The 55,476-nt window shown below is 72.5% G+C and carries 56 protein-coding genes (2 of these 56 only partly in view); 32 read left to right on the forward strand and 24 right to left on the reverse strand.

Features of this window, described 5'->3' with window-relative positions; translation table 11 throughout:
• Both ACFYYB_RS29700 and ACFYYB_RS29705 read left to right on the forward strand, forming a co-directional pair.
• On the forward strand, positions 1–709 hold the 3' portion of the coding sequence (locus ACFYYB_RS29700) for a carbon-nitrogen family hydrolase (RefSeq protein WP_389438899.1). 71 nt of this gene lie to the left of the window's left edge; the window shows 709 of its 780 coding nt (coding positions 72–780); its start codon lies off the left edge, out of view; the stop codon is at positions 707–709.
• Between the two features lie 106 nt (positions 710–815).
• Positions 816–1,526, forward strand: a complete 711-nt coding sequence (locus ACFYYB_RS29705; RefSeq protein WP_389438901.1) for a hypothetical protein — start codon at positions 816–818, stop codon at positions 1,524–1,526.
• Between the two features lie 15 nt (positions 1,527–1,541).
• Here ACFYYB_RS29705 and ACFYYB_RS29710 read toward each other — a convergent pair whose 3' ends face one another.
• Positions 1,542–2,048, reverse strand: coding sequence for an LURP-one-related/scramblase family protein (locus ACFYYB_RS29710; protein ID WP_389438903.1), 507 nt, complete (start codon positions 2,046–2,048; stop codon positions 1,542–1,544).
• 32 nt (positions 2,049–2,080) lie between these two features.
• On the opposite strand from ACFYYB_RS29710, the gene ACFYYB_RS29715 reads away from it, so the two are divergent.
• The 4 genes from ACFYYB_RS29715 (at position 2,081) to ACFYYB_RS29730 (ending at position 6,233) form a co-directional block, all read left to right on the forward strand.
• On the forward strand, positions 2,081–2,884 hold the full coding sequence (locus tag ACFYYB_RS29715; RefSeq protein ID WP_389438905.1) for a hypothetical protein: 804 nt from the start codon (positions 2,081–2,083) through the stop codon (positions 2,882–2,884).
• A 109-nt stretch (positions 2,885–2,993) separates the two neighbouring features.
• On the forward strand, positions 2,994–3,419 hold the full coding sequence (locus tag ACFYYB_RS29720; RefSeq protein WP_389438908.1) for a sigma-70 family RNA polymerase sigma factor: 426 nt from the start codon (positions 2,994–2,996) through the stop codon (positions 3,417–3,419).
• Entirely contained in the window at positions 3,416–4,303 is an 888-nt protein-coding gene (locus tag ACFYYB_RS29725) for a hypothetical protein (RefSeq protein ID WP_389438911.1), read from the forward strand. Before ACFYYB_RS29720 ends, ACFYYB_RS29725 begins: the two co-directional genes overlap by 4 nt.
• 94 nt (positions 4,304–4,397) lie before the next feature.
• Positions 4,398–6,233, forward strand: a complete 1,836-nt coding sequence (locus ACFYYB_RS29730; RefSeq protein WP_389438913.1) for an NHL domain-containing thioredoxin family protein — start codon at positions 4,398–4,400, stop codon at positions 6,231–6,233.
• A 70-nt stretch (positions 6,234–6,303) separates the two neighbouring features.
• Here the strand turns inward: ACFYYB_RS29730 and ACFYYB_RS29735 are convergent, their stop codons facing one another.
• The 3 genes from ACFYYB_RS29735 to ACFYYB_RS29745 all read right to left on the reverse strand — a co-directional run bounded on the left by ACFYYB_RS29735 (position 6,304) and on the right by ACFYYB_RS29745 (position 10,455).
• Entirely contained in the window at positions 6,304–7,602 is a 1,299-nt protein-coding gene (locus ACFYYB_RS29735) for a M18 family aminopeptidase (RefSeq protein ID WP_389438915.1), read from the reverse strand.
• A 99-nt stretch (positions 7,603–7,701) separates the two neighbouring features.
• Positions 7,702–8,445, reverse strand: a complete 744-nt coding sequence (locus ACFYYB_RS29740) for a hypothetical protein (protein ID WP_327305571.1) — start codon at positions 8,443–8,445, stop codon at positions 7,702–7,704.
• Positions 8,446–8,628: 183 nt separating this feature from the next.
• The gene (locus ACFYYB_RS29745) at positions 8,629–10,455 is read right to left on the reverse strand and encodes an acyl-CoA dehydrogenase (protein WP_327309346.1); all 1,827 of its coding nucleotides are present in this window, start codon (positions 10,453–10,455) and stop codon (positions 8,629–8,631) included.
• A gap of 312 nt (positions 10,456–10,767) precedes the next feature.
• Between ACFYYB_RS29745 and ACFYYB_RS29750 the strand changes: the two genes are divergently transcribed.
• The gene (locus ACFYYB_RS29750; RefSeq protein WP_389438918.1) at positions 10,768–11,505 is read left to right on the forward strand and encodes a peptidase inhibitor family I36 protein; all 738 of its coding nucleotides are present in this window, start codon (positions 10,768–10,770) and stop codon (positions 11,503–11,505) included.
• Between the two features lie 84 nt (positions 11,506–11,589).
• Positions 11,590–11,733, forward strand: coding sequence for a hypothetical protein (locus ACFYYB_RS29755; protein WP_389438920.1), 144 nt, complete (start codon positions 11,590–11,592; stop codon positions 11,731–11,733).
• Here ACFYYB_RS29755 and ACFYYB_RS29760 read toward each other — a convergent pair.
• Together ACFYYB_RS29760 and ACFYYB_RS29765 are read right to left on the reverse strand one after the other, a co-directional pair.
• Positions 11,696–12,100, reverse strand: a complete 405-nt coding sequence (locus tag ACFYYB_RS29760; RefSeq protein WP_389438922.1) for an ATP-binding protein — start codon at positions 12,098–12,100, stop codon at positions 11,696–11,698. The two genes, ACFYYB_RS29755 and ACFYYB_RS29760, sit on opposite strands and share 38 nt — an antisense overlap.
• A complete protein-coding gene (locus ACFYYB_RS29765) occupies positions 12,097–12,303 on the reverse strand; it encodes a hypothetical protein (RefSeq protein WP_389438924.1) in 207 nt (68 codons plus the stop codon). The genes ACFYYB_RS29760 and ACFYYB_RS29765 overlap by 4 nt, the downstream gene beginning before the upstream one ends.
• 114 nt (positions 12,304–12,417) lie before the next feature.
• On the opposite strand from ACFYYB_RS29765, the gene ACFYYB_RS29770 reads away from it, so the two are divergent.
• The 4 genes from ACFYYB_RS29770 to ACFYYB_RS29785 are packed head-to-tail and all read left to right on the forward strand — an operon-like array spanning position 12,418 to position 14,957.
• Positions 12,418–13,269, forward strand: coding sequence for a helix-turn-helix domain-containing protein (locus ACFYYB_RS29770; protein ID WP_389438926.1), 852 nt, complete (start codon positions 12,418–12,420; stop codon positions 13,267–13,269).
• Positions 13,250–13,453, forward strand: a complete 204-nt coding sequence (locus tag ACFYYB_RS29775) for a DUF397 domain-containing protein (RefSeq protein ID WP_389438928.1) — start codon at positions 13,250–13,252, stop codon at positions 13,451–13,453. Before ACFYYB_RS29770 ends, ACFYYB_RS29775 begins: the two co-directional genes overlap by 20 nt.
• Positions 13,454–13,501: 48 nt before the next feature.
• Positions 13,502–13,966: an SseB family protein gene (locus tag ACFYYB_RS29780; protein WP_327305567.1), complete on the forward strand. Its 465-nt coding sequence runs from the start codon at positions 13,502–13,504 to the stop codon at positions 13,964–13,966.
• 31 nt (positions 13,967–13,997) lie between these two features.
• On the forward strand, positions 13,998–14,957 hold the full coding sequence (locus ACFYYB_RS29785; protein ID WP_389438930.1) for a helix-turn-helix domain-containing protein: 960 nt from the start codon (positions 13,998–14,000) through the stop codon (positions 14,955–14,957).
• Between the two features lie 18 nt (positions 14,958–14,975).
• Here ACFYYB_RS29785 and ACFYYB_RS29790 read toward each other — a convergent pair whose 3' ends face one another.
• A complete protein-coding gene (locus tag ACFYYB_RS29790; protein WP_389438932.1) occupies positions 14,976–15,410 on the reverse strand; it encodes a hypothetical protein in 435 nt (144 codons plus the stop codon).
• Between the two features lie 173 nt (positions 15,411–15,583).
• Here ACFYYB_RS29790 and ACFYYB_RS29795 point away from each other — a divergent pair, with 173 nt between their 5' ends.
• The 8 genes from ACFYYB_RS29795 to ACFYYB_RS29830 all read left to right on the forward strand — a co-directional run bounded on the left by ACFYYB_RS29795 (position 15,584) and on the right by ACFYYB_RS29830 (position 23,407).
• Entirely contained in the window at positions 15,584–15,946 is a 363-nt protein-coding gene (locus ACFYYB_RS29795) for a hypothetical protein (protein WP_389438934.1), read from the forward strand.
• A 95-nt stretch (positions 15,947–16,041) separates the two neighbouring features.
• Positions 16,042–16,206 (forward strand): hypothetical protein, encoded by a 165-nt coding sequence (locus tag ACFYYB_RS29800; protein WP_389438936.1) that lies wholly within the window; start codon positions 16,042–16,044, stop codon positions 16,204–16,206.
• 120 nt (positions 16,207–16,326) lie between these two features.
• Positions 16,327–17,328 carry a pirin family protein gene (locus tag ACFYYB_RS29805; protein WP_389438938.1) on the forward strand — a complete coding sequence of 334 codons (1,002 nt, stop codon included), beginning with the start codon at positions 16,327–16,329 and terminating at the stop codon, positions 17,326–17,328.
• 534 nt (positions 17,329–17,862) lie between these two features.
• On the forward strand, positions 17,863–19,296 hold the full coding sequence (locus tag ACFYYB_RS29810) for a peptidoglycan-binding protein (protein ID WP_389438940.1): 1,434 nt from the start codon (positions 17,863–17,865) through the stop codon (positions 19,294–19,296).
• Entirely contained in the window at positions 19,293–20,057 is a 765-nt protein-coding gene (locus ACFYYB_RS29815) for an ABC transporter ATP-binding protein (RefSeq protein WP_389438942.1), read from the forward strand. The genes ACFYYB_RS29810 and ACFYYB_RS29815 overlap by 4 nt, the downstream gene beginning before the upstream one ends.
• 23 nt (positions 20,058–20,080) lie before the next feature.
• A complete protein-coding gene (locus ACFYYB_RS29820; protein WP_389438944.1) occupies positions 20,081–21,313 on the forward strand; it encodes an ABC transporter permease in 1,233 nt (410 codons plus the stop codon).
• Between the two features lie 52 nt (positions 21,314–21,365).
• On the forward strand, positions 21,366–22,109 hold the full coding sequence (locus ACFYYB_RS29825) for a hypothetical protein (RefSeq protein ID WP_389438947.1): 744 nt from the start codon (positions 21,366–21,368) through the stop codon (positions 22,107–22,109).
• A 116-nt stretch (positions 22,110–22,225) separates the two neighbouring features.
• Positions 22,226–23,407 (forward strand): serine hydrolase domain-containing protein, encoded by a 1,182-nt coding sequence (locus tag ACFYYB_RS29830; RefSeq protein WP_389438949.1) that lies wholly within the window; start codon positions 22,226–22,228, stop codon positions 23,405–23,407.
• 20 nt (positions 23,408–23,427) lie between these two features.
• Here the strand turns inward: ACFYYB_RS29830 and ACFYYB_RS29835 are convergent, their stop codons facing one another.
• The gene (locus ACFYYB_RS29835) at positions 23,428–24,330 is read right to left on the reverse strand and encodes an NAD(P)-dependent oxidoreductase (RefSeq protein ID WP_389438951.1); all 903 of its coding nucleotides are present in this window, start codon (positions 24,328–24,330) and stop codon (positions 23,428–23,430) included.
• Between the two features lie 125 nt (positions 24,331–24,455).
• Here ACFYYB_RS29835 and ACFYYB_RS29840 point away from each other — a divergent pair, with 125 nt between their 5' ends.
• From ACFYYB_RS29840 to ACFYYB_RS29865, 6 genes are all read left to right on the forward strand, one after another.
• Entirely contained in the window at positions 24,456–25,088 is a 633-nt protein-coding gene (locus ACFYYB_RS29840) for a TetR/AcrR family transcriptional regulator (protein ID WP_389438953.1), read from the forward strand.
• Positions 25,089–25,273: 185 nt separating this feature from the next.
• The gene (locus tag ACFYYB_RS29845; protein WP_389438955.1) at positions 25,274–26,023 is read left to right on the forward strand and encodes a GntR family transcriptional regulator; all 750 of its coding nucleotides are present in this window, start codon (positions 25,274–25,276) and stop codon (positions 26,021–26,023) included.
• Between the two features lie 186 nt (positions 26,024–26,209).
• Complete coding sequence (locus tag ACFYYB_RS29850) at positions 26,210–27,463, forward strand: PTS transporter subunit EIIC (RefSeq protein ID WP_389438957.1); 1,254 nt, start codon at positions 26,210–26,212, stop codon at positions 27,461–27,463.
• On the forward strand, positions 27,460–28,518 hold the full coding sequence (gene trpS / locus ACFYYB_RS29855) for a tryptophan--tRNA ligase (protein ID WP_389438959.1): 1,059 nt from the start codon (positions 27,460–27,462) through the stop codon (positions 28,516–28,518). Before ACFYYB_RS29850 ends, trpS begins: the two co-directional genes overlap by 4 nt.
• A gap of 59 nt (positions 28,519–28,577) precedes the next feature.
• Positions 28,578–30,395, forward strand: a complete 1,818-nt coding sequence (locus ACFYYB_RS29860; protein ID WP_389438961.1) for an FUSC family protein — start codon at positions 28,578–28,580, stop codon at positions 30,393–30,395.
• 86 nt (positions 30,396–30,481) lie between these two features.
• Positions 30,482–31,144 (forward strand): pyridoxamine 5'-phosphate oxidase family protein, encoded by a 663-nt coding sequence (locus ACFYYB_RS29865; protein WP_389438963.1) that lies wholly within the window; start codon positions 30,482–30,484, stop codon positions 31,142–31,144.
• A 17-nt stretch (positions 31,145–31,161) separates the two neighbouring features.
• On the opposite strand, the gene ACFYYB_RS29870 is transcribed toward ACFYYB_RS29865, so the two are convergent.
• The 3 genes from ACFYYB_RS29870 to ACFYYB_RS29880 all read right to left on the reverse strand — a co-directional run bounded on the left by ACFYYB_RS29870 (position 31,162) and on the right by ACFYYB_RS29880 (position 36,266).
• On the reverse strand, positions 31,162–32,205 hold the full coding sequence (locus ACFYYB_RS29870; RefSeq protein ID WP_389438965.1) for an AI-2E family transporter: 1,044 nt from the start codon (positions 32,203–32,205) through the stop codon (positions 31,162–31,164).
• Positions 32,206–32,277: 72 nt separating this feature from the next.
• On the reverse strand, positions 32,278–33,927 hold the full coding sequence (locus ACFYYB_RS29875; RefSeq protein ID WP_389438967.1) for a hypothetical protein: 1,650 nt from the start codon (positions 33,925–33,927) through the stop codon (positions 32,278–32,280).
• Positions 33,928–34,055: 128 nt separating this feature from the next.
• Positions 34,056–36,266, reverse strand: coding sequence for a SpoIIE family protein phosphatase (locus ACFYYB_RS29880; RefSeq protein ID WP_389438969.1), 2,211 nt, complete (start codon positions 36,264–36,266; stop codon positions 34,056–34,058).
• Between the two features lie 160 nt (positions 36,267–36,426).
• Between ACFYYB_RS29880 and aspS the strand changes: the two genes are divergently transcribed.
• Positions 36,427–38,232: an aspartate--tRNA ligase gene (gene aspS, locus ACFYYB_RS29885; RefSeq protein WP_389438971.1), complete on the forward strand. Its 1,806-nt coding sequence runs from the start codon at positions 36,427–36,429 to the stop codon at positions 38,230–38,232.
• 234 nt (positions 38,233–38,466) lie between these two features.
• Here aspS and ACFYYB_RS29890 read toward each other — a convergent pair whose 3' ends face one another.
• Positions 38,467–40,173, reverse strand: a complete 1,707-nt coding sequence (locus ACFYYB_RS29890; protein WP_389438973.1) for a VWA domain-containing protein — start codon at positions 40,171–40,173, stop codon at positions 38,467–38,469.
• A 292-nt stretch (positions 40,174–40,465) separates the two neighbouring features.
• Between ACFYYB_RS29890 and ACFYYB_RS29895 the strand changes: the two genes are divergently transcribed.
• A complete protein-coding gene (locus ACFYYB_RS29895) occupies positions 40,466–42,568 on the forward strand; it encodes a PhoX family protein (RefSeq protein ID WP_389438975.1) in 2,103 nt (700 codons plus the stop codon).
• Between the two features lie 78 nt (positions 42,569–42,646).
• Here the strand turns inward: ACFYYB_RS29895 and ACFYYB_RS29900 are convergent, their stop codons facing one another.
• From ACFYYB_RS29900 to ACFYYB_RS29915, 4 genes are all read right to left on the reverse strand, one after another.
• A complete protein-coding gene (locus ACFYYB_RS29900) occupies positions 42,647–43,903 on the reverse strand; it encodes a sensor histidine kinase (protein WP_389438977.1) in 1,257 nt (418 codons plus the stop codon).
• Positions 43,904–43,919: 16 nt separating this feature from the next.
• Positions 43,920–44,645 (reverse strand): hypothetical protein, encoded by a 726-nt coding sequence (locus ACFYYB_RS29905; protein WP_389438979.1) that lies wholly within the window; start codon positions 44,643–44,645, stop codon positions 43,920–43,922.
• Between the two features lie 68 nt (positions 44,646–44,713).
• On the reverse strand, positions 44,714–46,774 hold the full coding sequence (locus ACFYYB_RS29910) for an FUSC family protein (RefSeq protein WP_389438981.1): 2,061 nt from the start codon (positions 46,772–46,774) through the stop codon (positions 44,714–44,716).
• A gap of 92 nt (positions 46,775–46,866) precedes the next feature.
• Positions 46,867–47,694, reverse strand: a complete 828-nt coding sequence (locus ACFYYB_RS29915) for a hypothetical protein (RefSeq protein WP_389438983.1) — start codon at positions 47,692–47,694, stop codon at positions 46,867–46,869.
• Positions 47,695–47,815: 121 nt separating this feature from the next.
• On the opposite strand from ACFYYB_RS29915, the gene ACFYYB_RS29920 reads away from it, so the two are divergent.
• The 3 genes from ACFYYB_RS29920 to ACFYYB_RS29930 all read left to right on the forward strand — a co-directional run bounded on the left by ACFYYB_RS29920 (position 47,816) and on the right by ACFYYB_RS29930 (position 49,213).
• Positions 47,816–48,295, forward strand: a complete 480-nt coding sequence (locus ACFYYB_RS29920; RefSeq protein WP_389439034.1) for an RrF2 family transcriptional regulator — start codon at positions 47,816–47,818, stop codon at positions 48,293–48,295.
• Positions 48,296–48,309: 14 nt separating this feature from the next.
• On the forward strand, positions 48,310–48,717 hold the full coding sequence (locus tag ACFYYB_RS29925) for a RidA family protein (protein ID WP_389438985.1): 408 nt from the start codon (positions 48,310–48,312) through the stop codon (positions 48,715–48,717).
• 82 nt (positions 48,718–48,799) lie between these two features.
• Positions 48,800–49,213, forward strand: a complete 414-nt coding sequence (locus tag ACFYYB_RS29930; RefSeq protein WP_389438987.1) for a hypothetical protein — start codon at positions 48,800–48,802, stop codon at positions 49,211–49,213.
• A gap of 257 nt (positions 49,214–49,470) precedes the next feature.
• Here ACFYYB_RS29930 and ACFYYB_RS29935 read toward each other — a convergent pair whose 3' ends face one another.
• From ACFYYB_RS29935 to ACFYYB_RS29965, 7 genes are all read right to left on the reverse strand, one after another.
• Positions 49,471–49,629: a hypothetical protein gene (locus ACFYYB_RS29935; RefSeq protein ID WP_389438989.1), complete on the reverse strand. Its 159-nt coding sequence runs from the start codon at positions 49,627–49,629 to the stop codon at positions 49,471–49,473.
• Positions 49,630–49,725: 96 nt separating this feature from the next.
• A complete protein-coding gene (locus ACFYYB_RS29940) occupies positions 49,726–50,106 on the reverse strand; it encodes a hypothetical protein (RefSeq protein ID WP_389438991.1) in 381 nt (126 codons plus the stop codon).
• Positions 50,107–50,239: 133 nt separating this feature from the next.
• Positions 50,240–50,887 (reverse strand): hypothetical protein, encoded by a 648-nt coding sequence (locus ACFYYB_RS29945; RefSeq protein ID WP_389438993.1) that lies wholly within the window; start codon positions 50,885–50,887, stop codon positions 50,240–50,242.
• 373 nt (positions 50,888–51,260) lie between these two features.
• Positions 51,261–51,434 carry a hypothetical protein gene (locus ACFYYB_RS29950; RefSeq protein ID WP_389438995.1) on the reverse strand — a complete coding sequence of 58 codons (174 nt, stop codon included), beginning with the start codon at positions 51,432–51,434 and terminating at the stop codon, positions 51,261–51,263.
• Positions 51,431–52,297, reverse strand: a complete 867-nt coding sequence (locus tag ACFYYB_RS29955; RefSeq protein ID WP_389438997.1) for a hypothetical protein — start codon at positions 52,295–52,297, stop codon at positions 51,431–51,433. The genes ACFYYB_RS29950 and ACFYYB_RS29955 overlap by 4 nt, the downstream gene beginning before the upstream one ends.
• 36 nt (positions 52,298–52,333) lie before the next feature.
• Positions 52,334–52,462: a hypothetical protein gene (locus tag ACFYYB_RS29960; RefSeq protein WP_389438999.1), complete on the reverse strand. Its 129-nt coding sequence runs from the start codon at positions 52,460–52,462 to the stop codon at positions 52,334–52,336.
• Positions 52,463–52,534: 72 nt separating this feature from the next.
• Positions 52,535–53,764, reverse strand: coding sequence for a 3-oxoacyl-[acyl-carrier-protein] synthase III C-terminal domain-containing protein (locus ACFYYB_RS29965; RefSeq protein WP_389439001.1), 1,230 nt, complete (start codon positions 53,762–53,764; stop codon positions 52,535–52,537).
• A gap of 134 nt (positions 53,765–53,898) precedes the next feature.
• Here ACFYYB_RS29965 and ACFYYB_RS29970 point away from each other — a divergent pair, with 134 nt between their 5' ends.
• Complete coding sequence (locus tag ACFYYB_RS29970) at positions 53,899–55,368, forward strand: hypothetical protein (RefSeq protein ID WP_389439003.1); 1,470 nt, start codon at positions 53,899–53,901, stop codon at positions 55,366–55,368.
• Positions 55,369–55,404: 36 nt separating this feature from the next.
• On the opposite strand, the gene ACFYYB_RS29975 is transcribed toward ACFYYB_RS29970, so the two are convergent.
• Positions 55,405–55,476 carry the end of a GNAT family N-acetyltransferase gene (locus tag ACFYYB_RS29975; protein ID WP_389439005.1) on the reverse strand. The gene runs 483 nt beyond the window's last position, so the window shows 72 of its 555 coding nt (coding positions 484–555); its start codon lies off the right edge, out of view; the stop codon is at positions 55,405–55,407.

Consider the following 55,476-nt stretch of genomic DNA (forward strand, 5'->3'; position numbering starts at 1 on the left):
CGACCTCGTGCGCGAACAGTCCGGTTCGGACCTCGTCGTCCTGCCCGAACTGTGGACCGTGGGCGCCTTCGCCTACGAACAGTTCGAGACAGAGGCCGAGCCGCTGGACGGCCCGACCTACGGGGCCATGGCCGCGGCCGCCCGCGACGCCGGGGTCTGGCTGCACGCGGGCTCCTTCGTGGAGCGCGCGGGTGACGGCTCGCTCTACAACACCGCGCTCGTCCTCTCCCCGACGGGCGAGCTCGCCGCCACCTACCGCAAGATCCACCGCTTCGGCTTCGACCAGGGCGAGGCCGTCCTGATGTCCGCGGGCGAGTCCCTCACCACGGTCGACCTGCCGGAGCAGACCCTCGGCCTCGCCACCTGCTACGACCTGCGCTTCCCGGAGCTGTTCCGCGGTCTGGTCGACGCGGGGGCCACCACTCTGGTCGTCTCGGCGGGCTGGCCGGCCCGCCGCCGGGGCCACTGGACCCTGCTGAACCGGGCGCGCGCCGTCGAGGACCAGTCGTACGTCCTCGCGTGCGGGACGGCCGGCACCAACGGGGGCGTGGAGCAGGCCGGACACAGCCTGGTCGTGGACCCGTGGGGCGAGGTCCTCGCGGAGGCGGGCCCGGGGGAGGAGGTCCTCACGGTGGACCTCGACCCGAAGAAGGTCGCCGAGACCCGCGAGCAGTTCCCGGCCCTGAAGGACCGCCGCCTGGGCCTCTGAGCCCGTCGAGCGGCCCGTCGGAGGGCCCGCAGTACGCGCGTGCTTTACTCGCCCGGACCCACCGGGGGCCTCGGGCGGGTACGGGTACGGGAACGGGGTGCGGGCCATGAGGGACGTGACGGCGGAAGCGGGACCGGCGCAGGCAGGGTCCGAGCGGTCGCGTGCGGTGGAATCGGAGCCGGTGGAACGGATCCACTGGCTCCAGCGCTCGCTGGCCGGCCTCGCCACCCTCCTCATGGTCGCCATGACCGCCTTCTGCGCGACGTCGCCGCTCGGCATGGTCCTGCTCCTCCCTCTCGTCGCCCTCGCCTGCACCCTCTTCGTCCGGGAGCGCGATGCGTTTCGGACCCTGTGCGTCGCCCTCGGCGGCTTCGGGCTCCTCGTCGGGACCCTGCTGGCCCTCTTCGGGTTCTTCCCGGTGATCCCGTCGGCCGTCGTCCTGCTGCTCGCCGCGTGGGCCGATCCGCGCCGCAGTCCCGGTGGTGCCCCCGTGTGCGCCGGTGTGGCCGTGCTGGTGGCCGCGTCGGCGCTGACCGCCGCGGGCTCGCTGGCGTACAACGCCTGGCTGAGGCCCACGTACGCCTACTCCGTGGTCATCCCCGGCCCCCTGTACGGCGAGGACGGCCTGGCCAAGGGGGACCTGTGGCCGTACGGCGTGACCGGCATTCACGAGTCGCCCGTCGGTTCCCTGACCCGGCTGGAGGTCACGTACGACGAGAGCCTCACCGGGCCCGAGCGCGCCGCCCTGCGCGAGGCCCTGACGGCCATCCCGGGCGCCGGCCCGCTCAAGGACTGCGGACGCGGCAGCTGCGACTGAGCGGCGGCGGTGCGTCTAGGCGTCGTCCCCCGGGCCCTCCCGCTCCTTCTCCGCCATCCGGATCACGCACACCGCGACGGCGATCAGCAGCGAGGCGTCGGCGTCCTCGCGGACCACGTCGACGGCGTACGTCTCGCGGATCCGGTACCACTGGCGGGAGATCAGCGCGAGCAGTTCCCCCTCGTACTCGACCTTGAACTCCCGGTCCAGGATCCGCCCGCTGACATCGAGCTCGGTGCCCTCGTTGAGCGTGACCAGGTAGTGGTTGCGCAGCAGTGAGAACCGCTTCTTGCGGATCACCGCGAGCCGCCGTTCGTCGCGCTCCAGCGTCATCGCGTCGCGCAGGGCGAAGAGCTTCTCCCGCAAAGTGATGAGGATCCGCCCGTCGGGGTCCTTCAGCTCCAGGGTGTCCCGGAACCGCAGAGCCTTCCCGTCGACGAGGAAGGCGTGCCGCCCGTCCTCGTCCTCGATCCAGTAGTCGTCCCCGACGGCCAGCATTTTGTCCCGTACCAGGTATTTCACGCCCTCATCGCTGCCCGCGATAGGTTCCGGTCATGCCTCTCCTCTACGTGACCGACCTGGCCTACCCGGCGCGCGGCCGCCGCTACGGCGACGAGGACGTCTTCCTCACCGCACGCCTGCGCGAGCACTTCCCCCTGGCCCTGTGCCACCCCCTGGACGCGGAGGCCCTCCTCCCGGCCTTCGACACCGTGGTCGTCCGCAACAGCGGCCCGGTCCTGCACCACCAGGAGGCCTACGACTCCTTCCGCGCGGCCGCCCTCGCCGCCGGCACCCGGGTCTACAACCCGCTGACGGGCCGCGGCGACATGGCGGGCAAGCAGTACCTGGTCGACCTGACCGCCTCGGGCCACCCGGTCATCCCCACGGTCGACGACCCGGCGGACCTCGCCCTGCTGCCCCCGTCCCCCTCCTACGCGGTGAAGCCGAAGCAGGGCGCGGACTCGATAGGTCTGACCTTCACCCCGCACCCGGACTGCGCCCCGGGGGAGTTCCTGATCCAGCCGCGCATCGACTTCGCGTACGAGGTGTCCTTCTACTTCGTCGACGACGCCTTCCAGTACGCCCTCTACGCCCCCGACCCGGCCCGCCGCTGGGAACTGGTCCCCTACGACCCCACCCCGGCGGACCTGGCCTTCGCCCGCACCTTCATCGCGTGGAACACCCTCACGCACGGCATCCAGCGCGTGGACGCCTGCCGCGCCCCCTCGGGCGACCTCCTCCTGGTGGAGCTGGAGGACCTCAACCCGTACCTCTCCCTGGACCTCCTCCCGCCCGAGGTCCAGAACACCTTCGTCACCGCCCTGGTCGCCTCCCTCCGGAGCTTCGGAGCCTCTTAGCCCCGAGCGGCGGCGACGACGGCCCGCCGGGCCACGTGGCGGAGCAGGGCCCAGATCGCCCCGGCGTTGACGAGGGCGGACCGCCCTGCTGATCACCGGCGAGCGGCACGTGGCCGACGACCTGGTGCAGTCCACGCTGGAGCAGGTGTGCCGGCACTGGCGCAAGGTCCGCTCCGCCGACGCACCGGAGGCCTACGCCCGCCGGATCCTGGTGAACCTCGCGAACGACCGCTGGCGCGGGCTGCGAGGCCGTCCGGAAGTGCCCCTGGACGACGGCATCGGGGGCGGGCACGTCGACCCGTACAAAGGGCTCGTGGCCCGCGACGAGTTGATGCGCGGACTGCAGTCCCTGCCGGTCGGCATGCGCACCGTGCTGGTGCTGCGGTACTTCGAGGACCTCGACGACGCGGAGATCGGCCGCTTGATGAACATCTCGGCCGGCACGGTCCGGTCCCAGGTGGCCCGGGGCCTGTCGAAGCTCCGGTCGACCGTCGGTACACAGGCACTGCGCGCGGGTTCGGAAGGGACGGCATGAAGGACTTCGACCTGGAGGAGGAGCTGGCCGCGGCCATGCTCGACCGTGCGGCCCAGGAACCGCCCCGCGGCTACGACGTGGACGGCCTCATCGGGCGGGTACGGCAGCGCCGGCGCCGTCTGCGGGCGGGTGCGGCGGCCGCGGTGATCGTGGCCCTGGGCGCCGGCTTCGTCGTCCAGGAGGGCCGGGACCACACCTCGACGCCGGCACCGGCGGCGACCGCGCCGAGCCCCGACCTGCCTCCCGCCCCCTCCCCGCCCGTCGAACAGCCCCCGATCGACCCGGGCCGGGCGACCAACACCCTGTTCCTCACCGCCCTGCGCTACCAGAACCCGGCCACCCGCGCCCGGGTGGATCCGGCCGCGGTGGCGGCGCTGTTCGCCAACGAGCCGACGTACCGGCGGATCTGGGGCACCGACTCGCTCGGCGTGACCTGCGGCGAGGCGGTCGACGGCGTGCTGGTGGCGGGGCAGGTCCTGCTGTACCGGGGGACCGAACCGCTCGACCGGAGCCCTTCCCTCACCTTCGACGTGACCACGGGGAAGGTGGTCGACGTGACCTGCACGAGGAACGCCGGAGACGGCAAGGGCGGCGACCCGACGGTGTCCGGTTTCTACGGCGGACTGGTGGCGGCCACCAAGTCCGGTGACCCCTCGGCCCTGGAGACCCTCGGAAAGCAGTTCGTGACCCCGCACCTCCGGTCCGCCGAGGCCCAGGGCCCGACCGCCGGCACCTGCTCCTTCACCACACCCCCCTTCTGGCTCGCCGACAACCCCTCGTCCGGCACCGTCACCCACGGATGGACCGTGAACCTCGGCGGCGGCTCCGCCTTCCCGGTCGAGATCGACGGGAACGAGAAGATCGCCCGATCCTGCGGCGGCTGACCCGGACCGCGCCCGTACGGTGGCGCGCATGCCCTGAGCAGGCGCTTCGTACGGGCGTGGTCCCGGGTTCACAGACGGGTGGCAAGCTTGAAGGATGAACGATGCTGCCCCGGCGCCCACCCCCGCGCCCGCACCCCGTCGCGCCCGAGTCCGTGCCCCCGAGCTGATCGGCAAGGGGGGCTGGCTCAACACCGGCGGGAAGGATCTGACCCTCGCCGACCTGCGAGGACGGATCACGATCCTCGATTTCTGGACCTTCTGCTGCGTGAACTGCCTCCACGTGCTCGACGAGTTGCGCGAGCTGGAGGAGAAGCACCGCGACACCGTCGTGATCGTCGGCGTGCACTCGCCGAAGTTCGTGCACGAGGCCGAGCACTCCGCCGTCGTCGACGCCGTCGAGCGGTACGGGGTGCACCACCCCGTGCTCGACGATCCCGAGCTCGCGACCTGGAAGCAGTACGCCGTCCGCGCCTGGCCCACGCTCGTGGTGATCGACCCCGAGGGGTACGTCGTCGCGCAGCACGCCGGCGAGGGGCACGCGCACGCCATCGCGAAGCTCGTGGAGGAGCTGGAGGCCGAGCACGAGGCCAAGGGGACGCTGCGGCGCGGGGACGGGCCGTACGTGGCGCCCGAGCCGGTGGCGGGGGACCTGCGGTTCCCCGGGAAGGCGCTCGTCCTGCCGTCCGGGAACCTGCTCGTCTCCGACACGACCCGCCACCAGCTGGTGGAGCTGGAGCCCGACGGGGAGAGCGTCGTACGGCGTGTGGGTGGCGGGGAGCGCGGCTTCGGGCCGGATGCCTTCAGCGAGCCCCAGGGGCTGGCGCTGCTGCCCGACGGGTCCGTGGTCGTCGCCGACACCGTCAATCACGCGCTGCGGCGGTTCGACCCCGTGACCGGGGCCGTGGAGACCGTCGCCGGGACCGGGCGGCAGTGGTGGCAGGGGTCCCCGACCTCGGGGCCGGCCCTGGAGGTCGACCTGTCCTCGCCGTGGGACGTGGCCTGGTGGCAGGGCCGGGTGTGGATCGCCATGGCGGGCGTGCACCAGCTGTGGACCTGGGACCCCGAGAGCGACACCGTGGCCGTCGCCGCCGGCACGACCAACGAGGGGCTGCACGACGGTCCGGCCGCCGAGGCCTGGTTCGCGCAGCCGTCCGGGCTCGCGGCCACGGAGGACCGGCTGTGGATCGCCGACTCCGAGACCAGCGCACTGAGGTACGTCGAGGCGGAGGAGGGCGGCTACGCCATCCGCACCGCCGTCGGGTCCGGCCTCTTCGACTTCGGGCACCGCGACGGCGACGCCGCCCAGGCGCTGCTCCAGCACCCGCTCGGCGTCACCGCGCTGCCCGACGGGTCGGTCGCGGTGTGCGACACGTACAACCACGCCCTGCGGCGCTTCGACCCGTCCACCGGGCAGGTCACCACGCTGGCGACCGACCTGCGCGAGCCCAGCGACGCCGTGCTGGTCGGGGACGACATCGTGGTCGTGGAGTCCGCCCGGCACCGGCTGACCCGGCTGCGCCTTCCCGAGGAGGCCGTACGGGTCGACGCGGTCGCCCACCGGACCCGGCGGGCCGCCACCGAAGTGGCCCCCGGCACGCTCCGGCTCGACATCGTCTTCCAGGCCCCGAGCGGCCAGAAGCTCGACACCCGCTACGGGCCCTCGACCCGGCTGCTGGTCTCCTCGACGCCGCCCGAGCTGCTGACGGCGGGCGACGGCGCCGGGACCGACCTGTTCCGGGAGCTCGCGCTGAACCCGGAGCTGACCGAGGGCGTCCTGCACGTCTCCGCGATGGCCGCCTCCTGCGACGACGACCCGGAGAACGAGTACCCGGCCTGCCACGTCCACCAGCAGGACTGGGGCGTGCCGCTGAACATCACCGCCGGCGGCGCGACCCGGCTGCCGCTGGTGCTGGCGGGCATGGACGACTGATCCCGGAACCGACCGTGCCCGCCGGGGAGATCTCCGGCGGGCACGGTCGGGAACCTACGGTGACGCGGGCTCAGTTCTCCAGGAACGCCAGCATCACGTTGGCCAGGAGGTACGGGTCGTCCGCGCCGCACAGCTCGCGGGCGCTGTGCATCGAGAGGATGGCCACGCCGATGTCGACCGTCTGGATGCCGTGGCGGGCCGCGGTGATCGGGCCGATCGTCGTGCCGCACGGCATCGAGTTGTTGGAGACGAAGGTCTGCCACGGGACGCCGGCGCGTTCGCAGGCGCTCACGAACACCGCGCGGCCGCTGCCGTCGGTGGCGTAGCGCTGGTTGACGTTGACCTTCAGGATCGGGCCGCCGTTGGCGCGCGGGTGGTGCGTGGGGTCGTGCCGCTCCGCGTAGTTGGGGTGCACGGCGTGGCCGGTGTCCGAGGAGAGGCAGATGGCGCCGGCGAAGGCCCGCGCGCGGTCCTCGTAGGAGCCGCCGCGGGAGAAGACTGAACGTTCCAGCACGTTGCCCAGCAGGGGCCCGTCCGCGCCGGTGTCCGACTGCGAGCCGTTCTCCTCGTGGTCGAAGGCGGCCAGGACGGGGATGTGCGTGAGCGTGTCGGCCGTGGAGGCGGCGATGAGGGCGGCGACGGCCGCGTGGACCGACAGGAGGTTGTCCATGCGGGGGCCCGCGAGGAGCTCGCGGTCGCGGCCGAGGTAGGCCGGGGGCTCGATCGAATGGACCATCAGGTCCCAGCCGGCGACGGAGCCGCGGTCCAGCTCTTCCTCGTCCTCCAGGAAGGCGATCAGGTCGCCCTCGTGGACGTCGCCGAGGCCCCAGATCGGCTGCATGTGCCGCTGCTTGTCCAGCTTGAGGCCGTCGGAGTTCACCGACCGGTCCAGGTGCACGGCGAGTTGGGGCACGCGCATCAGCGCACGGTCGATGTTGACGAGCCGTTCGGTGCCGTCGAGCAGGGTGAGGCGGCCGGCCAGGCCCAGGTCGCGGTCGAGCCAGGTGTTGAGCAGGGTGCCGCCGTAGATCTCCACGGCGATCTGCCGCCAGCCCTGGGCGCCGGTGTCGGGCAGCGGCTTGACCCGGAGGTTGGGGGAGTCGGTGTGCGCGCCGATGATCCGGAACGGGGTGTGCGCGGCCGCGCCTTCGGGCACGTACCAGGCGATGATCGCGCCTCCGCGGAGTACGAACTTGCCTCCCGTGCTCGCGTCCCACGCGTCGGTCTCGGCCAACTGCCTGAATCCGGCCTTCTCCAGCCGCTCGGCCGCGTTGGCCACGGCGTGATACTGCGACGGACTTGCCGCCAGGAAGGTCATCAGGTCGTCGGTGTGGCCGCGGTCGAAGCGGGCGGCGGCGGGAGAGCTCATGTGGGTCACCTTAACGACGGTCGTGTTCGTCATGGCCGGACTGCGGCGGATGGCCGGAGGAAGGAGCCGCGGGGGTGTTGCCCGGGCCCCGGAGCTGGGTCAGCCCGGCGGACGGTCGAAGCGGCGCTGCAACTGTCTGCGCTCGCCCCGGCGGATGCGCGGGAGCATCTCCGGGGTCTGCGCGGAGCGCTGCGCGCGTCTCTTGCGTCCGGCGCAGAAGATACAGGCCTCACCGGGAGGGGCGTCGGGATCGATGGGTGCTCCGGGGTGCTCGGAGCATCCGGAGGCGTTGCGCGGGCGCGACAGTTCGCGCGCCACGATGAAGGCGCGGTGCAGGTCGTCGGCCATCGCGACGAAGTCCTCGGGGGGCGAGGACAGGCTCAGGTGGAAGCGCCGCTCCTCGACCGTCCTCAGCCGGGTCTGGAGGGCCTGGAGCGTGTACGGGGGCTCGGGCACGGGATAGCCGAGCCGCCGCTGCTCCCCGGCGGGCGGGGTGGCGGCGGCCGCGGCGCGGGCGCCCTGGGCGCGCAGTCCGAGGCGGCGCCGGTCGTTGCAGATCAGGCAGCGCCCCCAGCCGTCGGGCGCCTCGGGGTCCAGCGCCCCGTTGGGGTGCTCCGGGCAGCCGGTGTAGCTCTTGGCGGGGGCGAGCCCGGCGGCGGTCTGGAAGGCGGTGTAGAGGGCGTCGGCCACCGATTCGTACTCGGTGGGGTGGGCGCCGTCGTAGAGCTCCTTCAGGTGGTCTCCGAGGCTGCCCACGGCGGACTGCAGCTCTTTGAGGGCATAGGGGCGCCCGGTCGGGACCGAGTACCCCCTGCTGCCGCGCTGCTGCTCCTGTGGACTCATACCCACGAGCGTCCCACGAACCACGGACATCCCGGGAACCCCGCAGCCCACAGGCGGTACGGGGCCCCTGGCGGGGGCGTCGGGCCGACCTCCGCGCACGCCGACGGCCGGGCCCCCGTGCGGAGGACCCGGCCGTCTGCGCGTACGTACACCGCGTACAGCTGTGGGATGGGGGCTACGGGCCTAGAAGGCGGCCTCGTCGAGCTCCATCAGGGTGTTGTCGACGGCCTCGGCGAGCGCGCGGGCCACCGCGACGCCCGGGAGGACCTCGCCGGCGAAGAACTTCGCCGCCGCGATCTTGCCGGTGTAGAACGGCACGTCCTTGGCGGAGGCGGCCGGCAGCTTCTCGGCGGCCACGGCCGCGCCCTTGAGGAGCAGGTAGCCGACGACCACGTCACCGGAGGCCATCAGCAGGCGGGTGGTGTTCTGGCCGACCTTGTAGATGTTCTTGACGTCCTCGCCGGTGGCGGTGAGGTCGACGACCATCTGGCCGACGATGGCCTCGAGGTCGACGGCCGCCTTGGCGAGCGCGTCGCGGGCCGGGGCCAGCTCCTCGCCGCCGTCGCCCTCGGCCAGGAACTTCTTGATCGTCTCGGTGAGGACGTTCAGCGCGGCGCCCTGGTCGCGGACGATCTTCCGGAAGAAGAAGTCCTGGCCCTGGATCGCCGTGGTGCCCTCGTAGAGGGTGTCGATCTTGGCGTCGCGGATGTACTGCTCGATCGGGTATTCCTGCAGGTAGCCCGAGCCGCCGAAGGTCTGGAGCGACTGCGCGAGCTGCTCGTAGGACTTCTCGGAGCCGTAGCCCTTCACGATCGGCAGCAGCAGGTCGTTGAGGCCCACCAGGGACGCGGTGTCCTCGCCGGCGGCCTGCTTGACCTGGATCTCGTCCTGGACGGAGGCGGTGTACAGCACCAGGGCGCGCATGCCCTCGGCGTACGCCTTCTGCGTCATGAGCGAGCGGCGCACGTCGGGGTGGTGCGTGATGGTGACCTTGGGGGCCGTCTTGTCCATGAAGTTGGCCAGGTCGGGACCCTGCACGCGCTCCTTGGCGTACTCCAGGGCGTTCAGGTAGCCCGTCGACAGGGTGGCGATGGCCTTCGTGCCGACCATCATCCGGGCGAACTCGATGATCATGAACATCTGGCGGATGCCGTCGTGCTTGTCACCGATCAGCCAGCCCTTGGCGGGGTGCTGGTCGCCGAAGGTCATCTCGCACGTGTTGGAGGCCTTGAGGCCCATCTTGTGCTCGACGTTCGTCGCGTAGACGCCGTTGCGCTCGCCCAGCTCGCCGGTCTCCCAGTCGAAGTGGAACTTCGGGACGAGGAAGAGCGACAGGCCCTTCGTGCCCGCGCCGTGGCCCTCGGGGCGCGCGAGGACGTAGTGGAGGATGTTCTCCTCCATGTCGTGCTCGCCCGAGGTGATGAAGCGCTTCACGCCCTCGATGTGCCAGGAGCCGTCGTCCTGCTGGACCGCCTTCGTGCGGCCCGCGCCGACGTCCGAGCCGGCGTCCGGCTCGGTGAGGACCATGGTGGAGCCCCAGCGCTTCTCGACCGCGAGCGCGGCGATCTTCTTCTGGACCTCGTTGCCCTCTTCGAAGAGGACGCCGGCGAACGCCGGGCCGGAGGAGTACATCCACACGGCCGGGTTCGCGCCCAGGATCGTCTCGGCGAAGGCCCAGATCAGGGAGCGGGGCGAGGTGGTGCCGCCGATCTCCTCGGGCAGGCCCAGGCGCCAGTACTCGGAGTCCATGAAGGCCTTGTAGCTCTTCTTGAAGGACGCCGGGACGGGCGCGGTGTTCGTCGTCGGGTCGAAGACCGGCGGGTTGCGGTCGGCGTCCTCGAAGGAGGCGGCCAGCTCGTTCTCGGAGAGCTTGGCGATCTCGCTGAGGATCGTCTTGGCGGTCTCGGTGTCCATCTCACCGAACGGGCCAGTGCCGTACACGTTGTCGCGGCCGAGTACCTCGAAGAGGTTGAACTCGATGTCGCGGAGATTCGACTTGTAGTGCCCCATGGCGACGGCTCCGTTAAGGCTCGGTGAGAGTGGTTCCTCGTACATACCAATCGGTAACGTAATGATGCTACCCACCGGTAATAAGAGCAACCCCTGGCGGCCCGACTGTGACGACTCTCTCGGCGGCTCACGCCGGGCGGAGGGCTGGTCCGGGTGAAAGTCGAGGTGGCGGCTGGGGTGGGTGCCGCCTCGCCTCTCCGGAACGTTCAACTCCGCGCAGGCGCGCGGAAGTTCAGCCAAAAAAACATTGCCGGAGCGAGCTCGTCCTCCTCTACAGTCCCGCTGGAAACACAACGGGAGGATTGCCAAACCTTGAACATCAAGCGCACCATCGCCACCGCCGGGCTGGGCCTGACCCTCGTCTTCGGCCTCACGGTCAACGCGACCGCCGCCACCCCGGCCCCCGCCGCACCCGCCGGCGGTGCGGTCAACACGGGCCCCGCGGACCAGCCCGACCGGGCCCGCGATGCGAAGGCCCGCAAGGGCAAGATCATGGGTCTCCACAAGGGCAAGAAGATCGACCTCGCCGGGAGCTGGGGCACCGCGAAGGTCTGTTCGGAGTACCCCGACCTGAGCGTCCGCTGTTTCGACACCGACGAAGAGGCCCAGGCCGACATCGCCGCCTTCGCCAAGAAGGACGCGCGTGTCCTCCCCGCGGTCCCCAAGGGCCGCAGCGCCAAGCTCGCCCCCAAGGCGGCCGCCAAGAGCGCCGCAGGCGCCACGGCGACCCCCCTCGCCGCAGCGGGTACTCCGACTTGCTCCTTCGGGTGGGTCTGCATCTGGGAGCACAAGGACTGGGACGGCCGCAAGCTCCAGTGGTCCGAGGACGGAACCAAGACCCTCGGCCAGTACGGCTTCCGTGACCAGACCACGTCCACCTGCAACAACGACCAGATAGGTGGCATGGGTCTGGTCGACTACCGCGACAACATGCCCGACCCGGAGATCATCACCGGCCTCGGCGGCTGCCTGAGCAACCTCTCGAACAACGACTACCCCGGCATAGGCACCGGCTCGTGGAACGACCGCGCCGACGCCCTCTGGATGTAGTACTCACCGAACCCTGCACCTGTTGCGCCCCCGCCCACTACGGTCGGGGGCGCAGTCGTATCTCTTCCCCCAAGGAGCCGCACCGTGTCGACCTCCCTGAAAGCAGCCGCCGTGGCGGCCGTGGTCCTGATAGCCGTCGTCGTATGGCTCGTCCTGGACAAGCCGTGGACCAGCGAGCCCGAGAGCGACGTCAAGCTTCCCCGCCCCTCGGCCACGGCTTCGCAGTAGGACCGCCCCCGGAGGCCATCTCGCACCAGACGGTCTTGCCCCCGGCACTCCGCGTGACGCCCCAGCGCTCCGCCAGCCCGTCGAGGAGCGTCAGCCCGCGCCCCGACTCCTCGCCGGCGGATGCCCGGCGGGGCACGGGGATCGCGTGCGGGTCGGGGTCGGTGAGCTCGACCCGTGTACGGGCTGCCCTTCCGGTGACCCGCAGCGTGACGGGCGTGCCTTCGCCCAGGTGGGTGAGGGCGTTGGTGAGCAGCTCGCTCACACAGAGCTCCAGCTCGTGGCTCCCCAGGTGCTCCCGCACCAAGTGGCGGGCCAGCGGGATGGCGCGGGGGCTGGCGAGCAGCCGGAGCGTGAGGTCCCCGTTCACCGGCCCGCCAGCGCTTCGGCCAGGCGCTGGGCCGTGGCGGGGTTGCAGTTGCCGAGGGTGATCAGGGGTGGGCTCGTGTACCGCCCGGCGTAGGAGAGGAGGTGGAGGTCGAGGGAGGGGAGGGTGATCCCGTGCGATGCGAGGGCGGCCCGGAGGTTGTCCAGGGCCTGGGTCGCCTCGTGGTCGTGGGGGTGGTCGCTCATGCGGATTCCTTCGCAGCTGGGAGTGACGAACTGCTCACAGCGTGGCGCGCCCGGGCGTAGCGTTGGAAGGGTTTCGAGTTCCGCTGGACAAGTGGCAAATGGCGGTGGTGGGTTGTGCCCGCTCGTAAGGACCCCGACGCTTCGGCGAATGTCCCCTCCTTCTACGGGGCCGAGCTGCGCTACAAACGCGAGGCTGCCGGGCTCACGCTGGAACAGCTGGCGGAGGGCAGCTTCCGGGGTGTGCCGTTCTTGAGCCAGATCGAGCACGGGGAGCGCCGGATGCCGCCGGATCTGGCCCGCCACGTGGACGTGAAGCTGGGGACGGACGGGTTTTTCGAGCGGCGCTGTGAAGATGCGCGCAAGTCGAAGCAGTCCGGACATGCGGAGTACTTCGCGGACGTCGCGGAGATGGAGCCGGACGCCCAGACGATCGAGGACTGGGCGCCGATGCTGGTACCCGGGCTGTTGCAGACAGCCGCTTACGCACGGGCGCTCACGCGGGCCGCGATGCCACGGGCCCTTGAGGGGGAAATCGAGGAGAAGGTGACCGCGCGTATGGCGCGCGCCCGTCTTTTCTCCGGGGAGAGCCCCCCGGAGTACTGGGGGATCCTGGATGAGTCGCTGCTCCGGCGTCCGGTGCTGCCCCCGGAGGCGATGGCCGAGCTGTTCGAGCACATCGGGAACGTGGTCCGAACCACCCGTTCCATTCTGCAGATCGTTCCGGAAACCGTTGCTGCGCACCCGTTCATGATGGGAATGGCCAGGCTGATGACCTTCGGGGATGCGCCCCCCGTGGTCTATACCGAGAGCCTGCACAGTGGGCAACTCATCGACTTTCCGGCCCTCGTGAAGGACTACCGCAGGTCGTACGATCTGCTCAGGGCTGCCGCGCTGTCACCTGAGGCGTCCCTGGCGAGGATCGACGCAGCTGCAGAGGACTTCAGAAATGGCAAGCACCGCGATTGACTTGACGTCCGCCTGCTGGCGCAAGAGCAGCCACAGCAACGGCACCGGCGGCGAGTGCGTCGAGGTCGCCGACGGGCTCACCGGAACCGTCCCCGTTCGGGACTCCAAAGTGCAGGGCGGGCCCGTCCTCATGATCGGGGCCACCGCTTGGGCGGGCTTCGTTACGGGGCTGAAGTCCCACTGACCGGAACTCGACGCACCGGCGGGCCCCCGCCTCGGTAGGCTTCGGGCCATGTACGGCTATGACCAGAACGTGAGCGCGGGGCAGCAGGGCGGCTACGCCCAGCCCCAGCAGGGCTACGCGCAGCAGCAACAGCCGCCGCTGTACCCCGAGCCCTCGCCGCCCTCCCTCGCGGACGCGGTGCGCGCCTTCACGACCGGGTCGCTGTCCGCCGAGGACTTCCAGCAGATCTTCGCCTCCTCGAAGGTCTACTGCCCGCGCGGCGACACCCCGGGCTTCCTCGCGCTGCACAACACCCAGCAGCCGGTCATCCCGATGTTCACCACGCTCAAGGAGCTCCGCCGCTACGCCGGCAAGGAGTCGAAGTACTTCGTGATCACCGGCGCCGAGGTGATCGACCTGCTGCCCACCGGCTACGGCTTCGTCCTCGACATGGAGGGCGACCACCGGATGGTCTTCGACGCGAAGGCCGTCGAGCAGATGGTCGACTTCGCCATGCGCCGCATGTACGGCTAAAAGCCAAGGCCGTGTCGCTCGGGGGGATGCCATGCTGCGCGTGCACTTCGAGGCCGAGGACCTGCTCAACGTCACCTTCGCGAGCGAGCCGCTGCCCCTGGTGGAGCTGGCCCTCGCGCTCGTCGCATCGCAGCGCACGGACCAGCAGGCGGTTTTCGGCCGTTGGCGCAGCCTCGCCGCCCGGGAGCTGCCCGGGCGGGTGCGGCCGCTGTTCGACCTCCTCCGCCCCGACGGCGACAACCCCCACTTCGTGGAGCCGTACGCGCGCAGCCTGGAGGAGGGCATCGGCGTCATCCGGGACCGGGTCCCCTTCCTCACGCCCGAGGGGCTGGCCCGCGCCGCCACCCGCGCGCCCGGGTCCCCGTCCTGGCTGCGCGCCCTGTGGGGACAGGACCGGGAGGCCTGGGAGCAGCTCGACTCCGCGATCCGGTCCGCGTACGACGTGCTGATCGCCCCGCAGTGGCCGCGCATCCGGCAGTCCTTCCAGGCGGACGTGGCCTGGCGGACCCGGCTGCTGGCCGCGCACGGGATCAAGGCCTGCCTGGCGAGCACGCACCCGGCGGCCGACTGGTCGGGCCTGGTCTTCGAGGTGGGCCGGCCGCCGGACTACGAGGTCCGCCTCGGCGGGCGCGGGCTGGTCCTGATGCCCTCGCCGTTCTGGACGGGCCGCCCGCTGCTGGACGACCACCCGGACGGGACGTACGTACTCCTCTACCCGGCGCTGACCCCCCTCCCCCTGGTGTCCCCGGACCGGGCGGACGGCGCGCTGGACGCGCTGCTGGGGCGGACCAGGGCGGCGGTGCTCCAGCTGCTGATCCAGCAGCGGACCACCTCCGAGCTGGCCCGCGACCTCGACATCAGCCTCCCGTCGGTCTCGGAGCACACCCGCACCCTGCGCGCGGCGGGCCTGATCACCACGGCCCGCGACGGCAAGGCGGTCCTGCACTCGGCGACGGCCCTGGGCGTGGACCTCCTCCACAGCGGCGGCTGAACGCTTCGGCGACGTGTCTCAGGAGCGGTGGCGGAGCCGCCAGAAGGCCGCCGCCCCCGCGGCCAGCGCGACGGCAAGGCCGCCGTACGTCCACAGGAGCTCGAGGTCGGGGCGGTGGGCCAGGGAGGTCCGGATGCCCCCGAAGGCCAGGGCGCCGATGGCCTGGGAACCGCCCTCCACGCCCTCGAACCCCGTCGACCAGCGCAGCAGCATGCACAAGGCCAGGCAGAGGGCGCCCCAGGTGGCGAGGTAGGCCCACGGCGAGCCGGGGAGCGGTTCCAGCGGGAGGCCGGTGGCCGGCCATCGGTAGGTGGCGTACCCGACGGCCACGACCACGGCCGTGACGGCGCCGGACCAGCCCAGTGCGGCGAGCGCGGCCCGCGGGTTCGCGGGCTCGGCGGCCGCCTCCGCGCCGGGCTGCCGCGGGTCGGCCTCGTTCGTCGAGGTGGTCACTGATCCGGCTCCTGTCGTGCGGTGGTTCGTACGTGTCGATCAAGAGGACGCCCGTCCCGGGCCCCTGGTTGTCCGACCTTTCGGCCACCACCGAAACCATCGCGGCGCCGGCCGCGACTCCCGAATATCAGTGCTGCGGGGGCAATCCCGCTCCGACTGACAGGGGGATTGTGATGTCGCGTCCGTCCTTACGCAGGAAGCTCGCCACATGGGCGACCGCGGGGGTGATGGCGCTGGGTACGGGGGTCCTGGCGGCATCGCCGGCCTCGGCCTCGGACCAATGCCCGAACGGGTTCGCCTGCGTCTACTGGGGCACCACCTTGGACAGCGGGATCCGCAACATGTGGAACCGCTACGGCGCCCACAAGATCTACTTCTACTCCGGCAGGCACCTGGTCGACAACAACCAGACCGACGGGTGGAAGATCTGGCTGTGCCGGAACAACAACGGCACCAACTGTGACTTCGCGGTGTATCAGGACCACCGGGCCGTGGTCGACATGACCCCGTTCAACTCGGTCTCGCTCGAGCCGTAGGCCCTGCATCCCGGCCCAGTGCTGCGGGGGGCGCACGGGGGGTCCCCCACGGCCCCGCTCGATCCAGATCCGGACTTCGACCTGAGGAGACAGCAATGACCCGTACGACTTCCACCACCCGCAAGGCGCTCCGCGCGAAGGCGGGTGCGGTGCTCGCCACGGTGGCCCTGGCGGTGGGCGTGGGCGTCCTCGCCGCGGCCCCGGCGCAGGCCGCCACGGCCGGCCTGTGCCGCTACCCCGCTCCGTCCTGCAGCGGCTGAGCGACCGGCGCACACTGAGCAACGGGCCCCGGGGGAATTCCCCCGGGGCTCCTTCTGTTCTGTCGGGTGGCAGAAAGTTCGGGTTTCAACTAAACTCGACGCCAGAAGGAGGTTCCGACCATGCCTGCAGTGACTGTGGAGAACCCGTTGACGCTCCCGCGCGTCGGGGAGCCGGCCCAGGAGACGACCGCCCGCAAGGTGCTGGCCGTCACGACCGCCCCGGGTGGCTTCGAGGGCGAGGGGTTCCCGGTGCGCCGTGCGTTCGCCGGGATCAACTACCAGTACCTCGACCCGTTCATCATGATGGACCAGATGGGCGAGGTGGAGTACGCGCCGGGCGAGCCCAAGGGCACCCCCTGGCACCCCCACCGCGGCTTCGAGACCGTCACCTACCTGATCGACGGAACCTTCGTCCACCAGGACAGCAACGGCGGCGGCGGCGTCATCAACGGCGGCGACACCCAGTGGATGACGGCCGGCAGCGGCCTGCTCCACATCGAGGCTCCGCCGGAGTCGCTCGTGGTGTCCGGCGGGCTCTTCCACGGCCTCCAGCTGTGGGTGAACCTCCCGGCCTCCGACAAGATGATGCCCCCGCGCTACCAGGACATCGGCGGCGGCCAGGTCCAGCTGCTCTCCACCCCGGACGGCGGCGCCCTGCTCCGCGTCATCGCCGGTGAGCTGGACGGCCACCAGGGCCCCGGCATCACCCACACCCCGATCACGATGATCCACGCGACGGTCGCACCCGGCGCGCAGATCACCCTCCCGTGGCGCGAGGACTTCAACGCCCTGGCGTACGTGCTGGCCGGGCGCGGCTCGGTCGGCGAGGACCGGCGGCCCATCCACACCGGGCAGACCGCGGTCTTCGGCGAGGGCGGCTCGCTGACCCTGCGCGCGGACGAGGGCCAGGACTCCAACGCCCCCGCGCTGGAGATCGTCCTGCTCGGCGGACAGCCGATCCGGGAGCCGATGGCGCACTACGGGCCGTTCGTGATGAACAGCAAGCACGAGCTGCAGCAGGCGTTCGACGACTTCCAGGCCGGCCGGCTGGGCCGCATCCCCACCACGGAGCGCACCGGCCTCGGCCACCGCGGCACGGGTGAGGCCGACACCGAGTCGTAGGCCGCGGACCCGAACCCGAACCCCGCACGGCGAAGCCCCGGCCACCGGCCGGGGCTTCGCCGTGTCGCCTGACAGGCGTTCACGTGCCGCCCCGATGCACTGAATTGACCGTCGGAATCGTCGGGATCACCGGAAAACAGCCGAAGTGGAGCACGGCCGGAAGTCGCCTGTCCATGCCCGGTGGGACGGTGGACGTCCCCGTCCCTACGACTTATTCTTTGGGCGCTCGGCCCGGAAAAGCGCCGGTGGGCCCATGCCCCGGTCCGTCCCCGGCGGAGCCGCCGGGCGGGTCCGGAGCGACGCCCGTGGCAGTCCATCCCGCTCACGCTCATCGGAGTCTCCATGCTCGTTCGTCGGGCCGTGCCCGGATTCGCGGCGGTGCCGCAGTCGGACATACCTGATGCGACCGAGACGGTTGAGACGGTTGAGACGGTCGAGACAGCTGAGACGACCGAGACAGCTGAGACGGCTGAGACAGCTGAGACGGTCGATGCGGCGAGCGGTCTGTCCGGCCGGAGAAAGTGGCTGGCCGCCGTGGCCGTGGGGGCCGTGATCGCCACGCTCGGCGGGCTGGGTGCGGCGCTGCTGGTGAAGTCGCCGGCGCAGGTCGCCGCGGACGCCGCCGCGCCCCGGGCCGATGTGCTGACCGCGACAGTGGAGCACCGGGTGCTCACCTCGTCCGTCATCACCCGGGGCCAGGTCGTCGCGGGCCAGACGGTCGAGGTGATCCCCCAGGTGACCGCCGGGGCGGGTGCGGCGCGTCCGGTGATCACCAAGCTGCGGGTCCGGGCCGGGGACACGGTGAAGGCCGGGCAGGTCCTGATGGAGGTCTCCGGGCGGCCCGTGTTCGTCTTGGAGGGCAGCCTGCCCGTCTACCGTGACCTGAGCCCGGGCGCCACGGGCGACGACATCGCCCAGCTGCAGAGGGCGTTGAAGGTGCTCGGTCACTCGTCGGGACCCGACGCCGCCGGTAGTTTCGGGGCTGGTACGAAGGCTGCGCTCAACTCCTTCTACAAGGCCGTCGGCTACAGCCCGGTCTCCGCGAACGCCGCCGAGGGCGACCCGGTCGCGGAGGCCCGGAGCCAGGTCACCGCGGCCCAGCGGGCACTGGAGGACGCCCGCAGCGCGCAGGCGGAGGCTTCGAAGCCGGTGGTGAGGCCTGGGGAGAAGCCGGGGGCGAAGCCCGGCGCCACACCGAGCGCCAAGCCGAGCACCGAAGCGGTGGAACCCGTACGTCCGGCCGCCGGCGACGGCGGGAAGGCCGTGCGCAGGGCGCAGGAGGACCTGGCCGAGGCGAAGAAGAAGCTCGCCGCCGCCGAAGCGGCCGCCGGGCCCAAACTGCCCGCGGCCGAGGTGGTGTTCCTGCAGAGCTTCCCGGCCCGGGTGGACTCGGTGGTCGCGAAGGTGGGCGCGGAGGCGACCGGCACCGCGATGAAGCTGTCCGCGGGCACGCTGGTGGTGCAGGCGTACGTCCCCGAGTACCAGAAGGACCTCATCCAGGCGGGACGCGCGGCCGAGATCTACTCCGAGTTGAGCGGCCTGTCCGCGACGGGTCAGGTCACGCTCGTCTCCGACAAGCGCTCCGAGCCCGGCTCCGCGCCCGGACCGGCGCAGCCCGGCGCGGACGCGCCCGCGCCGAGTGGCCAGGGGCAGACCGGGTGGCTCGTGGAGATCACCCCCGGCACGCCCCTGAAGGCGGAACTGACCGGCCAGGACGTACGGGTCACCGTCACCGCGGCCTCGACGGAGGGCAAGGCGCTCGTCGTGCCGATCACCGCGATCAGCTCCGGGGCCGACGGCCGGACCACCGTGACCGTGCTGGAGGAGAGCGGGGTGCGGCGCCGGGTGGAGATACGGGCCGGCACGGCCGGGGACGGCTTCGTGGCCGTCACCCCGGTGGCGGACGGTGCGCTGGCGGGGGGCGACCGGGTGATCACCGGAGTCGCCCGTGAGAAGGCATCCCCGTGACGGTGACCGTGACCGTGACGGAGTCCGGTTCCGGGCCGGTCATCGAGCCCGAGCCGGTCATCGAGTTCCGCGGGATCGGGCTGACCTATCCCGGGCCGCCTCCCGTGGCGGCCCTCAAGGCCTGTGATCTGATCGTCGAGCGGGGCGAGTTCGTCGCCGTCGTCGGTCCGTCGGGTTCGGGGAAGTCCACCTTCCTCAACATCGTGGGACTGCTGGACGCGCCCACCGGCGGAACGTACCTCCTGGACGGCATCGACACCGGCACGCTCCGGGACGCCGACCGCACCGCGTTGCGCGGTCTGCGCATCGGGTTCGTGTTCCAGTCCTTCCATCTGCTGCCCCAGCGCAGCGCGTTGGAGAACGTCATGCTCGCCCTGGTCTACGACGGCACCCCGCGCCGGGAGCGGCGTACCCGGGCCCGGCACGCGCTGGAGCAAGTGGGGCTCGGCCACCGCGTCGACTCGTTGCCCACGCGGCTGTCCGGCGGGGAACGGCAGCGGGTGGCCATCGCCCGCGCGCTGGTGACCCGGCCCTCCCTGCTGCTGTGCGACGAACCGACCGGCAACCTCGACACGGCCAACGCCGATGCGGTGCTCGCCCTGTTGGAGAGGCTGCACGGGGACGGCATGACGGTCCTGGTGATCACCCACGATCCGCTCGTCGCCGCCCGTGCCAAGCGCACGGTGACGATCCGGGACGGGGTCCTGAGCGTCTCGGACCCGGCCGCGTCCGCCGTGCCGGCCGCAGAGGTGGCGCGGTGAGGCCGGTGTGGCCGGTGTGGCGCGTGCGGCGCAGGAGCGGGATCCGGCCCTCCGTGTTCGGCTGGCGCGACGTGCTCTCCGAGTCCCTCGCCGGGATGCTCCAGCGGCCCGGCCGCTCGGCGCTGACGGGCCTCGGGACGGTGCTCGGCGTGGGCACGTTCGTGGCGATCCTCGGGCTGACCGCCACCACCTCTTCGCAGATCGACACCCGGTTCAACGCCCTCAGCGCGACCGAGGTGAACGTCGAGGACATCGCCCACGAGCGGGACGAGTTCGCCGGGCCCGCCTTCCCGAAGGACGCCGACGCTCGGATCGAGGCCCTCAACGGGGTCGAACACGCAGGGGTGTTCTGGCCGGTGCGGCTGACGTCGGAGGAGGCCGTGAGCACCTCCGCGGTGGTCGGGGACCGCCGTACCCAGGGCGGCACCGAGGTCGTGGCCGCCTCGCCCGGGGTGCTCGCCGCGGCGGGTGCGCGCCTGGCCGAGGGGAGGCTCTACGACGCCTACGCCTCCGCGATCGAGGCGCCGGTGGCCGTCATCGGCACGGGGGTCGCCGACCGGCTCGGCATCACCACGCTGGAGACCAACCCGGCGATCTTCATCGGCGGCCGGCCCTTCACCGTGATCGGCATCGTCGCCGACACGGACCGCAAGGCCGACCTGCTGACGTCGGTCGTCGTACCCCGCACCACGGCGGAGCGGATCTGGGGCGGGCCCGACTCCGGCGGGGCGAGGATGCTGATCGCGACCAGGATCGGCGCGGCCGCGCAGATCGGCCACGAGGCCCCTACGGCGCTGCGCCCCGACCATCCCGAGTACTTCAAGGCCGTTCCGCCGCCCGATCCCAAGATGCTGCGCGGCCAGGTCGGCGACGACCTGAACCGGCTGTTCCTCCTGCTGGCCTCCATCTGCCTGGTGATCGGCGCCGTCGGCATCGCCAACACCACCCTGGTCGCCGTACTGGAGCGCACGGGGGAGATCGGCCTGCGCCGGGCCCTGGGCGCACGCGGGCGCCACATCACCGTGCAGTTCCTCGCGGAGTCGGGGGCGTTGGGCGCGCTGGGCGGCCTCGTGGGAACCTCCCTGGGCGTGCTGACCGTGGTGACGGTCGCGGTGTTCCGTGACTGGACCCCGGTGGTCCACCCGGCCACGGCGGCGGCGGCGCCGGCCATCGGCCTGCTGACCGGCCTCGTCGCGGGCCTCTATCCCGCATGGCGCGCCGCGCGCATCCAGCCGGCGGAAGCCCTGCGCCGCTGAGGGCCGCCCCGGGCTCTTGCGGGCCGCGCGCCCGTCGCCGATCGTCCTCTCCATGGGGTTACTGACGACCTGTCTGGTCTCGTTGGCGGCGGTGAACATCGCGCTCGCCCTGATCCGGCTGTGGCGCCGGTCGGTGGAGTCCCGGATGGTCCGGCAGGTGCGGGCCCTGCCGGAACTCGACGCCTACCACGCGGAACTGCTCAGCGCTGCCGAGCCGTTGTGCGCGAGGGACTTCCAGCCCGACAGGCTGACGCGCAACTCCTACCGGGCGGCCGCGGTGGCGCTGCGCTTGCTGGGTGAGGAGGGTCGACTCCGCGAGGACGACAGCGATGACGATGGCGATGACGACGCCCCGGCAGTGGGGGAGGGGGCGGCCGAGCCGGCCCACCCCGTCACCGCTGCGGCGGTCCACGCGCTGCGCCGGTACACGTCGGACGGGGGCGGGACGCGCCTGCGCGTCGACGGCGGAGATCCGAACTTCCAGGCCGCCGTCCGTGCCCACCTCGACGAACTCTTCGCCCTCGCCCCGGCGACCCGCCTGCACATGAGCCCCTTCGGCCATCAAGCGGCCCTGTGGGCCTACGGCATCGGCGCGGCGGCCCCCGCCGTCCACACCTTCTTCCTCCTGCGCGCCATCGCCCCCGCCGACCCCGACATCGTCGGGGGCTCCTTCGTCCTGGCCTCCCTCGTCTTCGTGGCGGCCCTGATCGTGCTCACGGCCCAGGCCGGCAATACCTGGCACCCCCTCGAGGACCTGGAAGTCCCCGCCGCCTTCAGGCCGCCCGTTCCGGATTGAGGGAACGGGCAAAAGGCGGGCACACCGCGCTCGGCCCGGGCCGGGGGGTTATCCCCCGTCGCGATCTTGGGGTGCGCCGGATGGCACCCCGGTGGGGGCGGAACTAGCGTCCAGCCATGACTTGGACCCTACGAAAGCACCTGTCCATGGCACTGGTCGTCGCCACGCTGGTCGTCGCCGAGGTGGCCACCGCCGTCGCCCAGCCCGCCGGTTCCTCTCCTGCGGAGCAGTTACGCCGGGACACCGAGGCGATCCACGCCCTCGGTGTCAGCGGTGTACAGGCCCGCGTCATCGCGCCTGACGGCAGGGAGTCGGTCGCCACCAGCGGCACCGCCGACCTGAACACCGGCCGCCCGGTCCCCTCCGACGGCTACTTCCGCATGGCCAGCACGTCCAAGACGCTGGTCGCCACCGTGGTCCTCCAACTGGAGGCCGAGGGCAGGCTGTCCCTGCACGACACGGTCGACCACTGGCTGCCGGGAGTGGTGCGGCGCAACGGCAACGACGGCAGCCGGATCACCATCCGCCAACTCCTCCGGCACACCAGCGGCATCAAGGACGCCCTGCCCGGATACACCACGCCGGAGGAGTACTACCAGCAGCGCCACACCGTCTACGAGACCGAGCACCTGGTCGACCTCGCCATGGCGCACAAGCCGGACTTCCGGCCCGGCAAGGGATGGAAGTACTCCAACACCGGCTATGTCCTGCTCGACATGATCATCCGGAAGGCCACCGGTCACCCCGCCCATCAAGAGATCGAAAACCGCGTGCTGCGCCCGCTGGGCCTCGACCAGACCCGGTGGATGGGGACCTCGCCCACCCTGCCCCGGCCCCACGCCCAGGCCTACCAGCTCTTCGGCCCGGGTTCCCGCGTGGACGTCACCGACCAGATACCGGTGGACCACGAGAACCTTTCGTGGGTCACGACCACGCGGGACGAGAACCTCTTCCTCCGCGCGCTGCTCGACGGCCGCCTGCTGCCGGCACGGCAGCTGGCCAAGATGAAGCAGACCGTCCCCGTGAGCGCGGAGGTCCAACAGCTCTGGCCCGGCGGCCGATACGGGCTCGGCCTGGTCGAACGCCCCCTGAGCTGCGGAGGAACCTACTGGAGCCATGAGGGCGGGGACGGCGGCTACATCACCCTCAACGGCGTCACCGACGACGGCAGGCGAAGCGCCGTGGTCTCGATGTCCGAGGCCCGCGGCGACACCCTGAAGCACATCCTGGAGCAGGAGAACGCGGGCAGCGCCCTGATCGACCACGCGCTGTGCGCCAGGGGACCCGGCGCCCCGTAGAAGCGTCGTCCCCCACCCGGTCAACGCCTCGGCGCCGCCTCCTGCAGCAGGCCGATCAGCCGCGAGCTGCTGTCGGCGCCGAAGCCCGCGGCGACTCCGCGGCGATAGAGGTCGGCGTGCGCGGTCAGGATCCCGGTGTCCACACCGGAGTCGGCGGCGGTGTGGAGGATGTGCTCGACGCTCGCCGCGCACATCGCCAGGCGCGCGTACGTGCCCTCGTGCGCCTCCGCGTCGATCAGGGGCGCGGAGCCCTCGTAGAACCCTCGCATGGTGTCGGCCGTGTACCCGGCGTACGGCACGATGTCCGCGGCCGTCAGGCCGTTGGCCCGCGCCACGGCGAGTGCCTGGTACCAGCCGGTGTACGCGGTCCAGAACATGATCATGTTGAGCTGGTAGTAGAGCTGCGCGTACCCGGCGTCGGCGCCCCGGTAGTCGGTGGCGGCGAGTACGTCGAGCGCCGCGCGGTGGGCGGCGTAGACCTCCTCGGGGCCGCTGACGAACATCGACGAGCCCTCCTGGCCGATGCCGGTCGGCGGTACGTTCACCCCGCCCGTGAGGTACGAGGCCCCGCGCTCCTGCGCCCAGCGGGCGGCCGCCCGGGCCTTGTCGGGGACGTCGGAGGACAGGTTGGCCAGGACCCGGCCGTGGAGGTCGGCATCGGCGAGGGCCGTGTGGGCGGCCTCCACGTCGATGAGGCTGAGCACGGTGAGCGGGCTCGCCGCGACCGCCTCGGCGGCGCTGGCAGCCCGCCGCGCACCGCGTGCGACGAGCTCGGTGTCCTTGCCGGGGCTGCGGTTCCAGACGGTGACCTCGTACCCGGCGTCCAGATAGGCGGCGGCCATGGCCCGGCCCATGGGGCCGAGGCCGACGACGGTGACCTGGTTCGGGACCTGGGTGGGCACCTGGTTCGGGACCTGGTTCATGGCAGAGCTCTCCTCGGGTCGATGCCTGCGGTTCTCTAGAACGAACGCTCTATCCAGCGCTCGGAACGAACGTAGCACGCACTAGAACGAACGCTCTATCTAGATCCCGAGGTATCGTTCCGTTCATGGCAGCAGCAGAGGTGAAGGCGACGGCGGACGGACCCGGGACGCGGGAGCGGCTGGTCCGCACGGCCTCGCGCCTCCTCCAGCACGGCGGGTACGAGAACACGCCGATCAAGCAGTTGGTCCGCGAGGCGGAGGCCACCCTCGGCTCGCTGTACCACTTCTTCCCCGGAGGCAAGCAGGAGCTCGCGGTCGCCGCGATCCACTTCGGCGACGAGGAGTTCGCCGAGGGCCTCCGCTTCGGGCTGTCCGCCCACGCGGACCCGGCGCGCGCCGTCGAGGGCGTCGCGGAGCTGCTCGCCGAGGCCCTCGAGGCATCCGACTGGCGCGACGGCTGCCCGGTGACGCCCACGGCCCTGGAATCGGTCGGCCGGCTGCCGGAACTCCAGGCGGCCTGCGCGCAGGCCTTCGCGAACTGGCAGGAGCTCGTCGCCGCGAAGCTCCTGGCCTGCGGCCACCCGGAGACGGAGGCGCGCGAGCTGGCGGTCACCGTGATCAACACCCTGGAGGGCGCCGAGATGACCTCCCAGGTCACCCGCAGCCGCACCCCCCTCCTCCTGGCGGGCCGCCACCTGTCGCGCCTGGTCTCCTCCTACGCCACCGCCGCCGGCACCGCGCAGGGGCGATCGGACTGATCATCGGGACCTTCGGCGGGCGCCGGCGGCACGTACGCCGGGCAGGAAATGCCGAAGGCGGTGAAGAGAGCGCGGCCTGGTTCCGGCGGCCCGGGCCGTAGCCGGTCCCGGTTCCGGTCTCGGTCACGGTCCCGGCGTGGTGTCTTCTCCGGGCCCCGCCCGTCCCTGCAGAGTGGGAGCCAGTCATGCCCGCAGAGCCCGAGTTCCTCCCCGTGGTGCCCGACGGCGCCCAGCCGCCGTACGTCCTGGCCAAGCAGGCCCTGGCGCACGCCATCGCGGCCGGCGCCCTCGCCCCCGAGCAGCGGCTGCCCTCCGAGCGGTACCTGTGCGAGCGGCTCGGCATCAGCCGCTCCACCCTGCGCCGCACGCTCAAGGAACTCGGCGAGGAGGGGCTGGTCGAATCCTCCGAGCGGCGCGGCTGGCGGGTGAGGCGGGTGGGCTTCAGCCACTCCCCGGACGCCGCGGCCCTGGTCGGTTTCGCCGACCTCAACCGGAGCCTGGGGCGGGCGGTGACCGCCCGCGTCCTGAGCGCCCGTACCCGCCCGGCCGCATCCGAGGAGGCCGAGCGGTTCCAGGTCGCCACCCGGGCCGAGTTGTTCGAGCTGCGCCGGGTGCGCTTCCTGGACGGCCTGCCGGTGTGCGTCTCCCACGACCTCGTCCCGCTCGCCGTGGCCCCGGCCGTCGCCGGGGCGGACTTCACCACCGCGTCCCTCTTCGGCCTGCTGGCCGCCGCCGGTCACGTACCCGTCGGCGCCCGGTACACGGCCCGCGCGGCCCTCGCCGACGCCGAGCAGAAGCGGCTGCTCGACCTGAGCGGCCCCTCGCCCGTGCTGAACACGCGGCGGCTCTCGCTCGACTCCGCCGGACTGCCGTGCGCCGACAGCCGCGAGACGTACCGGGCCGACCGCTACGAGGTGCGGCTCACCCTCGGCTGACGGCCCCCGGCTGAAGGGCCCCTCGGCCCTGTGCGGCCCCGGGTCCTTGGTCGGCAATCCGTCCGCCGATTTCCCCTTTATCAGTGGAATGTAAGCAACTGCCCCTTTTTGTGGTCTATACCTGAATCATCTGGTCTGCATCTGGTGTAAGCGGCGGACCGTCCGTGCGTTCAGGAGGAACCGGCGATGAGTACGACCACGGCTGCTGCCGCGCCCGCGAAGAAGCGAGGCGCCGGCCTGATGCAGGGCATGCAGAAGGTCGGCCGCAGTCTGCAGCTGCCGGTGGCCGTGCTGCCCGCCGCCGCGATCCTGCTGCGGCTCGGCCAGGACGACGTCTTCGGCAAGGACGGCCTGCACTGGGGCAAGCTCGCCGACGTCTTCGCCACCGCCGGCAACGGCGTCTTCGCCAACCTCCCGCTGCTGTTCTGCGTGGGTGTGGCCATCGGCTACGCGAAGAAGGCCGACGGCTCGACCGCGCTCGCGGCCCTGGTCGGCTTCCTCGTCTACAAGAACGTGCTCACGGCCTTCCCCGTCGACGGCTCCGTCACCGAGCTGCTGCCCAAGGGCACGCCGCAGGACCCCGGCGTCCTCGGCGGCATTCTCGTCGGCCTGGTCAGCGCGATCGTCTGGCAGCGCTTCCACCGGACCAAGCTGGTCGACTGGCTCGGCTTCTTCAACGGCCGCCGCCTCGTGCCGATCCTCATGGCCTTCGTCGGCACCTGCTTCGGCGTGCTCTTCGGCCTGGCCTGGGGCCCGGTCGGCAAGGCGCTGGGTTCCTTCAGCGAGTGGCTGATCGGCCTCGGCGCGGTGGGCTCCGGGGTCTACGGGGTCTTCAACCGGGGCCTGATACCCGTCGGCATGCACCAGTTCCTCAACACGTTCTTCCAGCAGCAGGTCGGTTCCTTCACCAAGCTCGACGGCTCGATCGTGCACGGCGAGATCCCGCGCTTCTTCGCGGGCGACCCCACCGCGGGCCAGTTCATGTCCGGCTTCTTCCCGATCATGATGTTCGGCCTGCCCGCCGCCGCGATCGCCATAGCCCACTGCGCCAGGCCCCACCGCCGCAAGGCCGTCATGGGCATGATGGTCTCGCTCGCGCTCACCTCGTTCATCACGGGCGTCACCGAGCCGATCGAGTTCACGTTCCTCTTCCTGGCCCCCGCGCTGTACGCGGTGCACGCGGTCCTCACCGGTGTGTCGATGGCCGTCACCTGGGGGCTCGGCGTACACGATGGATTCGGCTTCTCGGCCGGCCTGATCGACTACTTGCTGAACTGGAAGCTCGCGGTCAAACCGTGGCTGATCCTTCCGATCGGTGCGTGCTTCGCCGCCGTCTACTACACGGTGTTCCGCTTCGTCATCACCAAGTTCGACCTCCAGACCCCAGGCCGCGAACGGGACGAGGAGACCGCCGAGGACGAAACGAGGAGCAGCGCGTGAGTACGTACGACCTGTCGACGGCGCGTCGGCGCAGCGCCGAGCTGGAAGAGCGGATCGCCGCCGATCCGGGGAGCTTCCGAGTCCTGACCGGCGACCGGCCGACGGGGCGGCTGCACCTCGGGCACTGGTTCGGGACCCTGCAGGGCCGGGTACGGCTCCAGGACCTGGGCGTGGACACCTTCGTGATCGTGGCCGACTACCAGGTGCTCACGGACCGGGACGTGGCCGACCGCCTCGGCGAGCACGTCGAGGACCTCGTCCTCGACTACCTGGCCGCCGGCATCGACCCCGAACGCTCCACGGTCTTCGCGCACAGCGCGCTGCCCGCCCTCAACCAGCTCCTGCTGCCCTTCCTCTCCCTGGTGTCGGTGGCGGAACTGCGCCGCAACCCCACCGTCAAGGACGAGATCGCGCACTCCCGGCAGGCCTCGGTGAGCGGGCTGATGTTCACCTACCCGGTGCACCAGGCCGCCGACATCCTCTTCTGCAAGGCCGGTGTGGTGCCCGTGGGACAGGACCAGCTCCCGCACCTGGAGGTCACCCGCACCATCGCCCGCCGCTTCAACGAGCGCTACGGGGCGAACGGGCCGGTCTTCCCCGAGCCCGAAGCCCTGCTGTCCGCCGCGCCGTTGCTGCTCGGCACGGACGGCACCAAGATGAGCAAGTCCCGGGGCAACGCGATCACCCTGTCGGCCACCGCCGACGAAACGGCCCGCCTCCTCAAGGGCGCCAAGACCGACGCGGTCCGCCGCATCACCTACGACCCGGCGGCCCGCCCCGAGGTCTCCAGCCTCGTGCTGCTCGCCGCGCTGTGCCAGGGCCGCGACCCGCAGACGCTCGCGGAGGAGATCGGCGACGGCGGCGCGGCCCAGCTGAAGAAGGTCGTCACCGAGGCCGTCAACGAACACCTCGCCCCGCTGCGGGCGCGCCGTACGGAGCTGGCGGCCGACCGGGGCCACGTGCGCGAGGTCCTGCGGCGCGGCAACGAGCGTGCGAACGCCGTCGCCGAAACCACCCTGGCCGAGGTCCGTGCCGCCATGGGGACCACGTATTAATGGGCGCCGTCTGATGGGCAACGTCTGATGGGCACCTGTCCGATGGGAACCCCCTCCTGATGACCCGCGTCCCGGAGTGGCTGCGCCACACCGTCCGGATCCGCTCGGTCCCGGTGGACCGCGCCCTCGTGGCCCGTGGCGCCGTGGGCATGCTGGTGCCGCTGGCGATCGGACAAGCGGCCGGGCGGCCCGACCTGGGAGCGGCAGCCGCGCTCGGTGCCTACGGCGCCGCCGTCGACGATTCGTCCGCCCCTTGGCGCACCCGCGCCCTCACCCTGCTCCTGCCTCAGCTCGGCGGCGCGATCGGACTGGCCCTGGGCCGGCTCACCGACGGGCAGGCGTGGGCGCAGGTCCTGCTGGTCGCCCTCGTCGCCCTGGTCTCGGGGCTGATGTCGACGGTGGGCCGGATCAGCGACATGACCGCTCTGGTCCTGCTGCTCGCGACCGCCATGGGGCTCGGGATGCCCAGCGCCCCGCCCTGGTGGCAGGTACCCCTGCTGTTCCTGGTCGGCGGCATCCCGCTGATGCTGCTCTCCCTGTCCGACGCACTGCGCCACCCCGGGCGAGCGGAACGGCGGTCCGTCGCGCGGGCGATGCGCAGCGTCGCCGACCTTCTCGAGGCCACCGAGGCGAATTGGACCGAGCGCCGCCATCGGGTGACCGAAGCCATGGACGCCGCCTACGACACCGTGGTCGTCCGCCGCCTCTTCCCACCCCGCCCGGGCAGCACCACGGCCCGCCTGGCCGGCCGCCTGGACTCGCTCGTAGAGGTCATCGCAGCAGCCCCGGCCATGGATTGCCCACCCGCGTACCCCGAGGCGGTGCGCCGCGTCGCCGACGCGGTCGAGGCGGCTGGCGGTGCGGCGGATGGCGGTGCGGCGCCGATCAGCCTCCCGGCCACCCCGCGGCAACCGACGGTGCGCGCCCTGCACGCCGCTGTCGCCGGACTCTCCGAGCCGGACCAGGAGCCGCCCGCCGACCGGACGCCCCTCCTCCCGACGCGTCCCACACCCCTACGTCGCCTCGCCGGCACCCTGGCCGCACGCATCGGCGACCCGGTGGCCCGGCGCTACGCCCTGCGCCTGACGGCATGCCTGGCGACCGCCCAGGTGGTCGCCTCGTTCAGCGGCCTGCCGCGCTCCGGCTGGCTGGTGCTGACCGTCGCCCTCGTGGTGCGCCCCGGGCTGGGCACCGTGCCGGCCCGGCTCGTGACCCGTGCCCTCGGGACCATCGCCGGAGTCCTGATCGGCCTCGCCGTCATCGCGCTCTGCCCCGCTGGATGGTGGCGCATCGCCGCCACCGTCGTCCTGACCGGCCTTCTCCAGGCGTACGCCCGCCGCAACTACGCCCTGCAGACCCTCTTCCTCACACCGGTCATGCTGCTGCTCGCCGACCCGCTGGGCCAAGCCGGCGCCACCGTCCCCCAAGCCCGCCTGCTGGACACCGTCATCGGCTGCGCCATCGCCTTCGTCGTCGGATACGTGTTCTGGCCCGAGGACGTCCGCGCCACAGTGGACCACCGGCTGGCTGCCGCCCACGAGGCCATCGCGGACTATGCCGACACCCTGGACGACGACGGCGCCCCCGCGACCCTCCACACCCTGCGCCGGCGCGTCCACGGCGACCTCGCTGCCGTCCGTACCGAACTGATCCGCCTGCGCACCGACCCGCGCCACCACCACACCCTCCGGGCGCGGCAGGACGAACTCGCCTACGCGGACGCGGCGATCGCCCGTCTCACCAGCCTGGCCGCCACGGGCCGCCGGGGCGCGCCGGTGGTGACCGAGGAGATGACCGGCGAGCTGTCTGAGGACCTGCGCCGACGGGCCGCGCGGCTGCGAGAGCACCGGCCCGGGCGAGCGCGCCGACCGCACTGACCCACTTCGGCGGCGTGGGGGCCAATGGGGGTACCCCGGGGCGTCTCCACCGGAGCCGCCGCGGTCAAGACCGTACATTTGCGCACATGTCGGCCACTGCGCGCACCACCGCGAATCGCTATCCCGAGCGGGTCACCTACGAACGGGACGCGGTCTACGCGATCCTCGACGAGGCCCTCGCCGTCCACGTCGGGTTCAACACCGATCTCGGCCCGGTGGTCATCCCCACCCTTCACATGCGGGTGGGTGACCAACTCCTGCTGCACGGGTCCGCGTTCGGCCGTTTCATCACCACCGCCGCGTCCGGCGCTCCGCTGTGCGTGACCGCGACCCTGATCGACGGCGTGATCCTGGGCCGGGCCTCCTCCCACCACTCGGCCGCCTACCGGTCCGCCATGATCTTCGGCACCGCCACGGCGATCGAGGACGAGCAGGAACGCGCCGACGCCCTCGCGGACGTCGTCGAGAGCGTCATCCCCGGCCGCCTGTCCGGACCTCATGCCGCCCGCCGCCCCAACGTCGAGGAAGCCCGCTACACGGCCTGCCTGACCATGCCGATCACGGAATTCTCGATGAAGGTCCGCGAGGGCTTCGCCCGGGACGAACCCAAGGACGACCAGGTCGAATCCTGGGCGGGCTGGATCCCGCTGACCACCACGCCCGGCACCCCTGTCCCCGACGCGATCACCGGCGACCGCTTCCCCGCCCCCCACTACGACCCGTCCATCCACCGCTTCCGCCAGAACTGACCACCCCCGGACGGAGCTCAGGCCTCCGGCGCGTAGCGGGACTTCAGTTCCGAGACCACCCCGAAGAAGGCCGCGGTCAGGGGTACGGCCAGCAGCATGCCGAGGATGCCGGCGACGCTCGCGCCGGCCGTGATCGAGAGCATCACCACCGCCGGGTGCATCTGCACGGTGCGGCTCTGCACCATGGGCTGGAGGATGTAGCCCTCGATCATCTGGACCGCCAGCACCACGCCCAGCGCCCACAGGCCGATGACCCAGCCGCGGTCGGCGAGGGCGACGAGGACGGCCACGGCGCCGGAGAGGAAGGCGCCGAGGTAGGGGATGTAGGCGGTCACGAACACCAGGGCGGCCAGCCCCACCGCGCCGGGGACCTGAAGGATCAGCAGGCCCGCGCCGATCAGTACGGCGTCGACCAGGGCCACGAAGGTGGTCCCGCGCATGAAGCCCTCGACGGCCCCGTACGCGCGCCGCCCCATCGCCTCCATGAGGTCGCCCGAGCGGTGGGGCACCATCGAGCGCAGGGTGCTCACGGCACGGTCGGAGTCGCGGAGGAAGAAGAAGATCAGCACCATGGCCAGCAGGGCCGTCGCGAGCATCGTCGCGACGACGCTGAGCCCGGTGACCACGCCCGAGGCGGCCGTGCCGCCGAACTTGGTGAGCAGGTCCTTGGAGTTCTTCGCCACGTCCTCCAGGGAGGTGCCGAGCGCCCCGAAGTGCTGCGCGAGGTCCGTGCCGGCCTTCCGCAGGGAGTCGATGATCTGGTCGCCGGTCTCGATGAGCGCGAGGACCACGATGTAGCCGGCCCCGCCGACCACGGCCGCGACGGTCAGGCAGGTGAGGGCCGCGGCGAGCGAGCGGTTGACCTTCCTGCGGACCAGCCACCGGTGCATCGGCCCGAGCAGGGCGGTGCCGAGCACGGCGAGCAGTACGGGCGTGACCACCGTGCGGAAGACGGCGCACAGCCATACGACGAGCGCGAGGACGGCGGTGGCGAGGAGGACGACGACGCACCAGGCGGCGAGGCGGCGTACGGGCTCGGGCAGCAGGGGAGTTGTCGTCACGACTCATACAAACACGGGCAAAAGCCGCCCCCGTCCGCGCCCCGCCGGGGAGCGCGGCCGGGGGCGCGGGTGCTACGGAGTGACGACGACTTCGTCGACGCGGCTGGAGGCGGCGAAGTGGGTCACTCCGGTCTCCTCGTAGCGGGCGGTCCAGGAACCGGTGGCGCCCGCGGTGAACGTCTTGGTGAAGGTGCCGCCGTCGCCGGTCGTGGAGTGGCCCATGAGCTTCCAAGCGGTGCTTCCGGCCGGGCGGAAGTAGTAGTGGACGGTCTGCTGGGGGAGGGGCTGCCAGGTCGGGATGGAATGGGTCAGCTTGCCGGTGATGGTGAGGGGCTGCCCCTTCTTGACCGGTTCCGGCGAGGCGTTGAAGTCCGGGATGGCGGTCATGACCCGGGCGACCTTGACGGCGGGGGTGACCGAGCCGTGGATGGTTGCCGTGCCGGCGGCGAGCAGACGGATGTGGCCGGCGCCCGGGTAGGGCAGCTTCGTGTCGATGTTCGCCGAGGTGTTGCTGCCCGCGTCGGTGGGGACGTTGAGGCTCTTGCGGGTGGTCCAGCCGGTCTTGCCGTCCGCCGAGTGCTGGATCTCCACCTTCAGCGAGGTGGTGCCGGCCGGTATCCGGGCACGGTCGAACAGGGCGCTCACCTGCACGGTCTTGTCCTTGTCGACCGTGGCCACGAAGCCGAGGAACCGGGTCCCGGCCGTGGTGTTCACCGCCACCTGCGTGCCGCTTCCGTACAGCCAGGGCGAGTTCTCGACGACCGTCCACGGGGCGTCGTCGAGGAACATCGGGGACGCGGTGAAGCGTCCCGCGGCGTCCGTGACGCGGTTCTCCCGGCCGGCCGAGATCTTCGTGCCCGCGGGGACCGGCTTGTAGGTGCCGTCGGGGGACTTCCAGGTGACGGCGCCGCTGATCTTGCCCCGCGTTCCGTAGGCGCCGGTCTGCTTCGAGGAGTCCAGGGCGATCCGGGCCCGCATCGTGTTCACGTGGGCGCGGGCGGTGTTCAGCTTCTTGAAGCCGTCCACCGAGGCCGTCAGGGTGACGGGCACGTGAGAGGCGCTGGACTGCCAATTGTCCTGGTAGACAGGTTCGTTGCCGACGAGCTTGAGTTTGGACGTGAAGCGGCCCTGTGCGTCGGCGGCGATCGAGGTGGTCGCCTTGCCCAGCTGGACCGTGAGCGGGCCACCCGCGTACGGCTTCTTCGAGGAGTCGCGCGGGTCCTGGATCTGGACGGTGCCCGCGACCACGGTGTCCCGCTTCGCCAGCGAGAGGTCCCCGGCGCTCACGCCCTCGAAGACGGGCTCCAGCCGGTAGTCGAGTGTTCCCCGGTCCTTGTGGAGGACGGTCTCGCCCTCGGTGCCCCGGTACTCGACGTCCACGGTGTACTGCCCGAGGGCGGCGAGGCGCACCGGGCCGGTTTCGAGGGACATCTCCCACACGGGCGTGTCCAGATCGCACGTCTCCACGCAGTGCGTCGACTCGGTGAAGTCCGTGATGGTGGCGACCGGAGTGGAGGTTCCCTTCGCGCGCACGTGCACCTTGAGGCCCTCGGGCCGCTCAAGCGCGTATTCCGGGACGGGGAAGGCGAGCCCGATGGACGAGCTGTTCGCATAGGTGCGGAACGTCCGGTAGGGGTCGGCCGCGTGGGCGGCCGTGGGCGCGGCCAGCATGGCCCCCAAGGCCGTTGCCGTGCAGAGCACCGCACTGATGCGCTTCTTCATGTGTCCCCCGGGGATGTCCGTTCAGCGGCTGGTCACTTGACCGACCGCTGAAGGGACCGCTCACCCCGCCGGATGGTTGTACGGGGCCCTAGGCCGTCGCGGGCCCGGCAAGATCCGAAAGAGACGACCTAGACCGTCTCCGGCTCGGCGGGCTTCGACTGTTCGACGAGCACGAACCACGTGGACTTGCCCTCGCCGCGCGGGTCGACGCCCCAGTCGTCCGCCAGCATCTCCAGCAGCAGGACGCCCCGCCCGCTCGACGCCATCTCTCCCGGGTGCCGCTTGTGCGGCAGCTCGTCGGAGGCGTCCGCCACCTCCACCCGCAGCCGGCGCGAGCCGAGTTCGCCCACCGCCTCGGCGATCAGCAGCGCGTCCCCGTCCGTGTGGACCAGTACGTTCGTCAGCATCTCGGAGACCATCAGCACCGCCGAGTCGACCTGCTCCGGGTCCGCCCAGTCGTGCAGCAGCTCCCGGATCTGGTGGCGGACCCCCGCGACCCGCTCCGGCTCCGCCTGGGCGACGGTCGTCATGGTGCGCCGGGCCGGCCGCGACGGGTGCAGCAGCGGGGTCTCGCAGCCGCAGCCCTCGCCCTCCCGGCAGAGCAGGACGACGGCGATGTCGTCCTCGCGCCGGTCGGCCAGCGGGCCGGTGGTGTGGTGCGAGGACGGGCCGTGCACCGCCTGGACCAGCAGGTCGGCCAGCCGTTCCAGGTGGCGGGGCTCCGGGTCCGCGTCCTGGCCGTCGTAGGGGGTCTGCGACTCCAGGATGGCCCGCAGCCGGGCCCAGCCGGTGTCGAGGTCGTGCCCGCCCGTCTCGATGAGCCCGTCGGTGCAGAGCATCATCGTCTCGCCGGGTTCCAGCGTGAACCGGGTCGTCGGGTAGTCGGTGTCCGGCACGATGCCGAGCGGCAGCCCGCCCGCCGTGGGCCGCATCAGGACGGTGCCGTCGGCCATCCGCACCGCCGGGTCGGGGTGCCCGGCGCGGGCCACCTCCAGCAGCCCGGTCGCCGGATCGCACTCCACGTACAGGCAGGTCGCGAAGCGCGGGCTCTGGAAGTCCAAGTCCCCGGCGCCGCCCGCGCCCGAGCGGCCCGGGCCCGGCCCGGTGTCCTCCTGCTCCGAGCACAGACCCGCCAGGAACCGGGAGGCGCGCGAGAGCACCGCGTCGGGCCGGTGGCCCTCGGAGGCGTACGCGCGCACCGCGATCCGGAGCTGGCCCATGAGACCGGCCGCCCGGACGTCGTGCCCCTGGACATCGCCGATGACCAGCGCGAACCGTCCCGAGGGCAGCGGGATCATGTCGTACCAGTCGCCGCCGACCTGGAGCCCGCCGCCCGTCGGCACGTAGCGCGCGGCGAGGGTCATCCCGGGGATCTCGGGGCCGAGCTGCGGCATCATCGACCGCTGGAGGCCGGTGGTGAGCTCCCGCTCGGATTCGGCCACCCCGGCGCGCTGGAGTGCCTGCGCGAGCATCCGGGCCACCGTCGTCAGGACGGAGCGCTCGTCGGGGGAGAAGGACACCGGGTGCTTGAAGGCGGCCATCCAGGCACCCATGGTGCGCCCCGCGACGATCAGCGGCAGGAAGGCCCAGGAGTTCCTGCCGAAGCGCTGGGCGAGCGGCCAGGTGGCCGGAAAGCGCCGCTTGTAGTCCTCGGGGCTGGGGAGGTAGATCGCCCGGCCGGTACGGACGACCTCCGCGGCCGGGTAGTCGGTCAGCAGCGGCATGTCCGCGAAGGGGCCCTCGTCCCCGGGATCGTGCCCGTGGTGCCCGATGATCGACAGCCGGTCGCCGGACACGCCGAAGACGGCCAGCCCGTCGGGGATGAACCCGGGCATGGACAGCGAGGCCGCCACCCGCAGGACCTCGGCGGTGGACCGGGCCTCGGCCAGCGCCCGCCCGGCGTCCAGCAGGAACGCCTCGCGCGAGCGGCGCCAGTCGCCGGTGATGGGGGTGTGCACGGCCGTGGTGCCGGGCTGGGCCTCGGCTATCTCCTGGATGGTGCCGATCAGCTCGTAGTCGACGCGGCCGTCCGCGCCCCGGTTCTCCAGCGGCTTCGAGCGGCTCCGTACGGTGCGCAGCACGCGCCCGTCCTCGTCCATGATCCGCAGCCGGGCCTCCGCGAGGGTGCCCTCGGCGACCGCGAGGTTGACGATGCCGTTGATCTCGTTCCAGTCCACCGGGTGGAAGCGCGAGCGCACGGCGACCTCGGGCAGCGCGACGGGCTCGGCGGGCAGCCCGAGCAGCCGGGCGGCCTCACCGTCGAGGGTGACCGTCCCGGAGGCGTTGTCCCATCGCCACAAACCGGTCGCGATGGCGGCCAGGACGTCCTCTGTGCGCACTCGGTCATCTTTACAGGTCATCCGCCCGACGTGCCTGTTCACCACCCCGGTCACGGCCCCGGTCACGGCCCCGGCGGGCGGCCCCGCACGGGCTCGCGTCCCGGACGGTAACCTTGGGACGGTTGAATCCACCCTGGTATCACGTAGAACTGGATGACTGATGCATCGGTACAGGTCCCACACGTGCGGCGAGCTTCGTGCCTCCGACGTCGCCTCCGACGTCCGGCTGAGCGGCTGGCTGCACAATCGTCGAGACCTGGGCGGCATCCTCTTCATCGATCTGCGTGACCACTACGGCATCACGCAGCTCGTCGCCCGTCCCGGCACCGCCGCGAACGAGGCGCTCAGCAGCGTCACCAAGGAGACCGTCGTCCGCATCGACGGCAAGGTCGTCTCCCGCGGCGCGGACAACGTCAACCCGGAGCTCGCCACCGGCGACATCGAGGTCGAGGTCACCTCGGTCGAGGTGCTCGGCGCCGCCGCCCCGCTGCCCTTCACCATCAACACCGACGACGGGGTGAACGAGGAGCGCCGTCTGGAGTACCGCTTCCTCGACCTGCGCCGCGAGCGCATGCACCGCAACATCATGCTGCGCTCGGCCGTCATCGCCTCCATCCGCTCCAAGATGGTGGCCCTCGGCTTCAACGAGATGGCGACCCCGATCCTCACCGCGACCTCCCCCGAGGGCGCCCGTGACTTCGTCGTCCCGTCCCGCCTGAACCCGGGCAAGTTCTACGCGCTCCCGCAGGCGCCGCAGCAGTTCAAGCAGCTGCTGATGATCTCCGGCTTCGACCGGTACTTCCAGATCGCGCCCTGCTTCCGCGACGAGGACGCCCGCGCCGACCGCTCGCCGGGCGAGTTCTACCAGCTCGACGTCGAGATGTCCTTCGTCGAGCAGGAGGACGTCTTCCAGCCCATCGAGCGGCTGATGACGGAGATCTTCACCGAGTTCGGCAAGGGCCGCCCGGTCACCTCGCCGTTCCCGCGGATCCCGTTCCGCGAGTCGATGATGAAGTACGGCAACGACAAGCCCGACCTGCGGTCCAAGCTGGAGCTCGTCGACATCACCGACGTGTTCGAGGGCTCGGAGTTCAAGGCGTTCGCCGGCAAGCACGTGCGCGCCCTGGCCGTCCCGGACACCGCCGCCCAGCCCCGCAAGTTCTTCGACGGCCTCGGCGAGTACGCGATCTCGCTGGGCGCCAAGGGCCTGGCCTGGGTCCGCGTGGGCGAGGACGGCGGCCTGACCGGCCCGATCGCCAAGTTCCTCACCGAAGAGAACGTCAAGGTCCTCACCGAGCGCCTGGGTCTGGCCGCCGGTCACGCCGTGTTCTTCGGCGCGGGCGAGTTCGACGAGGTCTCCAAGATCATGGCGGGCGTTCGCGTCGAGGCCTCCAAGCGCGCCGGACAGTTCGAGGAGGACGTCTTCCGCTTCTGCTGGATCGTCGACTTCCCGATGTTCGAGGCGGACGAGGAGACCGGCAAGATCGACTTCTCCCACAACCCGTTCTCCATGCCGCAGGGCGGCATGAAGGACCTGGAGGAGAAGGACCCGCTCGACATCCTGGCGTGGCAGTACGACATCGTCTGCAACGGCATCGAGCTGTCCTCCGGCGCCATCCGCAACCACGAGCCCGAGGTCATGCTGAAGGCCTTCGAGATCGCCGGTTACGAGGCCGAGACCGTCGAGCGCGAGTTCGCGGGCATGCTGCGCGCCTTCCGCCTCGGCGCCCCGCCGCACGGTGGCATCGCCCCGGGCGTCGACCGCATCGTCATGCTGCTCGCCGATGAGCCGAACATCCGCGAGACCATCGCCTTCCCGCTCAACGGCAACGCGCAGGACCTGATGATGGGCGCGCCCACCATCCTGGAGGAGTCCCGCCTGCGCGAGCTGAACATCGCGCTGCGCAAGCCGGTGGAGACCAAGACGACCGAGCCGGTCGACAAGGCGGTCAAGCCCCACCAGTAAGCCGGTGCGGGTGATGTGACGAAGGGCGGGGCTCCGTACGGAGCCCCGCCCTTCGTCATGACCCGGTGGGGCTCAGGCCCTGCTGTTGCTGTCGCCGTTGCCTTCGCCGAGCGCTGCCGCTGCTCCTGTCCCCGCCGCGGCGCGTGCGGGAACTCCCGCGCGGGGTCCCGTCGGCCGGGGAGGGTTCGGCTCGCCGTTCGCCCCAAGGGTGAACGGCGAGCCCAACGGGTCCGCCTAGAACTGCTCCAGCAGGCCCTTCAGGAGGGCTGCCGAGGTCAGTTCGGCCGGGGCGGGGCCGGCGTGGAAGAAGCCGGCGTTCTCGGCGTTCTCGGCGGTGAGCTTGCGCAGGAAGTCGAAGGCCTTGGCGTCGTGCTCGCCGAACGCGACGAACTGCCATTGGATGCCGGGGGCGGTGGTGGCCGCGTCGACGATCGCCTGGCGGGCGGGGCGGACGCTGTCGGGCGCCCCGTCCGTCTGGAACACGACCAGGGCCGGGCCCTCGCCGCCGTCCTTCTGGTAGCGCTCGAGGACGGCCTCCACGGCCACGTGGTAGCTGGTCCGGCCCATGCGGCCGAGCTCGGCGTGGCGGGTCTCGACCCAGGCCTCGTCGTACGCGTCGAGGGCCAGGTCGGCCGCGCCGTCCAGCTCGGTGGAGAAGAACACCGTACGGACGGTGGCCTCTTCGTCGAGGTGCGCGGCGAGGGCGAGGGCGTGGTCGGCGAGGCGCTGGACGCTGCCGTCCTTGTAGAACGGGCGCATCGAGCCCGACCGGTCGAGCACGAGGAACACGCTGGCGCGGGCGCCGGCCTTGCCCTTGGCGCGCAGGGCCTGTCCGGCGGCCTTGTACGCGGCCGCGAGCGGGGGCGCTTGCCGCTTGAGGGCGGCGAGGTCGTGCGCGGGGCCGCCTGCGGCGGCGTCGGCGGGGAGGAGGTCGGCCTCGGCCGGGGTGGGCTCCGCCTCGGCGGCGGCCACCACGGGCTCCGGCTCGGCCACGATGGCCTCTGCCTCGGCGATGACCTCGGCCACGACCTCGGCCTCGGCCACGACGGGCTCGGGCTCGGTGATGACCTCGGCTTCGGCGGCTACGGGCTCCGCTTCGGTGGCGGCCTCGGCTTCGGCGGCTACGGGCTCCGCCTCGGTGACGGCCTCCGCCTCGGCCACGACGGGCTCGGGCTCGGTGGCGGCCTCCGCCTCGGCCACGACGGGCTCGGGCTCGGTGGCGGCCTCCGCCTCGGCCACGATGGCCTCCGCCTCGGCGATGACCTCGGCTACGACCTCGGCCTCGGCTACGACCTCGGCCTCGGCCACGACCTCGGCTTCGGCCACGACGGGCTCCGCCTCGGTGACGGCCTCGGGCTCGGCCACGACGGGCTCGGGCTCGGTGATGACCTCGGCTTCGGCGGCTACGGGCTCCGCCTCCGTGACGGCCTCGGCTTCGGCCGCTACGGGCTCCGCCTCGGGCTCGGTGGCCGGGGCCGGTTCGGCCTCGGCGGCGACCGGCTCGGCCTTCGTCTCGGCTTCGGCCGTGAGGGGCTCCGGCGTTGCCTCGGCCTCAGCGGCTGCGGCCGGGGCCTGCTCGGCCACGGCCTCCGTTTCGGCTGCGGGCTCGGCAGCGGCGGCCGGTTCCGCTTCGGCCGGGGCCGGGGCCTTCGGTGTGGACGGGGAACCCCCGGTGGGGGAGCGGCGGGCCTCCGGGACCGTGGGGTCCGGGTTGGGGGCCGGGGCCGGGGCGGTCAGGACGGTGCCCGGTTCGCGGTCCCTGGGAGAGGACTGCGGGGGAACCGTGGGGTTGTCGAAGGAGGCGGCGACCAGTTCGGCGGCCGCGTCCAGGGGGGTGCGTTCGGTCTGGCTCGGGAGGGCCGCCGAAGTGGTGCCGGTCGTCTCCGGAACCTGTTCAGCAGTCCGTCCGAACACCTTGCGCAACAAGCTCCGAATACCCATGGGCCAGGCCTTTCGCATGAGTGCGTGCGTCATTTGTCCGTGAGGCGCGGTAGATCCCTGCCCAGAGTGGACACGTAAGGTTATCGGCCCCTTGGCTGGAACTTCGGGAGGGGCACCTTTCGTGGCGCCCGCGAAACAAACACACCCCTTCCGCCCCCGAACTGCCGCCCCGACGTGCCGGATTCACCGGCCGTTCATCCCTCGGCCGCCGCTTCGGCGCAACCCGCCCATAGCGTCACCGACGGATTGTTCCGACACGTTGTCGGGGACCGTGCATCAACGGAGGACACTCGTGCGCAAGCTCCTGCCGCTCATCGGCTCATCTCACGGGGGCGGCCGTTCCGCTCTCACCTGCCGCTACCGCTGCGGCGACGCCTGCTTCCACGAGGTGCCGAACACCAGCGACAACGAGTACGTCGGCGACGTCATAGCCCGCGCCTACTCCCGCCGCGCGATGCTCCGCTCCGCCGCGGTCGTCACGGTCGCCTCGGCCGCCGGTACCGCCCTCACGCTGAGCGGCAACGGTTCCTCCGCCTCCGCCGACCCCACCGTCGAGGCGCAGCGCGCCGGCGCCGCCGGGGTCAACGCCGAGGGTGCCCGCGGTCTGCGCTTCAAGCCGGTCGCGCCGAACACCGTCGACCAGGTCACGGTCCCCGAGGGCCACGAGCAGAACGTGGTCATCCGCTGGGGCGACCCGATCGTCAAGGGCGCTCCGGGCTTCAACCCGGACAACCAGACCGCCGCCGCCCAGGCCGGTCAGTTCGGCTACAACAACGACTTCCTGAGCCTGCTCCCGCTCGGCGGCGCCTACGAGCGCCAGCAGCTGCTCGTGGCCAACCACGAGTACACGGACGAGAACCTCATGTTCAAGGCGTACGACCCGGCCAACCCGACCCGCGAGCAGGTCGAGATCGCCTGGGCCGCGCACGGCCTGTCCGTGGTCGCGGTCCAGGAGGACCACCGCAGCGGCAAGCTGACGGCCGTCAGCCGCCACCGCCTCAACCGTCGCCTGACCGCCACCAGCGAGTTCCGGCTGACCGGTCCGGCCGCCGGTACCGAGCTGGTGAAGACCTCGGTCGACGCCACCGGCACCAAGGTGTTCGGCACCCTGAACAACTGCGCCGGCGGCACCACCCCGTGGGGCACCACCCTCCACGGCGAGGAGAACTTCAACCAGTACTTCGGCAACGCCGGCCTGGTCACCGAGCCCACCCAGGCCGCGCGCCTGAAGCGCTACGGCGTGACCGCCGGAGCCACCGAGCGCAAGTGGGAGCGGTTCGACAAGCGCTTCGACGTCGCGCAGGAGCCCAACGAGTCGCACCGCTTCGGCTGGGTCGTCGAGCTGGACCCGTACGACGTGAACTCCGTCCCGCGCAAGCGCACCGCGCTCGGCCGCTTCAAGCACGAGGCCGCGCAGCCCCGTCTGACCGAGGACGGCCGCCCGGTCGTCTACATGGGCGACGACGAGCGCTTCGACTACTTCTACAAGTTCGTCTCGTCGAAGCAGATGAAGAAGGGCGACTCGCGCGCGGCGAAGGAGCACAACCTGACGCTGCTCGACGAGGGCACCCTCTACGTCGCCAAGCTCACCGGTGACACCCCGGTCACGGAGTTCGACGGCACCGGCAAGCTCCCCTCCGACGGCGAGTTCGACGGTTCCGGTGTCTGGATCAAGCTCCTGACCTCGTCCCCCACGGGGAACGTCTCGCACGTCGAGGGCATGACCGCCGAAGAGGTGTCCGTCTTCACGCGCCTCGCCGGTGACAAGGTCGGCGCGACCAAGATGGACCGTCCCGAGGACGTCGAGCCGTCCCCGCGCACCGGCCGCGTCTACATCGCGCTGACGAACAACACCGACCGCGGCAAGCCGGGCAAGGAAGGCGCCACCGAGGCCAACCCGCGCAACCTGAACAAGCACGGCCAGATCCTCGAGCTCGCCGAGAACTTCGACGACCCGGCCGGCGACGGCTTCGCCTGGCGCCTCTTCCTGGTCGCGGGTGACCCGAACGACCCGGCGACCTACTTCGCGGGCTTCCCGAAGGACAAGGTCAGCCCGATCTCCTGCCCGGACAACGTCGCGTTCGACCCGCACGGCAACCTGTGGATCTCCACGGACGGAAACCAGCTCGGCTCGCACGACGGCCTGTTCGGCGTCGCGACCGCCGGTGAGCGCCGCGGTGAGCTCAAGCAGTTCCTGACCGTTCCGCGCGGCGCCGAGACCTGTGGCCCGCTCATCCAGGACAAGCGCGTCCTGGTGGCCGTGCAGCACCCGGGCGAGATCGACGGCGCGTCCGTCGAGAAGCCGCAGTCGGTGTGGCCCGACGGTCCGGGCAAGATCGTCCGCCCGTCGGTCGTCTCGGTCTGGCGCAAGGACGGCAAGAACATCGGCGTCTGACGTCCGACGTCCGAGCCGGGGTGAGTTGATCCGTGCGGGGGCGGTGGTTGTTTCACGTGAAACAACCACCGCCCCCGCTCAACTTCCGTCCGGCAGCCGCCCGACCGGCAGGAGGAGCGTGGTCACGGCGCCCCCGTCGGGGGCGTTGGAGAAGCGCAGCTCGATCTCCAGCGCCTCCGCCTGCCCGGCCGCGATGGTCAGGCCGAGCCCGTGGCCCCGCCCGCGTCCGGGATCCCCGGTGCGGAACCGCCGCGGGCCCTGCTCGATCAGCTCGGCCGGATAGCCGGGTCCGTGGTCGCGTACGGTCACCAGCGGTCCGGTGACGGTCACTTCGATCGGCGGCCGCCCGTGCTTGTGGGCGTTGACCAGCAGGTTGGCCAGGATCCGGTCGAGGCGGCGCCGGTCGGTCAGCACCACCGCGTCCCGCTCGATCCGTACCGCGACGGGCAGTCGGGTGCTCGCGGCGGCCCGCTCCACCGCGCGGCCGAGCTCCACCCGGGCCAGGTCGGCCCGTTCGACGCCGGAGTCCAGCCGGGAGATCTCCAGCAGGTCCTCGGTGAGCAGGTGCAGGGCCCCCAGCCGGTCGTTGATCATCTCCTTGGGCCGGCCCTCGGGCAGCAGCGCGGCGGCGGCCAGGGACCCGGTGAGCGGGGTGCGCAGCTCGTGCGCGACGTCCGCCGTGAACCGCTTCTCCGCCTCCAGCCGGGCCTGGAGCGAGGCCGCCATCGAGTCGAGGGCCTGCGCCACGTCCCGCACCTCGTCGCGGGTGCGGGTGCGGGGCCCTTCGGCGTCGGCCGGGAATCCGACGCGCGCGTCGAGGTCCCCGGCGCTGATCCGGCGGGCCACCGCGGCCGTGGTGGCGAGCCGGCGGCTGATGCGGCCCGCGAGGAAGATGCCGGCGAGGGCGACCACCCCAGCGGCGAGGACGGCGGAGACCAGGATGGCGGCGTCGATCTCCCGGAGCCGGGTGCGGGTGCTGTCGTAGGGGACCCAGACCGCGAGGGGCTTGCCGTCGGCGGGGCCGGCCGCCCACATGACCGGTTTTCCGTCGTGGGTGCCGGTCATGGAGCCGGTCAGTCCGCGGGCGACCAGGTCGCGCAGCGGGGCCGGGAGGCCGGGCGGGTCGAGGGCGCTGTTCCCGTCGCCGTGCGCGGTGCCGTACTCGTACTGGCTCAGGGCGTAGTCCAGCTCCCGGTCCACGTCCTTGCGGACCTCGCCGACGAGCTGGCGGGCGACCACGTTGTGCACGAGGATGCCGAGCGCGGCCGCGACGGCGCAGCACACCGCCGTGGTGGTCATGGCGATCTTCCAGCGCAGGCTGCTCGTGCGGTGCATCGGTGTCCCGGCCTCCTCAGCCCTTGCGGGCGCCGGCGCCCGCGGCCGGGCAGGGGGAGGTGTCGCCCTGGCCCGGGCACTCGTCGAGGGTGAGCTGGGAGAGGTTCATGATCCCGGCTTCCGGATCCCACACGTAGTCGGAGATGGAGACCTTCTTCGGGTTCGAGGTCGGCTCGCGGACCGCAAGGTGCTCGGCGGCCACCTCCACGCCCTCCAGGACCCCGCGCCGGGACAGGATGCGGGCGATCGTCCCGTCGCCCTGGACGGTGTAGACGCGCAACTCGCTGACCCGGCCGTCGATGTCCAGGGCGGTGATCAGCTCCGGGATGCCGTTGCCCGTCACATCGGCCAGGACCGCGGGCCGGACGGGGCAGTCGGGGCCGCCGTCCACAGCCTGTGTACAGAGCGCGAGGCGCTGGATCGCCCGGGGGTCGACGAGCCGGCCGGTGCCGGCGTCCGCGGCGGTGGCGGCGGTGATGTCGGCCCGTACGACGTCCACGGCGTTGACGCCCTTCATGGACAGATCCGGAACCTTGGCGAGACCCGGGACGGCGGTGGCCGCACCGGACTGCTGGCCGGGGGCCGGGGGATCGGGGCGGAATTCCTTCCACAGGGTGCGGGGGGCGCGGGCGGTGCCGAGGTCGCCGTCGTTCCGCAGCCCCTCCACGTCGGCGCACCCCGCGATGACCGCCAGGGCGGCCGCCGGCAGGAGGGCCCGGCTGCGCCGGAGGAAGGGCCTCATGTCCTGATGCTCTCCCGCCCCGGGCGGGGTGGCCCGGGGGCGGGGCCATTGGGGGGACGGCGCGGCGCCTAGTCGTGGGTCGGGTTCGCGATGGCTCTGGCTGCCGCGAGTTCCTGGCGGACCGGGGAGAGGACGGAGGACTCGTCGACCTCGGGGGGTGCGGTGCGGTGGAGCTGGGCCGGGTTGTGGACCCGGCGGACGCCGTGGGCCAGGGCCCGGAGGTCTTCGGCGATGGCCTCGACCTCCGCGGGGACCGGGCGCTGTGCGCCGTGGTTGACCCGGACCCGGGCGGCCGTCGTCGCGTCGACGATCCGCTCGACGGCGACCACCAGGGGCCACCACGCGGCGGCCCGTTCCCCGGTCGGCGGCGGCTCGGTCAGGGCCCGCTGGAACTCGCTGCGCACGCCCGACAGGTCCCGGTAGATGCGGCGGCGGGCCTGGAGCCGGGCGGTGCGGGCCGCCCGCAGGCCCTCCTCGGTGTCGGGGTGGGCGCCGAAGGCGCGCTCCACGTACCGGGCCGCGTCGTCCACCGTGTCGGCGAGCCGGTCGCCGATCCGGGTGTGCCAGCTCTCGGGCCAGAGCAGGTACCCGGCGATCAGGGTGATGGCGCAGCCGATCAGGCTGTCGAGCAGCCGGGGCCGGACCAGGTCGAAGCCCTGGTGGTTGAGCAGGTCGGAGAGGAGCAGGATGACCGGGGTGATCGCCGCGGTCTGGAAGGCGTAGCCCTTGACCGAGAAGACGGGGATGAGGGCCGCCAGGACCACCATCACGGGCACGTCCCACCACCCCCGCGGCACCTCGGAGAGCACGGCGGCCGCGACGACGAGCCCGCCCGCGGTGCCCAGCGCACGGAGCACGGCGCGGGAGAACACCGAGCCGAAGTCGGGCTTGAGGACGAAGGTGACGGTCAGCGCGACCCAGTAGGAGCGCTCGATCTCCACCACCGAGACGAGTGACTGCGCCAGCCCGATGCACAGCGCGAGCCGCAGCCCGTAGCGCCAGGAGGCCTCGGAGAACATCATGTCGCGCACCACCCGGCGGGCCCGGACCCGCAGCGCGGCGGGCCGGCCGAGCCGGTCGTCGACGTTGTGCATGTCGGGCTCGGCCAGCGGAACGATGGTCGCGGCGTGCCGCAGGGCCGCGTCGATGGCCTGCTCGGACTGGCCGTCGGGCGCGGGCAGGTCCAGTACGGGGGTGTCCGTGCGGCCCTCCTCGACCGCCGTCGCCAGCTTCCGTACGGCCTCGGGGATCGCGGGGGAGAGGGCTCTGCGGCGCAGGTGCGCGGCGGGAGCGGCCTCGACGATCGGGATCAGCACGTTCAGCTGGGCCAGCATCCGTACGAGCGAGGGACTGTGGCCGTGCACCCGGGCCCGGCGGCCCAGCACCAGGTCGTAGGCGTGGTTCAGGGCCTGGGTGACCTGCTGGCGGCGTTCCTCGTAGGCGGGTCCCGGTGCGCCCGCGGCCTCCAGGGTGTCGGCCAGGGCCCGGTAGGCGGCGGCGACGGCGGCCCGCTCCGGCTGCCGGCCGCGCAGCGGCCAGCCCAGCAGGGTCAGCAGCAGCACGAACAGTCCGCCGGCGCTCAGCAGCAGGGGGGCCGTCCACCAGGGACTGGGCATCGGGAGGCCCGCGCCGACCACGGCGTTCAGCAGGAGCAGCAGCCCGGAGACGGAGGCCACCGTGCCGATGGAGGAGATCATCCCGGAGATCAGGCCGAGCAGGGTCAGGACGCCGACCGCGACCCAGCCGTGCCCGAAGACCAAGGTGCCCAGCGCTACGCCCACGGCTCCGAAGAGCTGGGGCACGGCGATGTTCAGGATCCGCATCCGGTAGGCGTCCGCGGTGTCGCCGATCACCCCGGACAGGGCGCCCATCGAGACGAGCGCGCCGTACTCGGGCTCGTCGATGGCGAAGCCGACGGCCAGCGGCAGGGCCATGGCGACGGCCGCGCGCAGCGCGGCGGCCCAGGGGATCGGCGCGGAACTGGGCCGCAGACCCTTCAGCAGCCAGGTGGGCGGGGCCAGCGAACCGAACCGTCCGGCCGCCGCCGGCACGGCCCGTCCCGTCCGTCCGGGCCACCCTGGCCGTCCGGCCCGCCCGGGCGGTATGTCTTCGGTGCGTTCGGTGCTCATCCCGCTTCCGTGCCGCCGCTCGTGAATCGGTTCTTCTGTGCTGTTCTCAGGATTCTTCTACGGAATTGCGTGGCAATCCGCCGGTTCCGAGCTTATGGGGTGCGGCGCAGTCGGCCCGCCAGCCAGGCGGCCAGCGCGGCGGCCAGCCCGACGGCCAGCACCACCCAGGCGGTGGTCCGCAGGAACGCGGTGAGGGCGTCGTACACCGCTTCGGCGGCCGGCCGGTCGATGTCGGCCGGCAGGTCGTCCAGGGTGAGGCGGCGGCACACGACCACGGCCACCCACAGCAGGACGGCGCCGACGGCCAGCCCCAGCCCGGTGGCCAGGACGGCCCGGCGGCGCCGGACGGCGACGACGATGGCGACCGCGGCCAGCACCACGGTGAGCACGGGGAGCCAGACCCCGGCGATCTGCAGCATGCGGAAGCCCTTCCGGAGCGCGCCGAGGTTGTCGTACTCCATGACCTTCACCGAGACGTGGGTCTCGGGGATGCGGTCGGCGAGGGGCACCCCGTTCTCGACGAGTTCGCCCTTCACGCTGGCGATCACGGGTGCGAGGTCGATGGTCACGGCGTTGCCGTCACCCGTGGTGAGCGCCTGGAAGAAGGCGCCGTGGGCGGCGCGGTTCGCGGCGTCCCAGGCGGTCTGGTAGGCCGGGGTGCCGACGAAGGAGCGCAGGGCCTCGCCGAGCAGGGCGTCGACCCCGCCCTGGAAGGGGCCGGCGTCGATCTGCCCGGAGAGGGCCCGGCCGGCCTGGGTGACGACGAGGTTCCGTACGGCGGGATCCGAGGCCAGCGGGGACATGGCCGCGGTGTAGCGGTCGGCGCTGCCGAGCTCGTGGTCGGCCCAGTACGCGACGGCGCTCGCGGGCACCAGCAGGGCCACGAGCGCGATGAGTACCGCCGAGAGGAAGGTCCGCACGTCACCAGGGAAAGGGGGCCGGGCGCGCGGCGCGAGCCGGGTTGCTGCGGCCGGGTGGTGCGGGCCGGGCGCGCCCCTCTTGCCGACCTCAATCTGGACATCTAATATCCAGATTATGAAGATGAGCGAGGGCGTCGAATGGGCCCTGCACAGCTGCCTCAACCTGGCCTGGAGCGGCGCCGGCTCCGACGGCGGACGGGCGGTCTCGGCAGCGCGGCTGGCGGCCTGGCACGAGCTGCCCGCGGCGTACCTGAACAAGCAGCTCCAGGCCCTGGCCCGGGCGGGCATCGTCACCTCCACCCCCGGCCCGCGGGGCGGCTTCCGCCTCGCGCGCCCGCTCGACTCCATCTCGCTCATGGACGTGGTCGCCGCCGTCGAAGGGCCGGACGAGGCCTTCCGGTGTGCGGAGATCCGGCAGCAGGGCCCCGGCGGCGGGGAGCCGCCCGCGGCCGACTGCGCCGTCGCACACGCGATGGGCCGGGCCGAGATGGCCTGGCGCCGCGCGCTGGCCGCCCAGACCCTCGACGAGATCCGGCAGCAGGCCGAACGCCAGGCCCCCGAGGCCCCCGAGCGGCTCCGGGCCTGGCTCACCGACAACTGACCCAGGAGCTTGGAATGACGCGCAGCATCACCAATCCGGCAGCACTCCACGACCCCACCGGCTACGGCTACAGCCACGTCGTCTCCGCCCCCGGTGAGCAGGTCTTCATCGCCGGCCAGTACGGCTCCGACCCGACGGGTCACGTGGTCTCCGCCGCCTTCGACGACCAGGTCGGGCAGGCCTTCGCCAACCTGCGCACCGCCCTGGAGTCCGTGGGCCTGGGCCTCGGCGACGTGGTCCGGATCGGGACCTACGTCGTCGGGCACGACCAGGAGAAGCTGGAGGTGCTGCTGAAGTACCTGCACGCCGCCTGGGGCACCGAGCTGCCCGCCCAGACGCTGATCGGCGTGGCCGCGCTCGCCCTGCCGGACATGCTCTTCGAGATCGACGCGGTGGCGGTGCGCGCGGCCTCCGCGGCCTAGGACGACCTAGCCCGTCGGACTGCTCCGGTTGCCGGTCCCCGGTTGCGGGTGTGCCCTGGAGGATGGGAGAGAGGAGCCCGTCATGGCACATGCGGCACCCACCGCCCCCCGGGGGCACCGGCAGCCGGCCACCGGTACGGCGGCCCACACCAGCAGGTCGGCCCTCGTGCGACCGCTGCTCATGGGACTGGTCTACGGCGTCTACGCCGCCTTCATGAAGCGTCAGATGGGGCCCGTCGACGCGGGCAACGTCTTCTTCGGGATCCTGTGCGGCGCGATCTTCGCCGCCTGCCTGGTGGCCCTCGCCCGGATCGGCCCGCGGTTGGCGCAGGAGCCGCACGCGGCCGCGTACGGGATCTTCGCCGGAGTCTCCTTCGGCTACCTGTACAGCCTGGCCGACGAGTCGATCCTGAAGAGTTCGGGCCTGGGCCTGCTCGTCGGCGCGGCCGTCGGCGCGGCGGCCTTCTACCGCTACCACACGCGCAACGCGAGGTAGTCCGCCCGGGCCCGCCCGCGTATGCCGGAGCCCCGGCCGCCCGCCGTGTGCGGGGGGGCCGGGGCTCGGTACTTTCGGCGGGCCGAATCCGGACGAATGGCCGAGGTGGGGCGGCGGGTGGCTGACGGAGACTGAATGAGGCGCCGGTTCCCGTGCCCCGTGGTCGAACCTCACGTGACCACTCTCCGTTGCCGAGGGCGCGGGAACCGGTGCCTCCCCATGTCCTGACGCCCCCGCGCGGTGTCCCGCGCGAGCCCCTAAGCGGCCGTGTCGTCCCCGGCCGGGGTTTCGGCGGTGGTCTGGGCGGTCTTCGCGGACTCGGGTTCCGGCTGGCGTACGGGCGGGGCCGGCGGGGAGAAGCGGGCGGCCTCGGCGCGGAGCATGGCGTTCAGGGCGAGGTACGGGTCGAAGGACATGGCGGAGCCTCACGGTGTCTCGGGGTGTGGGGGGACGCGCGCCAAGGGCACCGGTGTGCCGGGCGCGCGGTGCTGCTGCTCGGCCTCTCGGCCCGGTCAGCAGCGCAGGACCACACTCCGTACCGCCCGCAGGGACGCCATCGGTGCGCCGGCCCCCGCCGGACGCGGGGCCGGCTCCGAGGGGCCGGACCGGGGAGGTTTCACGTGAAACACCGGCCGCTGCAGTCCCCGTACGCCGGGGACACCTCGCGCCGGAACGCGTACGGCCACCCGCACTTCGGGGTCGCCGGCCGGATCGGAGGGCGCCTCCGTGGGCTCGGCCGGGGCGCTGGGGGCGGAGCGGGGACCTTCGGCCGCCGCGGTGGACGGGCCGGCTCCGCCGACGCCGAACAGGCACAGCAGCACGGCGCAGAGCACCGTCAGGGCCGTCATCAGGGCCCTGTCCGGTGCCGTTCGCGCCCGCCGCGTACCGCTCATGCGGAGGGTGTGCCCCGACACGCGGGCGGACTCTCCCCTCAGGCCGCAGCGTCCCCCGACCGGGGGACGAAGACACCCCCCACGGCTGTCAGGTGGCCGCAGGGGGTGTCCGTCTTACGGGGGCCACCACCGGTCAGGACAGGGTCCGGCGGTGGCCGGTGAGGCGTGCCAGCACGGCCGTTTCACCGCTGATCAACCGGAGTTGGGCCCGCCCGGACGGCCCGCCCCGCCCGGAGATCCCGGGGGAGACCCGGGTCACGGTGAACACGGCCGTACGCCGGTCGGCGCGCGTGATCTCGATCGTCTGCCCGCGCCGCAGTTCCCCGAGCCGGGGCAGGTCTCCGGAGACCACGGCGGTACCGGCCGCGCCCGGGGGCGGGCCCGCGGAGTCCCACACGGCGCTGTCCGGGACGGGAGGCTTGGCGTCGGCGGCGCCGGGCTGGAGCTCCACCGCGTAGGGCTCGCCGGACGGTGTACCGCCCGTCAGCGGTACGTCCGTTCCGAGGGCCGGGATGACCAGGCGCAGCGGCGGTGAGGCCGGCAGGGCCGTGACCCCCGTCCGTCCGGGCCGCCGGGCGCCCTTGCCGGTGACGTGACCGCCGGAGTGCTCCAGCTGCCGGGCCAGCCGGCGCGGCCCGGACAGCCCCAGGACCCGCGAGGGCAGGGCGTCGCCCGCGGTCGGGGCGGCCGGCCGGCCGCCCTCGGTGGTGCGCAACACCCCTAGTCCGGTGCACAGCAGAGTCACCGTCAGTACGCCGACCACCCACTTGGCGCGGGGCATGGGAATCCCTCCTGGTCCGGCTCGGGCGGCCGGGTCCCGAGACAGTGGACCCTTCCCCTGCCCCCGGTGGGGCGCGTAACACGGGGAACTGACGGCAAGTCATCGCTCCGTCACCCGTCTTCCGGCATGTCTTCGCAGCTGGAGGCCGGTGGGCAGGGCCCGCAGCCGGCCTGGGGGGCGTGCGCCCGAACGGGTGAGAAGGTCAAGGGCGGACCTTGGGCGTGTCGGATCGGCGGCACGTTCTGCCACATGCGAAAACCTGTCAAGCGGGACGATATGACGAGCCGTCGGCCGGAGTTGCGGGGCGGGGGCGGGCGGCTTGTCCTTGGATCATGAATGATCCATACGCATATGCCCTGGCCATGGGGCCCCACTACTTTCCGGCCTTCCCGACCCGGTCCGACCCCGATTCCCCCGCGGGTGCGGACGCCGCCCTCGCCGACGGCCGGCCGCTGCCCGGGAAGCGCTCCGAGACCGCCTCCCGCAGCGCGTCCGCCAGGCCGTCCACCACGCGCCGCTCCCGCCAGGGGCGTGCGGCCGCGCTCACACCCGCTCCGGTGTCCGGGCGGGCCGCCGGGCGGGAGGCAGGACGGGCGCGGCTGCCCGGGTGAGGTACCCGGCGCCGAGCGGCGGGCCGTCCAGCGCGGTCGTGGCGGCCGCGGGCTGGAGCCCCGACAGCCGCCGCAGCAGGCCGGGGGCCAGCTCCGGGCCGACCGCCCGGGTCAGCGCCGAGGCCTCGGTGGGATGCGCGTGCACCCAGCCGATGTGGCGCAGCCCCGACCAGCCCAGCTCCTCGGCGGCCTCCGCCAGGGCGCGGGCCGCCGGGGCCAGGGGCAGCAGCCCGACCGTGGCCGGAGCCCCCGGATCCGGTGCTCCCGGCGGATCCGCCCGGACGGACTCGGCGACGGCGAGCCGGGTGAAGGCCGGCCGGGGCAGCTCCGCGTGGTCGGCCAGGTCGCTGACGGTCGGGGCCAGGCAGTGCACCCCGGCCGGGAACCCGTCCCGGACGGCCGCGGCGGCGACCGTACGCCCGGCCGGACCCGCGTCCCCGACGGTGACCAGGTGGAACGCCGTACGCCTCTCCCCTCCGGAGGCGAGGGGCAGCAGCGCGGCCGCGGTGGCGGCGGGCTGCTCCACGCACCAGACCGCGTCGAAGCGGCCGGCGGGTGCGGAGCCGGCCGGCGCCGGCGACGCCAGGACCTCGGCGCCCCGGCGGGCGTCGAGCCGGGCCGCGAGGAGGTCCACGTACTCGGGATACAGCCCGATCAGCGCGAGCTGACGGGCCAGCAGGAGCCTGCTCTGCCGGACGTCGCCGCCGGTGAGCAGGGTCAGGTGGTGGCCGCGGCCGAGCAGCTCGGCGGCGAGCCGGATGCCGGTGGGGCTGGCGGCCCCGGCGAGGGCGATGTGCACGGCGGACTCGTTTCGAAGGAGGTGGGGCGCGTGCGGCTACGCGGTGGCGGTGGCGGTGGCGGTGGGGTGCGGGGCGCCGGGTGTGCGGGCGGGCACGACGGCCCGGGCCATGGAGGCGGCCCGGGCCATGGAGGCGGCCCGGGCCATGGAGGCGGCCCGGGTCATGGAGGCGGCCCGGGTCGTCGGGGCGGCCCGGACGGCCCCGGCGGCCCGGACGGCCCCGGCGGGGCGGGCGGGTCAGGTGGTCCCGGCGGCGCCGACGGGCTGGGTGGCCCGGGCGGTCTCGGCGGCGGCCGGGACGGGCGGCAGTGGTGTGGTCACGGTGACCTCGCCGGGGATGCCCACCCGCGCGAGGAAGGCCCCGCGTTCGGGGCCGGCGCCGATGACGGAGAAGCAGACGCAATCGCCCGCGCCGACCAGGCCGTTCACCACGTCGGTGTAGAAGAGCACCGGGGTCGCGGAGGTCACGAGATTGCCGAGCTCGCGGGCGTGCGCGGGGGCCTTCCCGGTGTCCAGGCCGGCGAGTTGGTGGTAGTTCTCGACCAGTGCCGGACCGGCCTGGTGCGTGTAGACACGCCGGACCTCGTCCACGAAACCGGGGCGGTGGGCGTCCATCGTCTCCTGGTTCATCATCATGCCGCGCGAGTAATAGCGGGCCAGTTCAGGTCCGTTGAGTCCGAATGCGGAGAGCTCGGCGGATCCGGGAAAGCCCGGCGGGTGGGCGGCCCCGCCTCCCGGGTAGTGGATGAGCGGATCGCTGAATCCGGGCTCGCCCCCGAAATCGAGGGAATCGCGCGAATAGAAACCGAGGCCCGCCTCGAAGGTGTCGTCCCGCTCGAATACCAGGGCGGTCGCCGCATCGGAGAACAGCGCCCCGGAACACCACAGGGTGTGCGCGAAAGGATGATCCCCGTCGGCGCCGCTGTACTGGGAAATGATGCCGTTCTCGTCGATCCCGATGGGGCTCGCGGCGTTGTACGAGATCACCAGCGCGCGACGGGCCCCCGTCCGGGCCAGGTGCGCGGCGACGCGGGAGAGCCCGCCGCAGCCGGCGCCGAGCTGGAAGGGGGGCACGCTGTCCGGGATGCGCAGCCGGCGCAGCAGGTTGAAGGCGTCCTGGTCGAGCATGATCTCGTACGGGGTGCACGTGGCGACGAAGACGGCGTCGATGTCCTCGGGCTCGGCGAGTGCGGAGCGCAGGGCGGAGCGGGCGACGTCGACGACGGTGTCGAGCGAGGCGAAGCGCTCCCGGTCCCAGCTCTTGGAAGTGACCCCGAGTATGCGCTCGATATCGGCGCCGCTGATTTCCTTCCCGGCCTGCTTGCGGTGCGGGATGTGCGCGAGCCGGGCCCAGTCCTCGACGGAGATGACTTCGCCGATCTGGGCGCCGACACCGGAAATCCGATAGGGGAACGGGTACGCGTACGCGGCGGGGGCGGGGGGATTGGCCGTATCCGAGGCAGACATGCTTCTCCGGTCCGTGGAATCCGATGGGGACGGCTCCAGCGAACACCAGCGGGAGGGCGGGGAGAAGGGAATGCGGGGGGTGCAGTGGTGAAAGCGTTGAATGCGGGATCCCGGTCCCGGCCGGGGCGGTCGGTGTGAGCGGGCGGCGGGTGGCCAATGCCTGGCTGGGCGACCTGCTGGCCGAGGCCGGGTGGAGCGGGGCGGAGCTGGCGCGGGCCGTCAACGCGCTCGGGACCCTGCACGGGCTGGCCCTGCGCTACGACCGGACCGCCGTCGCGCACTGGCTCTCCGGCACCCGGCCGCGCCGGCCCGTGCCCGAGCTGATAGCGGCGGCGCTGACGGAGCGGTGCGGGCGGCTGGTCACGGTGGCGGAGGCGGGCCTCGGCGCGGGCTCGGCGGGGCCCGGCGTACGGACCGGCCCCGGGGCGCCGCCCGAGAAAGGAGGCCCGCTCCGGCTCGCGCTGCAGGCCAGGGCGGACGGGGACCCGCACGGCAGGGGGCCGCTGCTGCGCAGCCCGTACCAGCCGGTGCCGGTGCCCGCGGCGGTGTGGGACCCGGATCCGGCGGAGGGGGGCGGGCCCGGCGCGGAGGGCGGGGGCACCCGTGCGGGAACCGGTATGTCGGAGCTCGCCGCGCGGCGGCATCTCGCGGCGCACGCCGAGCAGTTGAGGGCGCTCGCGGGAAGTTTCTCGGGCCTCTACCTCACCCACGGCGGCGTCCACACCCGTACGGCCCTGGCGGCCTGGCTGGCCCAGGACGCCGGCGCCTTCGCGGCCCGCCACACGGAAGGCCCGGGGGCCGCCGTACGCGTCCGGGGTGCGGCCGGCCGGGCGGTGTCCGGGCCGCGGTGCGGGGTGGCCGACGTCTGGCGCGGGTACGCCCAACTCGCGCACTTGCTCGCGGAGATGACGGTGGACTCCGGGCATCACGGGCTCGCGCAGGAGTACCACGGGATCGCCCTCGGGCTGGCCCGGCAGGCCGGGGACCGGCGGATGTACGCCATCACCCTGCGCGCGATGAGCGCGCACGCAGGCCGGCTCGGCCAGCCCGCGCACGCGGTACGTCTCGCCCGGACGGCGGTGGAGACCGCGCCCGCGGACGGGGAGCCCGGCACGCTGGCGTTCCTCCTGGTCCAGCGTGCGGCCGCGCACGCCCAAGCCGGGCAACGGGCCGCCGCCGCCGCGGATCTGGCCGCCGCCGACCGGTCGCACGGGCGGCACGCCGTCGACCCGCCCGAGGGGCCCTTCGACTCGTACGCCCGGGCCGATCTGGACTTCGCCCGGGCCCGCACCCACCTCGCCCTCGGCGAGTTCCCGGCCGCGGCCGCGGCGCTGGAACGGTCCCTGCACGGCCGCGCGGCCGGACAGCACCGGGCCACCGCACTCACCCACGCCGCGCTCGCCGAGACGCTGCTGCGCCTCGGACACCTCACCCGGGCGTGCGAGCACTGGCGGGCGTTCCTCACGGCCGCCCCGGCCGTGCAGTCGCGTGCGGTGCGCGAGGCGCTCGGCCGGCTGCTGCGCGACCTGACCCCGTACCGGCGCACGAGGGAGGCGGTCCCGACCGTCGCGATGGCCCGGGCGCTGGCGGAACGGCTGCCGTGAGCCCGACAGGGCGCGCGGGCGGCCGCGGCCGCCCGCTCAGCCGGTGGCGGCGGCCGCCCGGCGGTAGCAGAGCTCGGGCACCGGGGAGCCGTCCGCGTACTCGACGAG

This window comes from Streptomyces sp. NPDC002886, assembly GCF_042888445.1.
Taxonomy (GTDB): Bacteria; Actinomycetota; Actinomycetes; order Streptomycetales; family Streptomycetaceae; genus Streptomyces.

What these genes read in the sequence shown, in the direction of transcription:
- ACFYYB_RS29705 (WP_389438901.1), top strand. Translation starts at nt 816, where the DNA reads ATGAGGGACGTGACGGCGGAAGCGGGACCGGCGCAGGCAGGGTCCGAG.
- ACFYYB_RS29715 (WP_389438905.1), top strand. Translation starts at nt 2,081, where the DNA reads ATGCCTCTCCTCTACGTGACCGACCTGGCCTACCCGGCGCGCGGCCGC.
- ACFYYB_RS29725 (WP_389438911.1), top strand. Translation starts at nt 3,416, where the DNA reads ATGAAGGACTTCGACCTGGAGGAGGAGCTGGCCGCGGCCATGCTCGAC.
- ACFYYB_RS29730 (WP_389438913.1), top strand. Translation starts at nt 4,398, where the DNA reads ATGAACGATGCTGCCCCGGCGCCCACCCCCGCGCCCGCACCCCGTCGC.
- ACFYYB_RS29735 (WP_389438915.1), bottom strand. Translation starts at nt 7,602, where the DNA reads ATGAGCTCTCCCGCCGCCGCCCGCTTCGACCGCGGCCACACCGACGAC.
- ACFYYB_RS29740 (WP_327305571.1), bottom strand. Translation starts at nt 8,445, where the DNA reads ATGAGTCCACAGGAGCAGCAGCGCGGCAGCAGGGGGTACTCGGTCCCG.
- ACFYYB_RS29745 (WP_327309346.1), bottom strand. Translation starts at nt 10,455, where the DNA reads ATGGGGCACTACAAGTCGAATCTCCGCGACATCGAGTTCAACCTCTTC.
- ACFYYB_RS29765 (WP_389438924.1), bottom strand. Translation starts at nt 12,303, where the DNA reads ATGAGCGACCACCCCCACGACCACGAGGCGACCCAGGCCCTGGACAAC.
- ACFYYB_RS29775 (WP_389438928.1), top strand. Translation starts at nt 13,250, where the DNA reads ATGGCAAGCACCGCGATTGACTTGACGTCCGCCTGCTGGCGCAAGAGC.
- ACFYYB_RS29780 (WP_327305567.1), top strand. Translation starts at nt 13,502, where the DNA reads ATGTACGGCTATGACCAGAACGTGAGCGCGGGGCAGCAGGGCGGCTAC.
- ACFYYB_RS29785 (WP_389438930.1), top strand. Translation starts at nt 13,998, where the DNA reads ATGCTGCGCGTGCACTTCGAGGCCGAGGACCTGCTCAACGTCACCTTC.
- ACFYYB_RS29795 (WP_389438934.1), top strand. Translation starts at nt 15,584, where the DNA reads ATGTCGCGTCCGTCCTTACGCAGGAAGCTCGCCACATGGGCGACCGCG.
- ACFYYB_RS29800 (WP_389438936.1), top strand. Translation starts at nt 16,042, where the DNA reads ATGACCCGTACGACTTCCACCACCCGCAAGGCGCTCCGCGCGAAGGCG.
- ACFYYB_RS29805 (WP_389438938.1), top strand. Translation starts at nt 16,327, where the DNA reads ATGCCTGCAGTGACTGTGGAGAACCCGTTGACGCTCCCGCGCGTCGGG.
- ACFYYB_RS29825 (WP_389438947.1), top strand. Translation starts at nt 21,366, where the DNA reads ATGGGGTTACTGACGACCTGTCTGGTCTCGTTGGCGGCGGTGAACATC.
- ACFYYB_RS29830 (WP_389438949.1), top strand. Translation starts at nt 22,226, where the DNA reads ATGACTTGGACCCTACGAAAGCACCTGTCCATGGCACTGGTCGTCGCC.
- ACFYYB_RS29835 (WP_389438951.1), bottom strand. Translation starts at nt 24,330, where the DNA reads ATGAACCAGGTCCCGAACCAGGTGCCCACCCAGGTCCCGAACCAGGTC.
- ACFYYB_RS29840 (WP_389438953.1), top strand. Translation starts at nt 24,456, where the DNA reads ATGGCAGCAGCAGAGGTGAAGGCGACGGCGGACGGACCCGGGACGCGG.
- ACFYYB_RS29845 (WP_389438955.1), top strand. Translation starts at nt 25,274, where the DNA reads ATGCCCGCAGAGCCCGAGTTCCTCCCCGTGGTGCCCGACGGCGCCCAG.
- ACFYYB_RS29850 (WP_389438957.1), top strand. Translation starts at nt 26,210, where the DNA reads ATGAGTACGACCACGGCTGCTGCCGCGCCCGCGAAGAAGCGAGGCGCC.
- ACFYYB_RS29860 (WP_389438961.1), top strand. Translation starts at nt 28,578, where the DNA reads ATGACCCGCGTCCCGGAGTGGCTGCGCCACACCGTCCGGATCCGCTCG.
- ACFYYB_RS29865 (WP_389438963.1), top strand. Translation starts at nt 30,482, where the DNA reads ATGTCGGCCACTGCGCGCACCACCGCGAATCGCTATCCCGAGCGGGTC.
- ACFYYB_RS29875 (WP_389438967.1), bottom strand. Translation starts at nt 33,927, where the DNA reads ATGAAGAAGCGCATCAGTGCGGTGCTCTGCACGGCAACGGCCTTGGGG.
- aspS (WP_389438971.1), top strand. Translation starts at nt 36,427, where the DNA reads ATGCATCGGTACAGGTCCCACACGTGCGGCGAGCTTCGTGCCTCCGAC.
- ACFYYB_RS29890 (WP_389438973.1), bottom strand. Translation starts at nt 40,173, where the DNA reads ATGGGTATTCGGAGCTTGTTGCGCAAGGTGTTCGGACGGACTGCTGAA.
- ACFYYB_RS29900 (WP_389438977.1), bottom strand. Translation starts at nt 43,903, where the DNA reads ATGCACCGCACGAGCAGCCTGCGCTGGAAGATCGCCATGACCACCACG.
- ACFYYB_RS29905 (WP_389438979.1), bottom strand. Translation starts at nt 44,645, where the DNA reads ATGAGGCCCTTCCTCCGGCGCAGCCGGGCCCTCCTGCCGGCGGCCGCC.
- ACFYYB_RS29910 (WP_389438981.1), bottom strand. Translation starts at nt 46,774, where the DNA reads ATGAGCACCGAACGCACCGAAGACATACCGCCCGGGCGGGCCGGACGG.
- ACFYYB_RS29920 (WP_389439034.1), top strand. Translation starts at nt 47,816, where the DNA reads ATGAGCGAGGGCGTCGAATGGGCCCTGCACAGCTGCCTCAACCTGGCC.
- ACFYYB_RS29925 (WP_389438985.1), top strand. Translation starts at nt 48,310, where the DNA reads ATGACGCGCAGCATCACCAATCCGGCAGCACTCCACGACCCCACCGGC.
- ACFYYB_RS29930 (WP_389438987.1), top strand. Translation starts at nt 48,800, where the DNA reads ATGGCACATGCGGCACCCACCGCCCCCCGGGGGCACCGGCAGCCGGCC.
- ACFYYB_RS29935 (WP_389438989.1), bottom strand. Translation starts at nt 49,629, where the DNA reads ATGTCCTTCGACCCGTACCTCGCCCTGAACGCCATGCTCCGCGCCGAG.
- ACFYYB_RS29940 (WP_389438991.1), bottom strand. Translation starts at nt 50,106, where the DNA reads ATGAGCGGTACGCGGCGGGCGCGAACGGCACCGGACAGGGCCCTGATG.
- ACFYYB_RS29945 (WP_389438993.1), bottom strand. Translation starts at nt 50,887, where the DNA reads ATGCCCCGCGCCAAGTGGGTGGTCGGCGTACTGACGGTGACTCTGCTG.
- ACFYYB_RS29960 (WP_389438999.1), bottom strand. Translation starts at nt 52,462, where the DNA reads ATGACCCGGGCCGCCTCCATGGCCCGGGCCGCCTCCATGGCCCGGGCC.
- ACFYYB_RS29965 (WP_389439001.1), bottom strand. Translation starts at nt 53,764, where the DNA reads ATGTCTGCCTCGGATACGGCCAATCCCCCCGCCCCCGCCGCGTACGCG.